At 70.6% G+C, this 56,886-nt stretch carries 46 protein-coding genes and 2 tRNA genes (1 of these 48 only partly in view); 29 read left to right on the top strand and 19 right to left on the bottom strand.

Annotation, left to right across the window (positions count from 1 at the left end):
• From thpR to NJ376_RS00610, 5 genes are all read left to right on the top strand, one after another.
• Positions 1–362 carry the 3' portion of an RNA 2',3'-cyclic phosphodiesterase gene (thpR, locus tag NJ376_RS00630; protein WP_252951273.1) on the top strand. The gene continues 175 nt to the left of window position 1, outside the view, so the window shows 362 of its 537 coding nt (coding positions 176–537); its start codon lies beyond the left edge, outside the window; it ends in the stop codon at positions 360–362.
• A 148-nt stretch (positions 363–510) separates the two neighbouring features.
• Positions 511–822: a hypothetical protein gene (locus NJ376_RS00625; protein WP_252951272.1), complete on the top strand. Its 312-nt coding sequence runs from the start codon at positions 511–513 to the stop codon at positions 820–822.
• A 170-nt stretch (positions 823–992) separates the two neighbouring features.
• Positions 993–1,505, top strand: a complete 513-nt coding sequence (locus tag NJ376_RS00620; protein WP_252951271.1) for a YcnI family protein — start codon at positions 993–995, stop codon at positions 1,503–1,505.
• 10 nt (positions 1,506–1,515) lie between these two features.
• Positions 1,516–1,983: a copper chaperone PCu(A)C gene (locus NJ376_RS00615; protein WP_252951270.1), complete on the top strand. Its 468-nt coding sequence runs from the start codon at positions 1,516–1,518 to the stop codon at positions 1,981–1,983.
• Positions 1,984–2,104: 121 nt separating this feature from the next.
• Positions 2,105–2,881 (top strand): trypsin-like serine peptidase, encoded by a 777-nt coding sequence (locus NJ376_RS00610; protein WP_252951269.1) that lies wholly within the window; start codon positions 2,105–2,107, stop codon positions 2,879–2,881.
• 264 nt (positions 2,882–3,145) lie between these two features.
• Here NJ376_RS00610 and NJ376_RS00605 read toward each other — a convergent pair whose 3' ends face one another.
• Positions 3,146–3,562, bottom strand: a complete 417-nt coding sequence (locus NJ376_RS00605) for a metallopeptidase family protein (protein ID WP_252951268.1) — start codon at positions 3,560–3,562, stop codon at positions 3,146–3,148.
• A gap of 49 nt (positions 3,563–3,611) precedes the next feature.
• Here NJ376_RS00605 and NJ376_RS00600 point away from each other — a divergent pair, with 49 nt between their 5' ends.
• Entirely contained in the window at positions 3,612–3,905 is a 294-nt protein-coding gene (locus tag NJ376_RS00600) for a 4a-hydroxytetrahydrobiopterin dehydratase (protein ID WP_252951267.1), read from the top strand.
• A 263-nt stretch (positions 3,906–4,168) separates the two neighbouring features.
• Here NJ376_RS00600 and NJ376_RS00595 read toward each other — a convergent pair whose 3' ends face one another.
• The gene (locus NJ376_RS00595) at positions 4,169–4,600 is read right to left on the bottom strand and encodes an RrF2 family transcriptional regulator (protein WP_252951266.1); all 432 of its coding nucleotides are present in this window, start codon (positions 4,598–4,600) and stop codon (positions 4,169–4,171) included.
• A 94-nt stretch (positions 4,601–4,694) separates the two neighbouring features.
• Here NJ376_RS00595 and NJ376_RS00590 point away from each other — a divergent pair, with 94 nt between their 5' ends.
• From NJ376_RS00590 to NJ376_RS00545, 10 genes are all read left to right on the top strand, one after another.
• Complete coding sequence (locus NJ376_RS00590) at positions 4,695–5,183, top strand: MmcB family DNA repair protein (protein WP_252951265.1); 489 nt, start codon at positions 4,695–4,697, stop codon at positions 5,181–5,183.
• A gap of 189 nt (positions 5,184–5,372) precedes the next feature.
• Complete coding sequence (locus tag NJ376_RS00585) at positions 5,373–6,428, top strand: hypothetical protein (protein ID WP_252951264.1); 1,056 nt, start codon at positions 5,373–5,375, stop codon at positions 6,426–6,428.
• A gap of 36 nt (positions 6,429–6,464) precedes the next feature.
• Positions 6,465–7,706, top strand: a complete 1,242-nt coding sequence (locus NJ376_RS00580; RefSeq protein ID WP_252951263.1) for a hypothetical protein — start codon at positions 6,465–6,467, stop codon at positions 7,704–7,706.
• Between the two features lie 140 nt (positions 7,707–7,846).
• On the top strand, positions 7,847–9,130 hold the full coding sequence (locus NJ376_RS00575; RefSeq protein WP_252951262.1) for an ArgE/DapE family deacylase: 1,284 nt from the start codon (positions 7,847–7,849) through the stop codon (positions 9,128–9,130).
• 83 nt (positions 9,131–9,213) lie between these two features.
• A complete protein-coding gene (locus NJ376_RS00570; RefSeq protein WP_252951261.1) occupies positions 9,214–9,546 on the top strand; it encodes a hypothetical protein in 333 nt (110 codons plus the stop codon).
• Between the two features lie 199 nt (positions 9,547–9,745).
• Positions 9,746–9,970 (top strand): hypothetical protein, encoded by a 225-nt coding sequence (locus NJ376_RS00565; RefSeq protein ID WP_252951282.1) that lies wholly within the window; start codon positions 9,746–9,748, stop codon positions 9,968–9,970.
• A 198-nt stretch (positions 9,971–10,168) separates the two neighbouring features.
• Positions 10,169–10,240: transfer RNA gene (locus tag NJ376_RS00560), tRNA-Thr, on the top strand.
• Positions 10,241–10,645: 405 nt separating this feature from the next.
• Positions 10,646–10,852, top strand: a complete 207-nt coding sequence (locus NJ376_RS00555; protein WP_252951260.1) for a cold-shock protein — start codon at positions 10,646–10,648, stop codon at positions 10,850–10,852.
• Positions 10,853–11,209: 357 nt separating this feature from the next.
• Positions 11,210–11,464: a hypothetical protein gene (locus NJ376_RS00550; RefSeq protein ID WP_252951259.1), complete on the top strand. Its 255-nt coding sequence runs from the start codon at positions 11,210–11,212 to the stop codon at positions 11,462–11,464.
• Between the two features lie 166 nt (positions 11,465–11,630).
• Positions 11,631–11,924, top strand: coding sequence for a hypothetical protein (locus tag NJ376_RS00545; RefSeq protein ID WP_252951258.1), 294 nt, complete (start codon positions 11,631–11,633; stop codon positions 11,922–11,924).
• A gap of 84 nt (positions 11,925–12,008) precedes the next feature.
• Here NJ376_RS00545 and NJ376_RS00540 read toward each other — a convergent pair whose 3' ends face one another.
• The 5 genes from NJ376_RS00540 to NJ376_RS00520 form a co-directional block, all read right to left on the bottom strand.
• Positions 12,009–12,743: an SDR family NAD(P)-dependent oxidoreductase gene (locus NJ376_RS00540; protein ID WP_252951257.1), complete on the bottom strand. Its 735-nt coding sequence runs from the start codon at positions 12,741–12,743 to the stop codon at positions 12,009–12,011.
• 404 nt (positions 12,744–13,147) lie between these two features.
• Complete coding sequence (locus NJ376_RS00535) at positions 13,148–13,792, bottom strand: hypothetical protein (RefSeq protein ID WP_252951256.1); 645 nt, start codon at positions 13,790–13,792, stop codon at positions 13,148–13,150.
• The gene (locus NJ376_RS00530; protein ID WP_252951255.1) at positions 13,785–14,126 is read right to left on the bottom strand and encodes a hypothetical protein; all 342 of its coding nucleotides are present in this window, start codon (positions 14,124–14,126) and stop codon (positions 13,785–13,787) included. The genes NJ376_RS00535 and NJ376_RS00530 overlap by 8 nt, the downstream gene beginning before the upstream one ends.
• A complete protein-coding gene (locus tag NJ376_RS00525; protein ID WP_252951254.1) occupies positions 14,101–15,129 on the bottom strand; it encodes a radical SAM protein in 1,029 nt (342 codons plus the stop codon). Before NJ376_RS00525 ends, NJ376_RS00530 begins: the two co-directional genes overlap by 26 nt.
• Positions 15,126–17,231 carry a S8 family serine peptidase gene (locus NJ376_RS00520; protein WP_252951253.1) on the bottom strand — a complete coding sequence of 702 codons (2,106 nt, stop codon included), beginning with the start codon at positions 17,229–17,231 and terminating at the stop codon, positions 15,126–15,128. Before NJ376_RS00520 ends, NJ376_RS00525 begins: the two co-directional genes overlap by 4 nt.
• 387 nt (positions 17,232–17,618) lie before the next feature.
• Between NJ376_RS00520 and NJ376_RS00515 the strand changes: the two genes are divergently transcribed.
• Positions 17,619–20,861 carry an adenylate/guanylate cyclase domain-containing protein gene (locus NJ376_RS00515; RefSeq protein ID WP_252951252.1) on the top strand — a complete coding sequence of 1,081 codons (3,243 nt, stop codon included), beginning with the start codon at positions 17,619–17,621 and terminating at the stop codon, positions 20,859–20,861.
• A 42-nt stretch (positions 20,862–20,903) separates the two neighbouring features.
• Here the strand turns inward: NJ376_RS00515 and NJ376_RS00510 are convergent, their stop codons facing one another.
• From NJ376_RS00510 to NJ376_RS00500, 3 genes are all read right to left on the bottom strand, one after another.
• Entirely contained in the window at positions 20,904–22,022 is a 1,119-nt protein-coding gene (locus NJ376_RS00510) for a sensor histidine kinase (RefSeq protein ID WP_256476072.1), read from the bottom strand.
• A gap of 388 nt (positions 22,023–22,410) precedes the next feature.
• Positions 22,411–24,786 carry a response regulator gene (locus tag NJ376_RS00505; RefSeq protein WP_252951250.1) on the bottom strand — a complete coding sequence of 792 codons (2,376 nt, stop codon included), beginning with the start codon at positions 24,784–24,786 and terminating at the stop codon, positions 22,411–22,413.
• Positions 24,787–25,030: 244 nt separating this feature from the next.
• A complete protein-coding gene (locus NJ376_RS00500) occupies positions 25,031–26,836 on the bottom strand; it encodes an ABC transporter ATP-binding protein/permease (RefSeq protein ID WP_252951249.1) in 1,806 nt (601 codons plus the stop codon).
• 396 nt (positions 26,837–27,232) lie between these two features.
• Between NJ376_RS00500 and NJ376_RS00495 the strand changes: the two genes are divergently transcribed.
• The 6 genes from NJ376_RS00495 (at position 27,233) to NJ376_RS00470 (ending at position 32,865) form a co-directional block, all read left to right on the top strand.
• On the top strand, positions 27,233–27,685 hold the full coding sequence (locus tag NJ376_RS00495; RefSeq protein WP_252951248.1) for a GNAT family N-acetyltransferase: 453 nt from the start codon (positions 27,233–27,235) through the stop codon (positions 27,683–27,685).
• 208 nt (positions 27,686–27,893) lie between these two features.
• A complete protein-coding gene (gyrA, locus tag NJ376_RS00490) occupies positions 27,894–30,629 on the top strand; it encodes a DNA gyrase subunit A (RefSeq protein WP_252951281.1) in 2,736 nt (911 codons plus the stop codon).
• Positions 30,622–31,134, top strand: coding sequence for a pantetheine-phosphate adenylyltransferase (gene coaD / locus NJ376_RS00485; RefSeq protein ID WP_252951247.1), 513 nt, complete (start codon positions 30,622–30,624; stop codon positions 31,132–31,134). The genes gyrA and coaD overlap by 8 nt, the downstream gene beginning before the upstream one ends.
• Positions 31,135–31,266: 132 nt before the next feature.
• On the top strand, positions 31,267–31,824 hold the full coding sequence (locus tag NJ376_RS00480) for a peptidylprolyl isomerase (protein ID WP_252951246.1): 558 nt from the start codon (positions 31,267–31,269) through the stop codon (positions 31,822–31,824).
• A 327-nt stretch (positions 31,825–32,151) separates the two neighbouring features.
• Positions 32,152–32,634, top strand: coding sequence for a peptidylprolyl isomerase (locus tag NJ376_RS00475; protein WP_252951280.1), 483 nt, complete (start codon positions 32,152–32,154; stop codon positions 32,632–32,634).
• Positions 32,635–32,789: 155 nt separating this feature from the next.
• A tRNA-Lys gene (locus NJ376_RS00470) sits at positions 32,790–32,865 on the top strand.
• Here NJ376_RS00470 and NJ376_RS00465 read toward each other — a convergent pair.
• The 7 genes from NJ376_RS00465 to NJ376_RS00435 all read right to left on the bottom strand — a co-directional run bounded on the left by NJ376_RS00465 (position 32,860) and on the right by NJ376_RS00435 (position 40,942).
• Entirely contained in the window at positions 32,860–33,066 is a 207-nt protein-coding gene (locus NJ376_RS00465; protein WP_252951245.1) for a hypothetical protein, read from the bottom strand. The genes NJ376_RS00470 and NJ376_RS00465 overlap by 6 nt on opposite strands.
• Before the next feature lie 154 nt (positions 33,067–33,220).
• A complete protein-coding gene (locus NJ376_RS00460; protein WP_252951244.1) occupies positions 33,221–34,375 on the bottom strand; it encodes a calcium-binding protein in 1,155 nt (384 codons plus the stop codon).
• A gap of 1,499 nt (positions 34,376–35,874) precedes the next feature.
• Positions 35,875–36,768 (bottom strand): metallophosphoesterase family protein, encoded by an 894-nt coding sequence (locus NJ376_RS00455; RefSeq protein WP_252951243.1) that lies wholly within the window; start codon positions 36,766–36,768, stop codon positions 35,875–35,877.
• Between the two features lie 4 nt (positions 36,769–36,772).
• Positions 36,773–38,056, bottom strand: a complete 1,284-nt coding sequence (locus tag NJ376_RS00450) for an extracellular solute-binding protein (protein WP_252951242.1) — start codon at positions 38,054–38,056, stop codon at positions 36,773–36,775.
• 19 nt (positions 38,057–38,075) lie between these two features.
• Positions 38,076–38,900, bottom strand: a complete 825-nt coding sequence (locus NJ376_RS00445; RefSeq protein WP_252951241.1) for a carbohydrate ABC transporter permease — start codon at positions 38,898–38,900, stop codon at positions 38,076–38,078.
• On the bottom strand, positions 38,893–39,792 hold the full coding sequence (locus NJ376_RS00440; RefSeq protein WP_252951240.1) for a carbohydrate ABC transporter permease: 900 nt from the start codon (positions 39,790–39,792) through the stop codon (positions 38,893–38,895). Before NJ376_RS00440 ends, NJ376_RS00445 begins: the two co-directional genes overlap by 8 nt.
• On the bottom strand, positions 39,785–40,942 hold the full coding sequence (locus NJ376_RS00435) for an ABC transporter ATP-binding protein (RefSeq protein ID WP_252951239.1): 1,158 nt from the start codon (positions 40,940–40,942) through the stop codon (positions 39,785–39,787). The genes NJ376_RS00440 and NJ376_RS00435 overlap by 8 nt, the downstream gene beginning before the upstream one ends.
• A gap of 157 nt (positions 40,943–41,099) precedes the next feature.
• Here NJ376_RS00435 and NJ376_RS00430 point away from each other — a divergent pair, with 157 nt between their 5' ends.
• Positions 41,100–42,005 (top strand): MurR/RpiR family transcriptional regulator, encoded by a 906-nt coding sequence (locus NJ376_RS00430; protein WP_252951238.1) that lies wholly within the window; start codon positions 41,100–41,102, stop codon positions 42,003–42,005.
• A 552-nt stretch (positions 42,006–42,557) separates the two neighbouring features.
• Entirely contained in the window at positions 42,558–44,177 is a 1,620-nt protein-coding gene (locus NJ376_RS00425; RefSeq protein WP_256476071.1) for an alkaline phosphatase, read from the top strand.
• A gap of 65 nt (positions 44,178–44,242) precedes the next feature.
• On the opposite strand, the gene NJ376_RS00420 is transcribed toward NJ376_RS00425, so the two are convergent.
• Complete coding sequence (locus tag NJ376_RS00420) at positions 44,243–46,633, bottom strand: glycerophosphodiester phosphodiesterase family protein (RefSeq protein WP_252951236.1); 2,391 nt, start codon at positions 46,631–46,633, stop codon at positions 44,243–44,245.
• Positions 46,634–46,940: 307 nt separating this feature from the next.
• Between NJ376_RS00420 and NJ376_RS00415 the strand changes: the two genes are divergently transcribed.
• The 3 genes from NJ376_RS00415 to NJ376_RS00405 are packed head-to-tail and all read left to right on the top strand — an operon-like array spanning position 46,941 to position 54,462.
• A complete protein-coding gene (locus NJ376_RS00415) occupies positions 46,941–52,385 on the top strand; it encodes an SdiA-regulated domain-containing protein (RefSeq protein ID WP_252951235.1) in 5,445 nt (1,814 codons plus the stop codon).
• The gene (locus tag NJ376_RS00410) at positions 52,385–53,671 is read left to right on the top strand and encodes a glycosyltransferase family 9 protein (RefSeq protein ID WP_252951234.1); all 1,287 of its coding nucleotides are present in this window, start codon (positions 52,385–52,387) and stop codon (positions 53,669–53,671) included. The genes NJ376_RS00415 and NJ376_RS00410 overlap by 1 nt, the downstream gene beginning before the upstream one ends.
• Positions 53,668–54,462 carry an FkbM family methyltransferase gene (locus NJ376_RS00405; RefSeq protein WP_252951233.1) on the top strand — a complete coding sequence of 265 codons (795 nt, stop codon included), beginning with the start codon at positions 53,668–53,670 and terminating at the stop codon, positions 54,460–54,462. Before NJ376_RS00410 ends, NJ376_RS00405 begins: the two co-directional genes overlap by 4 nt.
• A gap of 418 nt (positions 54,463–54,880) precedes the next feature.
• On the opposite strand, the gene NJ376_RS00400 is transcribed toward NJ376_RS00405, so the two are convergent.
• Positions 54,881–55,855, bottom strand: coding sequence for a Bug family tripartite tricarboxylate transporter substrate binding protein (locus tag NJ376_RS00400; RefSeq protein ID WP_252951232.1), 975 nt, complete (start codon positions 55,853–55,855; stop codon positions 54,881–54,883).
• A 351-nt stretch (positions 55,856–56,206) separates the two neighbouring features.
• Here NJ376_RS00400 and NJ376_RS00395 point away from each other — a divergent pair.
• The coding region (locus NJ376_RS00395) for a PAS domain-containing protein (protein WP_252951231.1) at positions 56,207–56,886 on the top strand (680 nt) is incomplete at its 3' end.

Below are 56,886 nucleotides of genomic sequence, written 5' to 3'. Positions count from 1 at the left end.
CGCAGATCCGGGCGAAGCCCTTCGAGCTGACGCTCCGCGGCCTCGGCACCTTCGAGAAGGGCGGGCGGATCAGCGCCCTCTGGGTCGGCGTCGAGAAGACGGAGGCGCTGCAGCACCTCCAGGGCAAGGTGGAGACGGCGCTGCAGCGCATCGGCCTGACGCCGGAACGCAAGCGCTTCGCCCCGCATGTCACCCTGGCGCGGGTGGAGCGGGCGCCGCCGGAGAAGGTCATCGCCTATGTCCAGGCGCACAACCTGTTCCGGGCGCCGCCGGTGGCGGTGGAGCATTTCACCCTGTATTCCTCGCGCCTCGGCAAGGAAGCGGCGGTCTATGTGCCGGAGGTGGAGTACGAGCTGGCCTGAGCCTCCCCACGGCGACGCTGCGCGGCGTCGCGGCGGCCCTGGAGTCGTCCCGGGCCTGAAGCCTCGCACAGCCTGCCGCGGCGAAGCCGCGGCAGGGCGACGGGCGGGCCGGGCTGCGAAGGCCGTCTTCGGGATCGCTCCAGGCGCCTTGCCCTGGCTGCTGCTGACGCTGGCCCTGCTGCTGGCGCCCTTTGGCGCGCTGCGGCCGGTGGCAGCCGCCCTGCTGCCCATCTGCACGGCGGAGGGCGGGGTGCGGCTGGTGCCGGACCCGGATGCGCCGGCGCCGCCCCATGCGGTGCATTGCGACGCCTGCCTGGTGGCCGCACCCGCCCTGCCGGTGCCGCCGATCCTCCTGGCCGGGCCGCGGGAGGCCAGGCGCGCCGCCCCCGCGTCGCCGGAATGGCCCATGGCGCCGGGGGAGGCGCCGGCCGGGAAGGCGAGGGCACCCCCGGGCATCTGAGCGGGGCCTGGCGCCGCGGCGCGCGCCCCGGCCGCTTCCCGCGCGGGCCTGCCGGACCATGCGCAGCATGGCCGGCGGTCCGCCCCAGGCCGGGAGATCCCTGGCGTCCATAGCTGTGGCGTGGCGTCCGGACCCTCCCGCCCCCCTCCTTCCCTCGTCGGAGTGTTCCCATGCGCCTTGCCACTGCCGCCCTCGCGGCCGGGCTGCTCGGCCCCCTTGCGGCCGCCGCCCATGTCACCGTCGATCCCACCACCGCCCCGGCCGGCAGCTATCAGCGCGTCGCGCTGCGCGTGCCGCATGGCTGCAACGGCGCCGCCACCACCCGCATCGCGGTGGAGCTGCCGGAGGGCGTCTACACCGCGAAGCCCATGCCGAAGCCCGGCTGGCGCCTGAGCATCGAGCGCCGCGCCCTGCCCCAGGCGGTGCGCAACCCGCACGGCCATGAGGTGGAGCAGGAGGTCGCCCGCATCGCCTGGGAGGGCGGCCCGCTGCCGGAGGAGCAGTACGAGGAATTCGTCCTGCTGCTGCAACTGCCGAACGAGCCGGGCGGGAGCCTGACCCTGCCGGTGACCCAGGGCTGCGAGGGCGGCAAGGCGGAGGCCTGGGTGGAGCGCCCGGCCGCCGGCCAGCATGCGCACGACCTGGCGCGGCCCGCCCCCGTCATCCGCCTCACCCCGCGTTGAGGGCCCGGCCATGCAGCGCCGCCTGATCCTCGCCGCCGCCCTGCTGGCGGTCGCCCGCCTCCCCGGCGCCCGGGCCCAGCAGGCCGGGGGCATCACCATCTCCGCCCCCTGGAGCCGGGCCGCCGGCCGCGGCGGCACCGGCGCCGGCTTCCTCACCATCGCCAATGCCGGCAGCGCGCCGGACCGGCTGGTCTCCGCCTCCTCCCCGCTGGCGCGGGCGACGGAGATCCACACCCATGTGCGGGAGGGGGATGTGATGCGGATGCGCGCCGTCCCGGCCATCGAGATCCCGGCTGGCGGCAGCGTCACCCTGCAGCCGGGCGGCTTCCACCTGATGCTGATCGGGCTGAGCCGCGCCGTGGAGGCGGGGGAGAGCCTGCCCGTCACCCTGGTGTTCGAGCGCGCCGGGCCGGTGCAGGTGGCGCTGGCGGTGCAATCCGCCGGCGCCCGCGGCCCCGGCATGGGGCATGGGCATTAGGCGGATGACCCGGGACCCCGCCAGGTCTCCGCCCCCGGCGGCCGGCCGGGGGCGAGGACCTGGCTGCCCCGGGCCGGGCGGAGCGGCGTCCGCGCCCGGGCGGGAGGGCGCCCCGGCTGCCATGGCGGGCCTGCCCGGCGCCACCGCCCGCCGCCCCGTCAGGCGCCTGCTGCTGCCGCTGCTCCTGCTGCTGCTCGCCCTGCCGGCGGCGGCGCAGGAGGGCTTGCCCCACCCGCTGCTGCCCGGCGTCGGGCCGCAGGATCCCCGCCAGCCGGTGGATGTGGCGGCGCGCCCCTGGCGCGGCCTCGGCCGGGTGCAGCGCGAGACCGGCGGCTTCTGCACCGGCGCGCTGGTCGGCGCGCGCGAGGTGCTGACCGCGGCGCATTGCCTGGTCAGCCCTCGCAGCCGGCAGTTGTTGCGGCCGAGCTCCATGCATTTCCTGCTGGGCTATGAGCGGGGCGCCTATGTCGCCCATGCCCGCGTCGCCGCCTTCCGGGTGGCGCCGGGCTTCTCTCCGCAGAATAGCGGGCCGGCCTCGCTGGACTGGGCGGTGCTGGTGCTGGAGGCACCGCTCGGCCCCGCCGACCGCATCCTGCCGCTGATGCGGGAGCTGCCGCCGCCCCGCACCCCGCTGATGCTCGGCGGCTACCAGCAGGACCGGCCGGAGGTGCTGCTGGCCGATGCCGCCTGCCGGGCGATCGGCCGCGTGTCCCAGCCGGGCGGCGGCGCGCTGCTGCTGCATGATTGCGCCGGCACCAGGGGGGTGAGCGGCGCGCCGGTGCTGGCCCAGGGACCGGATGGCGCCTGGCAGGTGGCCGGCATCGCCTCCCGCGTCGGGATGCAGGTCGCGCTCGGCGCGGCGGTGCCGGCGGCAAGCGTGGCGGCGGAGGAGCGGTGAGCGTGAGCGCTTGAGGCGGACTCGCGGAAAGCGCGGGTTAGAGCGTTTTCGGTTTACATGCGTTCACCGAAAACGCTCTAAGCTTTTGTTTGTACAGCAGATTCCCGCCTTCGGGCGATGCCGCCCTATGGCGATCTCCTCTAGCTGTTCGGACAAGGGCTGAAGCGGGGTGGGTGGGCGAAGCTCGACCGGACCCGCTCCCGGCGTGATCGCCCGGGGTGACGCAGCGGTCCATGGCCGATAGGGGTGGGGGCTTGCCCTGGCCTACTCCCCCTCCAGCCGCGCGATATCCTCGTCCGAGAGGCCGAAATGATGGCCGATCTCATGGACCAGCACGTTGCGCACCAGGCGGAAGAGGTCCTCCCCGGTCTCGATCCACTCCAGCAGGATCGGCTCGCGGTAGAGCAGCACCGTGTCCGGCTCCCGCGGCACGTCCAGCACGCTCTTCTGGGTCAGCGGCACGCCGCGGTAGAGGCCGGTCAGGTCCCAGGGGCTGTCCAGGCCGAGCTCGGCAAGGGTCTCGTCGTCCGGCACGTCCTCGACGATGATGGCGGTGCCGCGCACCATCTCCCGCAGCGCCTCCGGCAGGGCGTCGAGCGCGACCTCCGCCAGGGCGACGATGTCCTCGAGGCTCGGCGGGGTGGTGTGGCGGTGGGTGAGGTCGCGCGGGTCCGGCGGCATGGTGCCAGAACGCGCCCGGTTGCGCCCGGCGTCAAGCAGGAGTGCGGAGATGATCGCAAAACTGGATGCGGCGGCGCGTGCAGCGCTGCCGGCGGAGCTGCCGGAATGGCATCTGGTGGAGGGGCGGGACGCCATCGCCCGCAGCTTCCGTTTCGCCGATTTCTCGGCCGCCTGGGGCTTCATGTCCCGGGTCGCGCTGCTGGCGGAGCGGCAGGACCATCATCCGGAGTGGTCGAATGTGTGGAACCGGGTGGAGATCACCCTTTCCACCCACGACGCCGGCGGGCTCTCGGCCCGTGACCTCCGGCTGGCCAAGTCGATCGACGCGCTGCTCCCGGGCTGAACCCGAGCAGCCGCGGGGTTCCGGCCGGTCCCAGGTGGCTTCCTCGGCGCCGGGCCGCTCGCCGCGGTCCCGGCCATGCGCCGGGGGCGGGATTTGCGCCCGGGCAGCGTGCCGTGCCGATTCTGCCGATGCGACAGGCCCCAGGGCGCCTGGTCTGCTCTGTTGTGCGGGTCGCCGGGCGAGGCTGCCTGGCTTGCGTTTTCCAGAGCAGCTTATCCCCGACCCGATGGATCACGCCGTAATCCATCAGGTCGGAGGCTGCTCTACGCCGCCTCGGTCTTCTGCCGGCGGAGCTGGGCGCTGAGCTCGGCCAGGGTGGTGGCGCCGAAATGCTCCAGCATCACCTGCTCCGCCTGGTCGAAGCGGTGGCGCAGCAGGGCCGGCACCTGGGCGCCGATGGGGCAGGCCGCGTTGGTCCGGCCATGCACGCGGATCATCGTCTCGCGCTCCGGATGGATGGCGCGCCACACATCCCGCAGCGTGATCTGCTCCGCCGGCCGGGACAGCGAGGCGCCGCCCGGGCCGCGTTGCACCGAGATCAGACCGGCGCGCGACAATTGGCCGGCGATGCGGCGGACCACCACCGGGTTGGTGCCAATGCTCCAGGCCATGCGCGCGCTGGTGGATTCGCCGGTCGCCTCATCCGCGATGAGCAGCAGGATGTGGAGGGCGACGGAATATCGTGTGGCAATCATGCTATGGCATATATGGCGCGAAGAATTGTCATTGGCCAGCCTCTTGGACGGGAAATTACGAAGCTCGTGTCATCCTGTGGTAAACGCGGCAGCAATGTCGCGGTTTGAGTCCCAGGCTTCCATAAGCCCGCCGGAACGGACGGTGGCGATCTGCCGCGCGGCGACGCGCTTCGCCCTCCTGCAGGCCTGGGCGGCGATCCCGGAATTCCCCCTGCCCAATGGCCGGCGGGCGGACCTGCTCTGCCTGCTGCCGGATGGCAGCTTCGCGGTGGTGGAGGTGAAGTCGGGCCTCCGGGATTTCCTCGCCGACGCCAAATGGCCGGAATACCGGGAGTTCTGCGACCGCCTGTATTTCGCCGTGGATACCGAGTTTCCGGCGGAGGTGCTGCCGGAGGATGCTGGGTTGCTGGTGGCGGCGGAGGGCGAGGCGGCCCAGCTGCGCCCGCCGCCGGAGCATCGCCTGGCCCCGGCCCGGCGGCGGGCCCTGCTGCACCGCTTCGCCATGCTGGCGGCGCGGCGCCTGTCCGGGCTGGCGGACCCTTCCCTGGCCGCCTCGATCGGCGCCGCGCTGCGCTGCGAATAGGCGCCGACCGCAAGGGGCCTGCCCAGGCCGGCCGGGACCCGCGAAAGTCGCGCGGGCAACCCTTCCTTCACCGGTCCCGGGCCAAGTTGCGGCATGACGCATTCGGACGCGCCATCGCGTGAAGCGCTCTCCCGTCTGGCTCCGTTCGCAACCGGCCACGCCAAGCCGGTCACTTTCCTTGAGCGCGGCGTGACGCTGCCCTTCACCTCGCCCAACCTCCTCGGCGGCCGGATCCGGCTGGGGGAGCGGGGGCAGTCGGACCTCATCCTCGCCAACCCGGCGGGGGTGGAGGGGGCCTATGTCCTGCCCTGGTCCGCCCTGCCCGATTTCTGCACCCCGACGCTGCACGACCGCGCCATCTGGGAAAGGGTGGCGAAGCTGCCCAAGGTTACCCCCCGCACGGTGCGGGAGGTGACGCGGACCGTGGCGCGGGAGGGCTATGCCGGGCGCAACGCCGCCCGCGCGGCGCAGGAGGCGGAGCGGGCCGGCCAGCGCAGCCGCGTGATGCGCTTCTACGCCCTGCTCGCCGCGCTGGTGGCCCAGGCGGGGCTGGCCCCGGCCCCCGCGCAGGAAAGCGCGCAATCGCTGGAGCAGCGGGCGCGGGAGGTGCTGCGGCTGCGCGGGCGGGAGGCCGGGCTCGGCCTGGACGCCGCGCTGCTGGCGCTGCAGCAGCTTGCCGAGGCCTTCGAATTCTACGGCCCCGGCGGGGGCGCCCTGCTGCCTGGCCTGGTCGCCCGGATCGAAGAGCTGACGCGGGAGGTCGCGGCCTGGGCGGCCGGGCTGGGGGAGGCGGAGCGGGCCTTCGCCGCCCTGCTCCGCGCCAGCGCCGAGCTCAGCCTGACCGCATGGCAGGAAATCGCCGCGCCGCTCGAGGCGCTGCTCGCCGATGTCTGGGGGCTGATCCGCCGCTGGCAGGCGGATCCGGCGCCCATCCTCAACCAGCTCGCCCGGCCCGAATGGCTGCTGGACGGGTGGGAGCTGCTGCTCGCCCTCTGGGCCAATGCGCCGCCGGCCCGGCGCGGGGAGGCGGCGCGGGAGATGGCGGCGATCATCCCGGTCACGCCGGCCGAGGTGGAGACCGCGCTGGCGGAGAAGGCCCGGGTGCGGACCGAGGCGCAGGCCGACCTGCTGCGCTTCTGGCGCCGCAAGGTCCATGCGCATGAGGACTGGGTGACCGGCCAGCAGGTGGCGCTGGTGGCGCGGAACGAGGCGCTGCGGGCCACCGCCATCGGCTATCTGCGGTGAGCCCCGCCATGCGCCTCTTGCCGTGAGCCCGCTACCATGAGCTCCTCGCCGCCGCTGGCCTGTACGCTGCCGCAGCTCCGCCGCCTCGCCCAGGCGGCGAGCGAGGCGGAGGACGCCGCCCTGGCGCAGATCGTCGCCGTGCTCGACCAGCTCGACCGCCGGGGTGAGGCCGATATGGTGCTGGAGAAGGTGCGGCCGCGGCTGCGCGCCCTGGGCGTGCCGCGGCGGCTGAACCTGGCCCGGCTGCTCTTCCTGCCGATGGACGGCGCCATCCGCAGCCCGAAGGAATGGCGGCGGGGGGAGGCGGCGCTGCCGCGCTCCGCCCTGCCGGTGCTGGCGGAGATCCTGCTGCTCCGGCTGGAGCCGGGGGCGGCACAGGCGGTGCAGGCGCTGGAAGGGCGCAGCACGGCGGAGCTCGAGGCCATAGCCCGGCTGGGCGCGGTGCTGTGGCCCGCCGCCGCCGCCGCGCTGCCGCCCCAGCCGCCGCCGGAATGGGCGGAAAGCGGGCTGGGGCCGGCCGATTACCACGCCATCGCCGCCCTCTGCACGCCGATCTGGCAGGCGGGCAGCGCCATCTGGGCGGCCGTGGCGGCCGGGCCGCTCGGCCCGCCGGACGCGCTGGCCCGCGCCGCGCTGCTGGCCGTGGCGCCGGCCGGGCCGCCGGCCCTCTCCATCGTGCTGGTCACCCTGATGGGCGCCGCCGCCTTCCCCGGTGCGGTCGCGCATCTCGCCGCCCTGCTCAACCCGCAGGCCAGGGCAGTGGCGGTGCAGGCGCTGGATGCCATGCTGGCCGCGGCGCCCCCGCCCTTCGCGCAGCTCGGGGTGGAGCGGGCGACGGATGCCGCCCTTGCCCTCGCTCGGCGGCTGGACAACCTGCAATCCTGCTCCCTCCTCGGCAGCGACCGGCTGCGCCGGCTGGAAGGCGCGCGGCGGGAGGCGGAGGAGGCCTGCCGCGAGCGCTATCTGGTGGGGGCGGAGCAGGAGGTGGTGGCGCCGACCCAACGCCTGCTGGCGGCCGAAGCGGTCTGCGACGAGGATGTGGCAGCGGTGGAGGCGGCCGCCCGGGCGCTGCGCGGGCTGGAAGGCGCGGGGCGGAAGCTCGGCGGCGGCCCGCTGCTGGACCGCTGCGTGAAGGAGCTGGTGGGGCGGCTGACCCTGCTGGGCCGCGGCACCTCCCGGCCGGGCGGGCTGAGCGTGGTGGATATCGTCCGCAACATCGAGATCCTGTCCGGCCCGCAGGCGGCGGCTGCCGCCCTGGCCGCGATGCGGAAGGGCTGATGCGACCCGTGCGCGGATCGCTGCGGGCACAAGCCATAGCGCCATCGGGCTGGTGGGCCACCAAGTGCTGCGCTTCTGAGCCCGCTTGACCCGCGCCCGTGCCCGTCGGAGCCTGCGCCAGCTTTCCGAAGGGATGCCGCATGCCCGACGCCGCCCTGCTTGCCCGCCTCGCCGCCGCTGTGGACGCGAATTTCGAGGCCGAGATCGGCTTCCTTGCCGAACTCGTCCGCTTCCCCTCCACCCGCGGCAACGAGGCCCCACTGCAGGATTGGATGGCGCGGCAGATGGCGGCGCGCGGCTATGGCGTGGACCGCTACACCCTCTCCGACGTGCCGCTGCCCGCCCACCCCAAGGCCAGCCCGATGGTCGATGTGGGGCCGCAGAACTCCGTGCAGGTGGTCGCCACCCTGCGCGCGCCCAACCCCATCGGCCGCAGCCTGATCCTGCAGGGGCATATCGATGTGGTGCCGGAGGGCCCGGTGGAGATGTGGACCTACCCGCCCTACAGCGCGACCATCAAGGATGGCTGGATGTATGGCCGCGGCGCGCACGACATGAAGTCCGGCGTCGCCGCCATGGTCTATGCGATGGATGCGCTGAAGACCGCCGGCCTCGCCCCCGCCGCCGATGTGCATGTGCAGACGGTGACGGAGGAGGAGAGCACCGGCAATGGCGCGCTCTCCACCCTGGTGCGCGGCTACCGCGCCGAGGCGGCGCTGATCACCGAGCCGACCGGCGGCACCATCACCCGCGCCCATACCGGCACGCTGTGGTTCCGCATCAAGGTGCGCGGCGTCCCGGTGCATGTGATGGAGGCGCAGATCGGCACCAACGCCATCCTCTCCGCCTACCACCTGATCCAGGCCCTGCAGGCGCATACGGTCACGCTGAACGAGGCGGCGAGGACCGACGCGCTGTACAAGGACATCGACAGCCCGATCAAATTCAACCCGGGCATCATTCGCGGCGGCGACTGGGCCAGCTCCACCCCCGCCTGGTGCGAGGTGGATTGCCGCATCGGCCTGCTGCCGAGCATGGAGGTGGCGGAGGCCCAGGCGGGCGTGGAGCGTTGCATCGCCGAGGCGGCGAAGGGCGACAACTTCCTCGCCAACAACCCGCCGACGGTCGAGTGGCACGGCTTCCTTGCCGATGGCTATGTGCTGGAGCCGGGAACGGAAGCGGAGAAGGTGCTGGCGGCGGCGCATGCCCAGGTCTTCGGCGCGGAGATGCCGGCGCGTATCAGCACCGCGGTGAACGACACCCGCTTCTACGGCCGCTATTTCGGCATCCCCGGCCTCTGCTACGGGCCGAAGGGGGAGGGGGCGCATGCCTTCGACGAGCGCACGAACCTGGAGCAGCTGAAGAAGACGACGCTCTCCATCGCCGCCTTCATCGCCGATTGGTGCGGCACTCGGCCGCTGTAGGGCGGGGCGGCGCCGTACCGCCTGCGAGATGCCGCTTGCCCCGGCCCCGGCCGGTTTGCCAAAGAGGCGCCCGGAGGTTCCGGATGCGCGCTGCACTGTTTTCAACGCTGCTGGCCGCCGCCCTGGGGCTGGGCGGGCCTTCCCTGGCGCAGGAGGGGCGGGACCGGACGGCCTCCCGCCCGGCGCCGGCGGTTGCGGTGCGCCCGCCGCTGCAGCCGGAGCCGGGCGATATCTGGGCTGAGGTGCGTGGCTGGCATGAGGCGACGCGCCCGCGCCCTGGGGCGCGGCCGCCGGCCCCGCGCGGCGCCGCCATGGCCGAATCGCCGGAGGCCGGCGAGCCGGCCGCGGCGCACCGTCAGCCCCGACCGGCAGCCCAACCCCGCCGCCGTTCCGCCCCCGTCGCGCCGGCACCCTGAGACCACCGGGCAGGGCCTGCGCGGCGGTTGCAGGTGTCGGTCCGCTTTCGTGTCACTATCATAACGGAAGCTGCTGAACCTGCGACAATTTGAACCCGTCGCCGCAAGGGGGTGTTAATCCTGGCCCGCCATTGTCCCCTCGGTCGCCCATCCGGGAGACGCGAAAGACATCGCCAGGACGGCGCAAGGTGTGGACCTCATGCCGGCCGACTGGAACAGCCTGTCCGACGAGATGCAACTCGCCCTGTCGCGCGAGGCCATGCGCCGCGCGGCGGAAACCCTGGCGGAGCATGCCGAATTGCTGGCCGCCGAAATGGAACAGGGGACGCTCAGCGACCAAGGGGGGCCGGATGCGCTGCGGCTCTTCGCCATCGTGGTGCGCACCACGAACCGCGACACCTTCGGGCCGATCGGCCATGCCTGACTGCCGCGGCCCGCAGCCCCGCAGGCGGGGCCGCCGGCCCTGCGAGGGGGAGGCGGGACGGGAGGCTGGGGATCGACCCACCGTGGGAAAGCGAGGGGCGGACGGCAAGGGGGGCCGCCGCGGCCAGCCCGTGCCCGGGCGGCCGAATCGCGCCAGCCCGATTGAGCCCCCCGCGCCGCCGCGCTATCGCTGCGGTGGGCCGGGTTAGCACAGCGGTAGTGCAGCGGTTTTGTAAACCGAAGGTCGGGGGTTCGATCCCCTCACCCGGCATTGCTTCCTCAGCCTCTGTCTCCCGGTCCTTTTTGGACTTCCGGGACGCCGGTTGAGTGGTCTCTGGCTGGAAGGGGGGCGAAGGAGGCGGCCTGGTCCGGTCCGAGGGCGAGCAGCGCCATTCCTGCCTTCCCGTACTCGCTGCGGAGGATGGCGAGAGGAGCGGACGCAGCTACCCGGCGCCGGCATCGGGTACCCGGCCGATCACGCCTTTCGTTGGGAGGGCGGATTTGGGTTGCAGCCGGCGCCCCGGCGCCCCATCTTGGCTGGGTCAGCCTCGTTTGGTTCGGCCTGCTCTCCCTGCTCGTGACCGAGCGCCGAGCCCGGTGTCCGTCTTCGCGAAGTTCGATCCGATCCGCAATGTCGCGGGCCGGCACCCCTTTTCATCGCAAGCGGAGCACCGCCATGGCAATCGGCACCGTCAAATGGTTCAACGCCACCAAGGGCTACGGCTTCATCCAGCCGGATGACGGCTCGAAGGACGTCTTCCTCCACATCTCCGATGTCCAGCGCGCTGGCATCCAGGAGCCGCGCGAGGGCGACAAGCTCGAATACGAGCTGCAGCGCGGCCAGCAGGGCAAGACCTCGGCCGGAAACCTGAAGCAGGCCTGATGGTTTCGGCGGGGCGGCTCACCGGCCTCCCCGCCATCCCGGTCCGACCGGACCGGTGGATATGCGGGCATGTCCCGATGGGGATGCCCGGCCAGGCCGCACCGCGTGCGACGTGGCCACGAAAGGATAGAATGCTCAAGACACTACCCCGGGCCTCCATGAGGCCCGAGCCTAGGCCTGGAACGGCCGGAACGGCCCCCACGACTGAAGCGCATCTGCCCGAACCCTCGGGCCTGACGCAGGACGAAATCCGCCAGCTCATCCTCGAGCTGATCGGCTGAAGAGGCAGCGGGGCGCGCGGGCCGCCCTGCCGCTTGGCCCCCGCCGGGACCCCTACTTGTCCCGCGAGGACCAGCCATGCAGCATCCCCATAATTTCACGGTCGGCCAGACCGTCGAACTCTGCCACGACCGGTATGACCGCAACCTCCCGTCCGGCGCCTACACCATCACGCGTCTGCTGCCGAACGATGCGGAAGACCGCGAATACCGCGTGAAGAGCAGCCATGACGGGCATGAGCGCGTGGTGCGGGAAAGCCAGCTCCGTGCCGGAACGGCCCCGGTCTTCGGCTTCGGCCGCCCTCCGGCGAAATCCCAGGGCGGGATCGGTTGAGTTTCGCTCATCCATCCCGCTTCGGCTCCTTGTGCAGTCGCGTGGCGCACGGCCTGCGCTGACCGGATCCCGACCGATCGCGCCCTGGAAGGCGAACATCTGAAACAGCCTTCGGCTTGACGGATCACGCCCTGATCCAACAGGCCGGAGGCCGCTCTGGTCGGCCATGACCGCCGCGGCCGAACCGGCGGCCGGGACTGTGATCCGGTCCGGTCGCGGCGCGGCAACCGCCTCAGCCCGGGGCGAGGTCCAGCAACAGGAAAACACCGTGGTACAGAGCAAGATGAAGGCCGAAGCTGCTGATCCGGCCGCTGCGGCGCAGCTCGAGGAGGATGTCGCCTACCTCGCGAAGCGGCACCGCGTATCGCCCGCCATCGTGCGGGAAATCATCCGCCGCATCGGCACGAGCGAGCGTGCGGCGGTGGAGCGCGAGATCCGCAAGGGCATGGCCCGCCGCTGAGATCGGCACCGGGTCGGGCGGCGGGTCCACTGCCCGGGACGGCACCGGCGCGCCGCAGGGCCATGACCTGGCCGCCCGCAGCCTTCAGTTGAAGGCCATGCCGCCGCAGAGCGCCACCGTCTGGCCCGTCATGTAGGCATTGCCCACCAGCATCATCACCACCTGCGCCACCTCCTCGGCCGTGCCGAACCGGCCGAGCGGGATGCGTGCCGGCGTCTGGGCGATGCCGGCCTTCACCATGTCGGTCTCGATCAGGGACGGCGCCACCGCATTCACCGTGATCCCCTCCTTGACCAGCCGGGCGGCATAGCCGCGCGTCAGCCCCTCCAGCCCGGCCTTCGAGGCGTTGTAGTGCACGCCCACGGCCCCCGCCCCGCGCGCCGCGCCCGAGGAGATGTTGACGATGCGCCCCCAGCGCCGGGCGCGCATCTGCGGCAGCACCGCCTGGGTGCAGAGGAAGGCGGATTTCAGGTTCACCGCCAGCGTCGCGTCGAACTCCGCCTCGGTCAGCTCGTCGATGCCGCGGACCGGGGCGATGCCGGCATTGTTCACCAGGATATCGACCGGCCCGAGCTGGCGGGCGACGCTCTCCACCATATGGGCGACGGCACCGCCCTCCGAGACATCGGCCTGGATGGCGAGGGCCCGCCCGCCGCCCCGGGTGATGGTCGCGGCGACCGCCTCGGCCTCCGCCGCGCGGGCGCGGTAATTGACCCCGACGGCCGCACCGGCCTTGGCCAGGGCAAGCGCGATCGCGGCGCCGATGCCGCGGGATCCGCCGGTGACCAGGGCCACGCGGCCGGTGAGTGGCGACGTCATGGAATGCCTCCCTCGCTGCGGCAGTGGCCGCAGGTGCTGCGGATCCGCATGGCCAGGACGCGCCGCCGGGGCGCCCGGCCTGCCGCGGCGCGGTGCCCCGGGCCACGCGAACCATGCCTTCGCCTCGTATCGGGGCAAAGGCGGCGCCGACACCCGGCCTTGTCAGCAGCCTGCCGGATTTGCGTCGCGCGCGCAGCTTGATTGCAAGGCCGCAGTCAGGCGCACGGCAGTAGCGTTCGATGTGAAGGCCGGCCGCAACGCTCGATCGGCATGGAACGACTGAGCAGACACGCTAGCCCGCTGTAGCGGTCTCACGGTGGCCGTGCCGGCGTGAAACCCCCTCCAGCTTCTCCTGCCGCCGGTTGACCGGGGCGCGAAGCGATTCCGCCCGGCCTGGAACCGCCCTAGCCGTGCGGCGCCCGCGCCCCGCCCGGCTGCTCGTCGCGCGTCACCCCAGGGGTCAGCAGCCCGCTCGACTGCGCTGGCAGGTAGAGCTGCTCCGCATAGTCGCTGGCCACCCGGATCTGCGGATATTGCTGCAGCACCCGCAGGAAGCCGCCGAAATCGCTCAGCGGGTCGGACACCGCCTGGGCCATGCGCTGGATCGCGGCGAAGGAATCATAGCGCCAGAAGGTCGCGTAGGTGCCGCCCTTGCCGAAGACGCCATAGGTGCCGAGATAGGTCACCCCCTTCGGCGCCAGCTGGTGCAGGTAGCGCTCGTTGCGGAACAGCCAGTCCTGGAACCGTGCGGCTTCCGCCGTCGGCACGAAATAGGTGACCTGGCGCAGCATCATGCCGGGCGCGAAGCCAGGCTGCGGGGCCGGCTCCTGCGGCTGTTCCGCTCCGGGCGTGGTCGGCGCCGGGGTCTGCGGCGTGCCCGTGGGCGGCTGAGATGGCTGCGCTGGCCGGTCGGGTTCGTAATCCGGGTCGATCAGGTGCCAGGCGCCGGCGGAGCGGATCTCCGGCCGGATCTCCACCACCTCCGGCGCGCCGCGCAGCCCGCCCCGCCGCAGCAGCGCCTTGATATCCTCCAGCTCGTTCTCAGCCATCGCCCCCTCCCGCTTCCGCCAGTGCCTCCTGCGAGGCCACCCCATCCTGCCGCAGCAGCCGCCTGGCCAGCAGCAGCTCCACTGCCTGCTGCAGGCATTCGGCCGGCCGTCCCTCCAGCGCCGCATCCTCCGGCGCCACCGCCTCCCGCCAGGCCGCCTGCAGCGCCGGCCCGCTCAGCCCCTCGCGGCACAGCGCCAGCACCAGCCAAGCCTGGGCGTTGAGGCGGTAGAGCCGCGCCTCCTCCGCCGCAAAGACCACGCAGACCCCAAGCTCCCGCACCGGCCGCAGCCGCAGGCCGGGCGCCTGGCTATACCGGATGCTTGGGGAGAACACGCAGGTCCACTCCGTTGTTGGTGGCGCGGTCGAAGGGGTCGGGCGCGTCCCAGCGGCCATGGAAGGCGAACGCCGTGGAACGGCAGCCGCCATGGGAGCCCTGGCTGGAGGCGCAGTCGCCGCAGGCCTCCGTCACCGCGCCGGAGCGCAGCTCCCGGTGCAGCGGATGGTTCCAGGTGTCGAGGAAGGCCACCTCCCGCAGATTGCCGAGATGCACGTATTCGCGGAGATAGGCGCAGCCGATGGAATTGCCGCGGGCGTCGATCGCCGCGGTCTGCCAGCAGCAATTGCCGTTGTTCGGGTGCCAGGACTGCATCAGCCGCATCCCCGGCGGCAGGCGCAGCGCCTCCAGCGCGGCGTGCATCTCGTCGAGGCTGAGCGACGCCTCCGCCCAGCGCCGCTTCAGCCGCCCGAGCGGGTAGGGCCGCAGGATTCCGACGGTGGCGACGCCGAGCCGCGCCGCGAGATCGACCCAGCCCTGCAGCCCCGCCACGTTCCACCGCGTCATGATGGTGAGCATCTGGGTGTCGATGCCCGCCGCCAGGGCGGCGGTGATGCCGGCGGTGGCGCGTTCGAAGCTGCCCGGGACGCCGGTCGTCGCATCATGCGTCGCGGCATCCGGGCCCATGATGTCCACCAGCAGGGTGGCGATGCGGCATTCCTGGCGCAGCACCGCCGCCATTTCCGGCGTCACCAGCGTGCCATGGGTGCGGAGCTGGATGTGGAAGCGCCCCGCCGCATGCCGCAGCACGTCCAGGAAATCCGGCCGGTGCAGCGGCTCGCCGCCCTCGATGTAGAGGCCGATGACGCCATCCGCCTCCAGCCGGTCAAGGATGCCGCACCATTCGGCGGCGGAGAGCTCGTCCGGCTTCGGCGTCGCGCTGCAATCGGCGTAGCAGTGGCGGCAGTTGAGGTTGCAGCTATCGGTGAAGGAGAGCGTGACCTTCAGCGGCCGCTCCAGCACCGGGTTGCGGTGCGGCGGCTTGGGCGGCCCGGCGCTCATTCGGCGGCTGCCTCGCCGGCCGCGCCCGCCGGCCCGGGCGCGACGGCCAGCGCTGCCTCTTTCGCCACCGTGGGGGCGGCCATCGCTTCCCGGGGCGGGTCGAGGCGCCCGGGCAGGGCGTCCAGCGCCGCCCGCACCGCCAGCCGGCCGCAGCCGGCATGCGGGTCCCAGCCCGCTGCCTGCGGGGTCAGCGTGTCGCGGCGCGCCGTCTCCCGCAGCAGGTCGCGTAGGAACGTGCCGGACATGGTCAGCGCCCAATTGCCTGCCGCCGCAAAGAGTAGCGCCACTGCGCCCGTGACATGCGGCGCTGCCTGGCTGGTGCCGGTGCCGACGGTGCCCTCCGGCCGTCCCCGTCGGCGCCCTCCGGCCTGCCGCGGATCGCCCCGCAGCGAGCGTGCCGCCAGGATGCCGACGCCGGGCGCGATGAGATCCGGCTTCGCCCGCCCGTCCCGCGTCGGCCCCTCGGAGCTGAAGGTGGCGGGCGGCCGGTGCAGCGGCGCCAGCGCGTCATAGGCGCCAACCACGATGACCTCGTCGCAGGAGGCGAGGGAGCCCAGGGTGCAGCCCGGGGCAGCCGAGGTGGCGAACCAGGACTGGTCCGGGTCGTCGCGCTCGATCCAGGCGTGGAAGGCCACCGGCTGTGCCCCGGCCGTCAGCGTCAGGCGCCATTCATCCGCCTCGCCATCCATATCCGCCAGCAGGGTGACGGCGACCTGCCGGAGCGGCGGCGCCGCCCCCGCCACGCCTGGCGGCCGGGCGCCGCGCGTCACCACCGTGCCGATGGTCCTGTCCTGCCAGCGGAGGCTGTATTCGCCATCCGCTTCGGGCAGCGCCACGCTGCAGGCGGCGCCCTCCTTGGCCGGCGCGGCCAGCGTCAGGGCCAGCGCCTCCTCCCCCTCATGGCAGAGCAGGAGCTGGTTGGGGATGCTGTCATGCGCCGGCTGCCGCCAGGCCAGGGATTGCGGCGCCCCGGGCTGCGCCAGCCCGGCGGCATGGATCCGCTTGCTGCGTTCGTTCCCGGCGCAGACGACAACGGCGCGGCCCGGGGCGCGCAGCAGCGCGGCCAGCGCCAGCTCCACCGGGTTGGTGCCGTCATGCGTGCCGGTATTGGTGGTCAGGCTGAGATTGACCACCGCCGGCTTCCGCGCCCGCGCCGCGCGCTCGAAGATGAAGGCCGCGGCTTCGTACACCCAGGCGCCCTGGGCCAGGTCGCCGGGGTTCTTCCAGTCGAAGGCGGGCAGTTGCACGAAGACCAGCTCCGCCCCCGGCGCGACGCCCGGCAGGCCGGTGGCGGCGCCATTGCCGGCGGCGATGTCGAGCACATGGGTGCCGTGCGCGCCTTCCTGGTCGGCGGCCTTGCGGTCCGTGTAGTAATTGTCGTGCGGGTGGTAGCCGAGCGCCGCGTAGGGGCAGCCCGGCGCCTGCAGCGCGGCGTCGATCTCGGCCCGCTCTATCGCCCGCCCGCGCGGCAGGCCGCCCGGCGCGGCCGGTGCGCCATTCTGGTCCCAGATTGCCAGCAGCCGGGTGCGCCCTTCCGCGTCGCGGAAATTGGCATGGGCGAAATCGACGCCGTAATCGGCGACGCCGATGATCGCGCCCTCGCCCGCGCAGGCCCCGCCGACGTCGCGGGTCCTCCCCGCGGCGCGGGGATCGCAGGCGCCGATCTCGGCCGTGGACCAGTCGAGCTGGGTGCGCAGCCGCTGCGCTTCCCGCACCCAGTCCACATGCTGCTCCGCCAGCAGCCGGCCGAGCGGGATGCAGCCCGGCCCGCCATGGCGCGGCGCGGCGCCGGCCAGCAGGACGCGGGTGGTGTAAAGATAGGCCGCGGCGGCCCTGGCCGGGGCTGGCGTGCCGGGGGCGAAGACCTCGCCCGTCTCGAGATCCGTGACGAAGCCGGGGTCGAGGCCGGGCAGGATCGGCTTCCCGGCCGCGTCGAAGGGAAAGCGCCGGCTGCGCACGAAGACCCGGGCGATGCCGTCCGGCCGGGCCCGGGCCTGGGCGCGGGCCACCATCATCGCCAGGCGCGGCCCGGCCTTGGCGCGGTCGAGCCACGGCAGCGGGCCGCTATCGTCCGCCACGCGTTGCAGCGACAGGTTCCCCATACCGAGCCATCCTTCCGGCATCGTGATTGAGCGATCCGCCCGGCTGGATCGCAACCCGGGCCGTCACATGCGATCAATATCGAGGTTGCGGAGGAGCGCAAGCGGGTTTGGCCCGCCGGATGACGCCAGTCCCCGCAAGCTATCAATGTCCGTCAAATGTCCACAATCTTAGTGTATGCAGAGTAACGATATGCGGATACTGTGCCGCGCCACACGATATCGAGAGGCGTCCGGCGCGACCGTTACCCGGGGTGGCGCCGTGGCGGATGGTTTCGGGGGCTGGACGGAACCGGCCAGGACAGCGGAGAAGAGACGGCAGTTGCGACTCTTGCCACAGACCGCAAGGCCATTCCGTGCTGGGGGTCTCACCATGCCAGGACCTTCCGTATGACCGAGCCGATCGGCGCGACCATCGCCTGCGCGGGCTGCGGCCAGGAAAACCCGGCCAGCGGCCGGTTCTGCGGGCATTGCGGCGCCGCGCTGGCCCGGCGCTGCGAGGGCTGCGGCGCGTCCCAGCCGGCGCAATTCCGCTTCTGCGGCGCCTGCGGCCGGGCCTTCGGCACCCCGTCCGCCCCGCCCGCCGGCCGGCGGGCGGAAGCCGGCACCTTCGCCGCGCCCCAGGCGGAGCGCCGCCCGGTCAGCGTGCTGTTCTGCGACCTGGTCGATTCGGTCGGCCTGTCCACCCGGCTGGACCCCGAGGAACTCGGCGCCGTCATCCTGCTCTACCGCCAGGCGGCGGTGGCGGCGATCGAGGCCCAGGGCGGCCATGTCACCCGGCATGTCGGCGACGGCATCCTCGCCTGCTTCGGCTACCCGAGGGCGCATGAGGACGACCCGGTGCGGGCGGTGCGCGCCGGCCTCGCCGTGCTCGCCGCCATGCGCCAGGTGAACCAGCGGCTGGCGGTGGAGGGGCAGCCGGCGCTGGCGCTGCGCATCGGCATCCACACCGCGCTGGTGATGGTGGGCGATCTCGGCTCCGGCGCCGCACGGGAGAGGATGGCGCTGGTCGGCGAGGGGCCGAACCTCGCCGCAAGGCTGCACCAGGCCGCGGCGCCGAATGCGCTGGTGGTCAGCGCCGATACCTGGGGCGCGGTGCGCGGCTACTTCCAGGGCCGGGCGCTCGGCCCGCAGCTTCTGCGCGGCCTGCCGCGGCCGGTGGAGGCCTTCGAGGTGCTGGGCACCACCGGGGCGACCACGCGGCTGGAAGCCAGCCAGGCGCTGACGCCGATGGTGAACCGGGAGGAGGAGCTGGCCCTGCTGCGGCGCGCCTGGGAGGGCGCGGCGGGCGGGGCAGGGCGGGCAGTCCTGCTGCGCGGTGAGGCCGGGGTCGGCAAGTCCCGCCTGCTGCAGGAACTACGCAGCCGCATCCCGGACGACAATTGCGTCGGGCTGCAATGCCTCCCGGAACACCAGACCGCCGCCCTGCAACCGGCGGTGGAGGCGATGCTGCGCCTGCTGGACCTGCCCCGCGCCACCCCGGTGGAGGCGGTGCGGGAGCGGCTGGAGGCCCGCTTCGCGGCCCTGGCGCCCGAGGCGCGGGCGGCGATGACCGAGGGGCTGGTCGAGCTGCTCTTTCCCGGTCAGGGCAGCGGCATGGAGGGCACGCCGCAGCTCCGCCGCCAGCGCAGCTTCGGCGCGGTGCTGGACTACCTGGCGATGCGCGCCGCCGAGCGGCCGCTGATGCTGGTCATCGAGGATGTCCACTGGGCGGATGATTCGACCCGCAGCCTGCTGGAGCTGCTGCTCGACCGCCTGCCCGGCATGGCCATGCTGGCGCTGCTCACCACCCGGCCGGAGCTGGAGGAGGGCTGGATGGCCCATCCTGCCGTGACGCAGCTCGAGCTGCGGCGGCTGGCGCCGGAGCATACCGGGCGGATGATCGACTCCCTCACCCGCACCCGGCCGCTGCCGGAGGCGATCCGCCGGCAGATCCAGGAGCGCACGGAGGGCGTGCCACTCTTCGTCGAGGAGCTGCTGCGGGCGGTGCTCGATTCCGGCGCGCTCGGGGAGGGTGGGGCGCGGCCGCAGCCGCTGGCCATCCCGACGACGCTGCAGGGCTCCATCCTGGCGCGGCTCGACCGCCTCGGCCCGGCGCGGCCGGTTGCCCAGCTCTGCTCCGCCCTCGGCCGCAGCTTCAGCCGCCGGCTCGCGGCGGCGACCGGGGAGGTGGAGCTGGCGCAGCTCGACGCCGCGCTCGACCGGCTGGTGGCGGAGCGCTTCCTCTCCCGCCTCGGCAGCGGCGAGACGGCGACCTACGCCTTCCACCATGCGCTGATCCAGGATGCGATCTACCAGTCCATGCTGCTGGCGCGGCGGCGGCGGATCCATCGCCGCATCGCGGAGGTGCTGCGGGACGGCAGCGGCGGCGATGTCGCGGCGCAGCCCGAGGTGCTGGCCAACCACCTGACCCTCGCCGGCATGACGATGGAAGCGGTGGCCGCCTGGGAAGCCGCCGGCATCGCCGCCGCCGCCCGCTCCGCCAGCGTGGAGGCGGCGGCGCATTTCGGCCAGGCGCTGGAGCTGGCGGAGACGGTGCCGGCCGGCCGCTTCGCGGATGCGGCGCAGCGCGCCGAGACCATGCTGCGGCTGCGCATGGCGCTCGGCACCCAGTACCTCGTCACCCGCGGCAATGGCGCGCCGGAGGTGGAGGCCGCCTTCGACGCGGCGCTGGCCGAGAGCCAGGGCATCACCGAGACGCCGATGGCCTTCCGCGCGCTCTACGGGCTGCAGACCTTCTACATCGTGCGCGGGAGGCTGGAGGTGGCGCGCCGGGTGGGCGGCAGGCTGCTCCGCCTGGCGGAGCGGCTCGGCGATCCGGGGATGCAGGTGCAGGCGCGGCGCCTTGGCGGGCTGCTCGCCCTCTATTGCGGCGAATTCGCCCGGGCGGAGGCGATGCTCCGCCAGGCCTGGGCGCTCTACGAGCGGGAGCGCGACGCACCGCAGCGCTTCGAATACGGCTCCGACCCTGGGGTGCTGACGCTCTGCGCGCTCGGCTGGGCGCTGTGGTTCCGCGGCAAGGCGGAGGCGGCGCTGGAGGCCGATGCCGCGGCGCTTGCGCTTGCCGCCGAGCTGGCGCATCCGCACAGCCAGGCCTTCGCCCTGTGCTTCTCGGCCTCGCTGCAGCAATGGCGGGGGGAGCCCACGGCGACGCTGGACCGGGCGGAGGAGGCGGTCCGCCTGGCGCGCGAGAGCGGCTTTCCCTACTGGGATGCCTGGGGCGAGATGCTGGCGGGCACGGCGGAGGCGATGCTGGGCGATGCCGCCGCCATCCGCCGCCTGGAGGCAGGGCTGGCCGCCTATGCCGGGACCGGCGGCGGGCTGATGCAGCCCTATGCCGAGATGCTGCTGGCCGATGCGCATCTGCGCACCGGCGACGCTGCGGCGGCGGAGCGCCATGCCGCGGCCGGGCTCGCGGGCGCGGAGGGCAACGGGCTGCGCTTCCTCGATGCCGTGCTGCTGCGCTTGCGCGGCGCGGCGCTGGCCGGGCGGGATGCCGCCGCGGCCGCCGCGGCGCTGCGCCAGGCAGTGGCCGTCGCCGAGGCGCAGGGCGCCGCGGGGGAAGCGGCCAAAGCGTGCCAGGCGCTGGCGGAGCTGGCGGAGGGCGACCGGCAGACGAGCGTCCTGCCCTGACGGCGCGTCCGCTGCGGGAGATGCGTGCCCGGCCTGCTGCGGTCACCGCGCCATGCGGGAGACCGGCGCCGGCGGTGCCGCGGGAAACCGCAGCTCTGCCGCGGTGCCGTGGCCACCTTCGCCGGGATGACGCGAGAACATGCCGCGGAGCTGCGCGGCCAGGGCGCGCATGAGGCGGGTGCCGAGTCCCGATCCGGGCGGCGTCGCGGTGGGCGGCGCCCGCAGCAACTCCCCCTCAGGCGGCAGGCCGATGCCGTCATCCGTCACCGTCACGACGAAATCGCCCTGCGCCTGGACCAGGCGCACCCGCACGATCCCGGCCCGTTCCTCGGGAAAGGCGTATTTCAGCGCGTTCGTCACCGCCTCGTTCAGCATCAGGCCGAGATAGACCGCCCGCTCCGTGTCGAGCCGGTGGCTCTCCGCCTCGACGACCAGGGCCACCGGCCGCAGCCCATCCCCCACCTGGGCGGCGAGGATGTCCCGGCACAGGCCCTCGATGAAGGTGCGGGTGTCCACCTCGGCGCCCTCGGCGTCGGCGATGTCGCCGCTGCCGGCGAGCTGGGTATGGACGCGGGCGAGCGCCATCGCGTGCTCGGCGGCCTCGAGCAATCCCTCGCGCGCGGCGGCGGACCGCGCAGCCCGGGCGCGCAGCCGCAGGAGCCCGACCAGGGAGTTCAGGTCGTTCCGGGCCCGGTGGCGGAACTCGCGCAGCAGCAGCCCGCGCCGCTCCTCGGACCGCCTGAGGTCGGCGTTGGAGGCCGCGACATCGGCGAGGGCCTTCTGCAGGTCGGCCAGCGCGCGGTGCAGGAGCTCGAAGGCGACCGAGATGGCGGCGCCGACGAGGACGAACAGGCAGAGTCCGATGACGTCCCCGGTGCGCTCCACGCGGAGGCTGCCGGTGGGGGGCAGGTAGAACCAGTCCCCGAGCAGGCCTGCCAGAACGGTGGCGATCAGGCCGCAGCGATGGTCGAACAGCGCGGCGGCGATCAGGATCGCAATGAAGGACAGGAGGTAGGGATAGCCAGCCGGCAGGATATGGCTGGCCGCCAGGCGGGACAGGAATACTGCGAGCACGATGGCGATCGTCGCGCAGATGCGCACCACTTCCGGCCAGCGTCGCGTCCGGGAAATAATGGCCCTGGGAAGGTCATACGGCAGCATGTCCGGCAGCGAACGCTCCGGACCCCGTTGGGTGGCCGGACACACCCAGTTTTCTTCCGCCTGCCATCCGGCGGCAGGACCACCTTGCCGCGCCGAGAGCAGGACGGTGCCGCGGCCGCGTCGGCAGGCGGGCCGCACTCGTCATCGGCGCATGCGCCGCTGGCCGCCAGGGCGTCGCGTTGCCGCCGGCCGTGCTGGCCGGCGTGGCGGTGCTGCCGCGGCCGCATCGCGACGGCGGCAGGGGGGGTATGGGGCAGCGGCCGCGCCGCAGCGCCGGCGCCCCGCCTCCCGGGCATGATGCGGCCGCGTGGCCGGTTGCGGTCGGCTGCCGAAGCCGGGAGTCCTGCCATCGAACGCCCGGCGCCGGAGCGGGCGCGATGGGCGCGGCTCAACCCGTCCCGCTCCGGCCGGCCGGCTTCACCGCCTGTAGCTGCGCAGCCGCCCGCTCTGCGAGTTGCTGCGCGTCGATGGGCTTGCGCAGCAGGGTGAAGCGGCCGCTCAGCGCGCCGCCGACGGCCAGCTCCGCCATGTCCGTGGCGAAGCCCGTCAGCAGGATGGCCGGCAGCCCCGGGCGGCGGCGCTGCGCCTGCTGGATGAGCGCGATGCCGTCCAGCCCGGGCATGGACAGGTCCGCGATCATCAGGTCCAGCTCCGTGCCGGCGTCGAGCAGCTCGAGCGCCTCCTTGCCGCTGCCTGCCGCGAGGATGGTGAAGCCGCTGGCCTCCAGCCCCTCCGCCGTCAGGGCGCGCACCAGCGCCTCGTCATCCACCAGCAGGATGCGGCGGCGGGATCCGGCCCCCGGCACCGGGCCGACCGCCGGCGGGGCCTCCCGGCTCGGCGGGGCAGCGGCGGCCGGCAGCCAGAGGCGGATCGTTGTCCCGCTGCCCGGGGCGCTGTCGATCTGCAATGCGCCGCCGCTCTGCTCGGCGAAGCCGCGCGCCATGGCGAGGCCGAGCCCGGTGCCCTGGCCATGCGGCTTGGTGGTGAAGAAGGGCTCGGTGGCGCGCGCCAGGGTCGCCATGTCCATGCCTGCCCCGGTATCGGCGATGGCAAGCCGCACATAGGAGCCGGGCTGGACCCTGATGGGCCCGGGGCTGCCCGCCGGGGTCTCCACCGCCTCGTGGATGGCCGAAAGCGTCAGCACGCCGGCGCCCGCCATGGCGTCCCGGGCATTGGTGGCCAGGTTGACGAGGACGGTCTCGAGCTGCCCCTTGTCCACGAAGAGCGGCGGCACGCCGGGGGCGATCTGCACCCGCACATCGATGCCGGCGCCGAGCGTGTGCTGCAGGATCTCCCGCATGGCGAGCAGCAGCTCCGGGACGTCGATCGCCTCGGCGCGCAGATCCGCCCGCCGGGCGAAGGCGAGGAGGCGGCGGGTGATGGCCGCGCCGCGCGCGGCGGCATCGACGATCATCGCCGCCAGCCGGCGGACCCGGCCGGCATCCGCCGCATGGCCCTCGATCAGCCTGGCGCCGCCCTGGACCGCCTGCAGGACGTTGTTGAAGTCGTGCGCGATGCCGCCGGCGAGCTGGCCGAGCGCTTCCATGCGCTGCGCCTGGGCGAGCCGCGACTGCGCCTCCTCCCGCGCCTGCACCGCCTCCTCCACCCGCGCCTGCAGCTCCTCGTTCAGCCGCTGCAGGCTGGCCTTCGCCTGGTCGCGCGCCAGGATGGAGGCCTGCAGCCGGGTTCCCGCCTCGGCCAGGGAGGCGGAGACCTCGTCGAGCTCGCGGATCGAGGTCGCAAGGCGCGGCATGGCCGGCGCCGCCCCCACCACCCGCGCGATGCGGCTGAGCCCTTGGATGGAGTGGGCGAGCCAGCGGCCGTAGAGCAGCGCGGCGGTGACCGAGGCGCCGACCGCCAGCAGCCCCAGCGCGCCGAGGAGGGCGGCGGAGCGGCGGAGCGGCGCGCCCAGCGCGCTTTCCGGCACGCCGATGGCGACGCGCCAGCCCCAATTCGGCAGGCGGACATAGGCGCCCCAGACCGGCACCCCGGCGATGTTCACGCTGCGCAGGCTGCCCTCGAGCCGGTCGGCGTTCGCGCGCAGCGCTGCATTGGCGAGGTGGCCGACGAAGCGCTCATGGTCCGGCACGCGGGCCACCACCCGGTCCTGCCGGTCGAGCACTGATACGGCCCAGCCCGAGGGCGTCTGGTGGCGCGACAGCAGCGCGGCCAGATGCTCCGCCCGGATGGCGATGGACAGGGCGTATTCCACCTCCCCCTCCCGCAGCACCGGCGCGTCGAGCAGCACATAGGGCTGCGGGTCGGAGGCGCTGACGAACAGGTCCGAGACGCAGAGGGCCCCGGTCTGGAAGACGCACCGGTCCGCCGCCAGCACGCCCGGGTTGCTGGTGAGCGGCAGCGGCGCACCGGCGGGGAAACGGGTGCTGGCAAGCTGCTGCCCGGCGCGGTTCCGCAGCACGATGGCGCTGCCCGCGGGCACGACCTGCACCGCCTGCCGGTGGAACTGCGCGAAATCGCTGGCCTGGAGGGCCGGGGAGGTGGCCAGGGCGCGCAGGATCCCGCCGAATCCGGCCAGCTCGCGGTCCAGCTCCAGCGCCAGGTTGCGCGCCACCAGCCTGGTCTGCCGCTGGTATTCGCTGCGCGCCTGCTGCACCGAATTCCAGGCCACGAAGCCCAGCAGGCACCAGAGCGGCAGGACGACGGAGAGGGCAAAGACGGCGAGGTGGGTCCAGATGGGAAGGGTGAAGCGCGCGGCGCGCCCGGGCTTCGAGGGTGCCGCAGCTCCCATGTCGGATCTGTCCATCTGCGACGCCTCCGCCCGACGCCCGCCGGCGCCGGGACACCCCCATTGGAAACGAAATCGGCCGGACCCGCCACTTCGAGGCACGCCACGGGCCGGCCTGCCCCCGTTTCGTGCCGAATGATGACCGGAAGGCAAATCCTAGCATGGCCGGCGCGCCCGGCGGCCAGCGGCGGGCCGCGGGACCGGACAGGGGAAGCCGGGGCGGGGCCGGAAGGAAGGCAGCCGGCGCCGCCCGCGTCCGGCCTCACCCCGCGGGCTGGAAGCGCTTCTGCAGCCAGGCGGCGATGCGGCCCTGGCGGGGCACGACCACCGGCCGGGACGGGCCGGCATCCGCCGGGTCCAGGTGCAGCTCCCGCGCGAAGCCGGGCAGGGGCTTGGGCAGCGGGCCGGAGACCAGCAGCACCGCCTCCGGCAGCGCCTGCCGCAGCTTGCCGAACAGCTCCTCCTGCACCTCGGGCGCCAGGGCGCGCAGCGGGTGCTCCAGCACCACCACCTCCGGCCGCCGCACCAGCAGGGCGGCCAGCATCAGGCGCTGCCGGTCGCCCTCCGGCAGGGTGCTGTCCCAGGCCTCGGCCTCCGTCAGCTTGTCCTTCAGCGCCTCCAGCCCCATCGCCTCCAGCGCCGCCGCCATCAGCTCCGGGTCGCCGGCGCCGGGGCCGCAGAGCAATTCCTGCAGCGGCACCTCCGGCAGCCAGGGATTGGCGATGCGGATCACCGGCACCACGCCCGGCCCGAGCCGGATATTGCCTTCCCCCCAGCGCCAATGGCCGGCGATCGCCTTGCACAGCAGCGCCGTCGCATGCGGGTCGCCCAGCAGGTGCACGCCCTCGCCGGCGGCGAAGCGCTCGTTGAGGACGGGGGTCGCCGCCCGGCCATCGGGGGTCCGCACCACCAGCGACTCGAGCACGATGCCGCCCTCCTCCACCGGCTCGCCGTAGAGGTTGGGCCTGGCGCTCTCGCCCAGCGTTGCGATGGCGGCCCGCAGCGCCAGCACGCGCTCGGCCGAGGCGCGCCATTCCGCCATGCGCTGGGCATTGTCCACCGGCCAGGAGAGCGAGGCCGTCACCTGCTGGAAGGCCTGGGACATCTGCACCAGCCCGCCGAGCGTCACCGCGCCTGCCAGGTAGCGCGGCGTGGCGACCAGCAGCGGCAGCACGGGGGCGATCTGGCCGTAGCCGACGGAGAACAGGATCAGGCTCCGCAGCGTCCGGGTCTGCTCCTGCCAGACCTCGCCGATCAGGGCGATGAGCCCGTTCAGCCGGCCGCGCTCCCGCGGCTCGGCATGCGCCATGGCCAGGGCCTCCGAGCACTCCCGCGCCCGGCTCAGGGCGAAGCGGAAGCTCGCCTCATGGCCCTGGCGGAGATCTGTGGCGCGCACCAGCGGCCGGCCGAGCAGCAGGGCGACGGTGTTCCCGCCGGCGGAATAGAGCAGCGCGAGCACCACCATATGGCCCGGCACCGGGATCACCGTCTCCGTGCCGGGGAGCGGGATCTCCACTATGCCGGACAGCACCCAGAGGACGGAGAGGAAGCTGAACAGCGCCAGCAGGGCGGTGAGGAAGGTGCTGGCCAGCTCGATGGCGCTCTCGGTGGTGATGCGGATGTCCTCGGCGATCCGGCCATCCGGGTTGGAGGCGTGTTCCGTGTCGAGCTGGGAGAGCGCGTAGTGCCGGCCCTGGGAGAGCCAATTGGCGGTGAGATGCCGGGTCAGCCAGCAGCGCCACTGCCATTGCAGATCGCGCTTGAGCTGGAGCTGCACGGCGTTCGCCACCATCATGCCGGCCACCAGCAGGAGGAAGAGGCCGGCCTGCCACAGCAGATGCTCGGTCGCCCGGCGGTCCAGCGCGTCGAAGAGGTCGGCGTTCCAGACGTTCAGCCGGACCAGCAGCGCCACCTGGGCAATGATTGCGAGGATCAGCCCGAAGCTGAGAAGCCGCGGCCGCATGCCGCTGCGCCCGAAGAAGTAGCGCAGGGCGAAGCGGTGGAAGGCGCGGCGGAAGCTGTCCTCCTGGAGCGGTGGCGGAAGGTCTTCCTCGTGCGGATCGGACATGTGGGCGGCGGAAGGTCCCGGGCGGTGGCGGATGCGGCGCGGAGCACGGCTCCCCGGCCCGAGCCAAGCTGCAACGTATTGCCCGCGGCGCGGATCGTTGCGTCCATCAGCCAGTGCATCACATCACGCTGTTGGGCGACGCAAGGTCGTGTCAGGGCAATGGGTTAGGAACAAGGATCGCCCGCCGGCGGTCATCGCGTTGCCCGCCGGAGAGCGGGCCCCGGCGGAGCCCGGCCCGCCTGCCGGCGCTCGTTCCGGCTTGAGCCGGGCCTTCGCCGCTACCTGGGCAGGGATCCGGACATCGCGGGCGATGCGCGTCGCCAGCCAGGCCGCACCCTGCTGCGCCGCCTCTCCCGGCAGGGGCGAAGGGCATGGTAGCCTTGCCGCGGAGGCTCCATGCCGCACCCCCGCCGCGCCCGCGAGGCCGATCTCGAAGCCCTTCTGGCCCTGTTCGCCGTGGCGGAGGTCAGCGCCTTCGCCATCCCGCCGGAACGTGCCGCCGCCCTCTGGGCGGAGATCCTGGCCGCGCCCCACATGGCCGTCTTCGTCACCGAGGCCGGCGGCGGGATCGGCGCCACCTGCACCCTCATCACCGCCCCCAACCTGCTGCGGGCCGGGCAGGGCCATGGCTTCCTGGAGAATGTGGTGACCCACCCCGCCCATCGCGGCCGGGGCCATGGCCGGGCGGTGGTCCGGGCGGCCCTGGCGGAGGCCTGGGCACGGGGCTGCTTCCAGGTGCTGCTGCAATCCGGCCGGAAGGATCCGGCGGTGCATCGCTTCTATGAGGGGTGCGGCTTCGTGCCCGGCCTTCGCACCGCCTATGCGGCGCGCCGGCCCGCCCCGGCCTGACCGTGCCGGGGTTTGGAGAATCCGCCGCGAGCACCTATATTGCAGGCAGAAATTCCAGCGGTCGGGGCGCGCTTCCAGCAGGTGCGCCGGGCGCCAGAACCCGCCCGACCCGTAGCCGAATGAGAGCATCCACCGCGTGAGCGAGACAGAGAACGGCGGCAGTGACGCCCGCCCGGAGGGCAGCCTTCCGGTCGCGCTAGAGGAGGAGATGCGCCGCTCCTACCTCGACTACGCGATGAGCGTCATCGTCGCCCGCGCCCTCCCCGATGCAAGGGACGGGCTGAAGCCGGTGCATCGCCGCATCCTCTACGCCATGCAGGAGAGCGGCTACACGGCGGACAAGCCGCACCGCAAATCCTCCCGCGTCGTCGGCGACGTCATGGGTAAGTATCACCCGCATGGCGACAGCGCGATCTACGACGCCATGGTGCGCATGGCGCAGCCCTTCTCCATGCGGGTGCCGCTGATCGACGGCCAGGGCAATTTCGGCTCCATGGACGGCGACCCGCCGGCGGCCATGCGCTACACCGAGGTCCGCCTCGCCCGCGCCGCCTCCGCCCTGCTGGAGGGGATCGACGAGGACACGGTCGATTTCCAGCCGAATTACGACGAGTCGGAGAGCGAGCCGCGGGTGCTGCCGGCGGCCTTCCCGAACCTGCTCGTCAATGGCGCGCAGGGCATCGCCGTCGGCATGGCGACGAACATCCCGACGCACAATCCGGGCGAGGTGATCGACGCCACCCTGGCGCTGATCGAGGATCCGGCGACGCCGCTCTCCCGGATCATGGAGATCATGCCCGCGCCGGACTTCCCGACCGGCGGGCTGATCCTCGGGCGCGCCGGCATCCGCGCCGCCTTCGAGACCGGGCGCGGCTCCATCCCGCTGCGCGCCCGCTGCGAGATCGAGGAGATGCGCGGTGGCCGCCAGGCCATCGTCGCCACCGAGATCCCCTACCAGGTCAACAAGGCGACCCTCATCGAGAAGATCGCCGAGCTGGTCCGCGCCAAGGCGATCGAGGGCATCTCCGACCTGCGCGACGAGAGCGACCGGGACGGGTTGCGCATCGTCATCGAGCTGAAGCGCGACGCGACGGCGGAGGTGGTGCTGAACCAGCTCTACCGCATGACCCAGCTGCAGACCTCCTTCCCCGTCAATTTCCTGGCGCTGGACAACGGCAAGCCGCGCCAGATGGGGCTGATCGAGGCGCTGCAGGCCTTCATCGCCTTCCGCGAGGAGGTCATCCTCCGCCGCTCCCGCTACCGCCTGGCGAAGGCGCGGGAGCGCGGGCACCTGCTGATCGGCCTGGCCATCGCCGTCGCCAATATCGACGAGGTGATCCGGCTGATCCGTGCCAGCCGCGACACCGCCGAGGCCCGCGCCGCGCTGATGGCGCGCGACTGGCCGGCCGGCGATGTCGGCGTGCTGCTGGCGCTGATCGACGATAGCGGCAATGTCGTCACGCCCGAGGGCACCGTGCGCCTCACCGAGGCGCAGGCCCGTGGCATCCTGGCCCTGACCCTGAGCCGGCTGACCGGCCTCGAGCGAGAGAAGATCGCCGCCGAGCTGGAGGAGGTGGGCGCCCGCATCCGGGAGTTGCTGCACATCCTCGGCAGCCATCCCCGCCGCATGGAGGTGATGCGCGAGGAGCTGCTCGCCGTCCGCGCCCAGATCGCCACGCCGCGTCTGACCCAGGTGCTGGACGGCGTCGCCGACCTGGACGATGAGAGCCTGATCGAGCCGGGCAACATGATCGTCACCCTGACCCGGGACGGCTATGTGAAGCGCACCGCGCTCGAGACCTTCCGGGCGCAGAATCGCGGCGGCCGCGGGCGCAGCGCGGCGGCGACCCGGCAGGACGATGTGGTGATGCGCAGCTTCATCGCGCACACCCACCAATGGGTCCTGTTCTTCACCAGTCGCGGCATCGCCTTCCGCGAGAAGGTCTGGCAGTTGCCGGAAGGCGGCGCGCAGGGGAAGGGGCGCTCGCTCCGCCAGGTGCTGGCGCTGCAGGAGGGAGAGCAGATCACCGCCGTGCTGCCGCTGCCGCAGGACGAAAGCCTGTGGGACGGGCTGCACCTGGTCTTCGCCACCGCCACGGGCCATGTCCGGCGCAACCGGCTTTCCGATTTCCGCAATGTCCGCGCCGCGGGCCTGATCGCGATGAAGCTGGAGGAGGGGGATTCCCTCATCGGCGTCGCCACCTGCCGGGAAGGCGACGACGTGCTGCTGGCCACGCGCAATGGCCGCGCCATCCGCTTCCAGGCGGCCGAGGATGTGCTGCGCGTCTTCGCGGGGCGCGACAGCTCCGGCGTGCGCGGCATCCGCCTTGGGAAGGATGATGCCGTCATCGCCCTCTCCGTGCTGCGGCATGTGGAGGCGACGCCGGCCGAGCGCGAGGCGGCGATTCGCGCCGCCGCCCAGCGCCGCCGCGCCAACGGCAATGGGGTGGAGGAGGCCGAGGCCGGCCCCGCCCCCGCCGAGGAGGGGGAGGAGGGAGCGGTCCCCGAGATCACCCTCTCGCCCGAGCGGGCGCGGGAGCTGGAGGAGGCGGAGGAGATCATCCTCACCATCACCGATGGCGGCTTCGGCAAGCGCAGCCTGGCCTTCGATTACCGGATCACCGGCCGCGGCGGGCAGGGGCTGGAGAACATGCTGTTCAGCCGCCGGACGGGGAAGGAGGTGGTGGCCACCTTCCCGGTGCGGCCGGGCGACGATGTCATGCTGGTGACCGATACCGGGCGGCTGATCCGGCTGCCTGCCGATCAGGTGCGCTTGACGCGCCGCCGCAGCCTGGGCGTCATGCTCCTCCGATTGAACGAGGGGGAACGCGTGATCAGTTGCTTCCCGGTCGTGGACGACCAGGGCGAGGCCGGGCCCGATGCCGGCGCGGCGCAAACCGGGGCGCTTTCGGTGACGGAGCCGGAGACCCCGTCCGATGGCTGAGCGGGTCGGCCTCTACCCCGGTACCTTCGACCCGGTGACCAACGGGCACCTGGACGTCATCGGCCGGGCGGCTCGGATCGTGGACAAGCTGGTGGTCGGCGTCGCGATCAATATCGGCAAGGGCCCGCTCTTTCCGCTGGAGGAACGCTGCGAGCTGGTGCGGGCCGAGACCGACGCAATCGCCGCCCGCACCGGCACCAAGATCGAGGTGGTGCCCTTCGAAGGGCTGCTGATCGGCTTCGCCCAGCAATGCGGCGCCAGCATGATCGTGCGCGGGCTGCGCGCCGTTTCGGATTTCGACTACGAATTCCAGATGGCCGGGATGAACCGCAGGCTCGATCCGGCGATCGAGACGGTGTTCCTGATGGCCAGCGAGACCAACCAGTTCATCTCCTCCCGCTTCGTGAAGGAGATTGCCCGGCTGGGCGGGGACATCGCCAGCTTCGTCCCGAAGCTGACGCTGAAGCGGACGCTGGAGCGCGTGCGCGCCCCGGTCTCCGAATAGGCCCGCCGGGCATGGTCGCCTGCGGTGTGGTCACTGAAGGCGCGCCTCATGCCATCGGATGAAGGGCCGGGGTGGGCCGGGCGGGCGCGGCCCCGGCCGGACCCGCTCCGGGCACGAGCAAAGGAGCTGCATATGCGACGTCGCGAACTCGCCGCCCTGGCCGCTGCTGCCGCCCTGCCGGCTTTGCCCGGCCGGGCGCAGCAGACCCAGGCTCCGGCGGGCGAGGAGAGGCTGGTCTTCGAGCTGAAGGACGGCCCGGTGACCATCCAATTCCTGCCCGATGTGGCGCCGCGCCATGTGGAGCGGATCAAGCTGCTGGTCGGCCGCGGCTTCTATGACGGTACGCCCTTCCACCGGGTGATCGAGGGCTTCATGGCCCAGGGCGGCGACCCGACCGGCACCGGCACGGGCGGCGCCCGGGACCTGCCCGACCTGCCGGCCGAGTTCACCAACAAGTACCGCTTCACCCGCGGCATCTGCGGCATGGCCCGTTCCAGCGAACCGAACAGCGCGAACAGCCAGTTCTTCATCATGTTCGGGCCGTCGCCCAGCCTCGATGGGAAATACACCATCTGGGGCCGGGGGGTGGCCGGGATGGAGGCGGTGGACAAGATCAAGCGCGGCGACCCGCCCAATGGCATTGTCCGTGGCCCGGACCGGCTGCTGCGGGCGCGGCTGGTGGCCGCCTGATAGCTGGCCTTGAAAGCCTCGGCCTTCCAGGCCGGGCATTGCGCAGGCTGGTGTGGCGGCTGCGCGTTGGACGCGAAGGCATGCCAGCCGCGCACCCTGAACCCACAGGTTGGCGTTCCACCCAGCCGGCATGAGACAAGTCACGAAAGGATGCGAAGCATGAGCGACGAAGCCGGCACCCCCGAGAAGGTTCCAGGCGAGCCCCCGATCGGCACCGAGCCCGCCGCCGAGACGACGAACGAGGCCGCGGCCGAAGCCGCGCCGGCCGAGGCAGCGGCGCCGGAGCCGGCGGCCCCCGCCGAGCCCGACCCCAAGCTTGAGAACACGCTGATCCTCGAGCTGAAGGACGGCGCGGTGACCATCGAGTTGCTGCCGGAGCTGGCGCCGCGGCATGTGGAGCGGATCAAGACGCTGGCCCGCGCCGGCTTTTACGACAACACCCCCTTCCACCGGGTGATCGAGGGCTTCATGGCCCAGGGCGGCGACCCGACCGGCACCGGCACGGGCGGCGCGCGGGATGCGGGCTACGAGAACCTGCCGGCGGAATTCTCGCCGCCGGCCAAGGCACGCTTCGTCCGCGGCACCTGCGGCATGGCCCGCACCGCGGACCCGAACAGCGCCAGCAGCCAGTTCTTCATCATGTTCGCCCCGGCGCCGAGCCTGGACGGCCAGTACACCATCTGGGGCCGGGTGGTGGACGGCATGGAGGCGGTGGACAAGATCAAGCGCGGCACCGGCGGCAACGGCATCGTCCAGGGGCCGGACCGCCTGGTGAAGGCGCGCATCGCGGCGGACGCCCCCGCCGCCTGAGGGCCGCCCGACTTGACAGGGCGGGCGCCCCTGCGTAGGGGCGCCCCGCGGAGCGGATGCAGGCACTGCCTTTGCGCATCCCGCTCCGGCGCCTTGTCCACCGCGTGGTCCGCGCTTCGGCCGATCCGGCCGCAGTCGGTCGCGCCCCAGCGCGTGAGCCGGTAGCTCAGCTGGTAGAGCACGGGACTTTTAATCTCGTGGCCGTGGGTTCGAATCCCACCCGGCTCACCACCCATCCTGCGAAAGCGGCTTCTGACCGCGCTTTTTGCGCTGGGTAGACAGTTTGACGGGACCAGGGTTGACAGACCCCGCCCCGATTTTGTTCATGCCTGCCACCGCCATTTTCGCCTGCTCGGCAGCGCGGGTGTAGAGTTCGACCTCCGATAGCTTCTTGTGGCCGGTCACCGCGGCGATTTCGTGGGCTGTATTCATAAGCCGCCTACCGCCCTTGGCCCGCGCAGCAGGAACGCCGGCGGAGTGTGGGCTGACATTCTGCGGGCCGGCGGTGGTATTCCTTACCCAGCATACCGCCGCGATGACCCACAGAACAGTGCACCTCGTTGGCTGGTGAGGACTGGTGATTGCGTTACAGAACCCATCCGCCGGCTAGCGCGGTGACGTCGCCGTCGAACAGGATGGCCATGTTCGCCACCGTGTCGCCAGTGGCGTCGAACAATGCGGTCGTGGTGTTTGTACTCGCGTCGTAGGTGAGCGTGAACTCGCCTGCGGAGTGGGTGAAAGCGGCCACCTGCTGGAAGGCCTGGTCACCATCGCTATTGCTGTTGGCATCAATGGCCGAGATGTCGATCTTGTCGCCCGCCGCCAAGTCCAGGACCCGGTCGGGTACCGTCACCATGCTGTCCGCAAGCGCGGTGAAGTGGAAGATATCGTCGCTGTCGCCGCCCACTAGCGTGTCAGTGCCACCGCCGCCTGTTAGCGTATCCTCGCCATCGCCGCCCAATAGGCTATCAGATCTACCACCGCCGATCAGCAAGTCGGTGCCGTCGCTGCCGATCAGCGTGTCAGCACCATCGCCGCCATTCAGCGTGTCGTTGCCGTCGCCGCCCAGCAGAACATCGTCGCCCCCGAGCCCACTGAGCTGGTCGTTGCCATCGTGACCATCGATGGTATCGTTGAAAAGCCTGGTCGACGCGCGGTATCCCACCCTGCCGAAGCCAAAGAGGACGTCACCAAGTTCGGTTCCGTCTATCTCGAACGGCATCTGCAGGGGATTTATGGTTGTCCCGTCCGCAAAATATGCCGATTTAAGAAAGAACGCCTGCCCGACAATGGTGCTGGAGAGGTCACCCTCGATATTAGAGACGATCTGCTGATAGGTCTCTGCTTCTCCGCCGTCCAAGTCAAATACAACCGTTTCCGAGAAGCCGTTGTCGGTAAACTCGACTATATTTCCCTGCCCTTCAATGAGCTGGGTCAAGCCCGATGTCACCTCACCATGCCAACCAGCCCCCCGCCCGGTCGAGAAATCGTCCACTTCGAACGTCTCTGAGCCGATGTGAATAAGAAGATTGGCGCCGAATTCGTTTCCATCGCCGGATAGGATGACATCTTGCCGGGGTAGATTGAAGTGGAGTTCCTCAGGGTATGACACCGCAGTAATTGACGTCCTGCGGGTGTCTCCGTCGATCATGTATGAAGAAAATTGGGTGATCAACCATGGTGAGGCGACTTCATAGCCGTACTCCGCTGGGAGAAACCAATTTTTGGTAAGATCAAACATATCCTCCGGATCCTCTTTTTTGTTGCTTCAGGAAGTTACGGGCTCATTCCCGCCGCTGCCAACGTCAGAAGTATTAAATATCACATCCTTAATTATTACAGTTTGTTCCCCAAACCGTCGAGTGGTGAAGAACCTCTCTGAGCTGCTACTAACAGTCAGCTCACAAGGCCGGGATGCAACCTTAAATTGCGATAATGTGGCCGAATCGAAACGCGATCTTTGGTGACAGGAAGCTTCCAGCCTCCACCGCCTACCTCGGTTGCTCGCATGTGTTGAGGCTGTCGGCCTTACGTCGGGCGTAAGTTCGGCTGTAAAGTCATGGGCGGTGGACAGTTGAGATCACCACCGGGCGTAAGCGGCGTCGGCGTTGGAGTGTAGCGGACGAGCCCGCATCCCGGCCGGCTCACCATACCCAATCCCCTGAAACAGAAAGGCATTTTCAAGGTGCGGCGCATCCCGCTTGTGCGGCGATGCCTCAACGAACTGGACATTATCCGGATGCGCGAGTCGAGGCGGCAGTGGCTCGGCAACCTCCCTCCCCGCGCCTCCGGCCTGGCAGCACCGGCACTTCCGGTCGCGATCCCCCAACCCATCCGCTAGCCGGCCATCGTGGGCCGCCGGGGTAAAATCGTGCGCTTCGTCCCCGCGCCACCTCGCTGCCTGATTCTCCTCTCCGTCGGGGCTGCCGCCTGCGATTCGTCGGCTTGGCTTGATCCGGCTGCGGGCTTTCACACTGCCCTGACTCGCTCCGGCAAGCGTCGCGGGTGGAGCGGGTGGAGCGGGTACGATCGCCTTCCGGCCTGGGCTGGCCCGCCTGCGCCTCACGGGCGGACTTCCGCGGATGGGGGTCGGCAGCGCTGCCTTACCTTGCTCCCGTCGGCACCGAAGCCGCCAAGCGGCGCAGGATGAGGCCGGTCATCTCATCCGGCTCTTGGAAGGCTGGCCCATTCCAGGCCGGTCTGCGCGCCGCCCTGGCTTGCGTCGCAGAGCGTCAGCCAGAGGATGTGCCTGGCGCCATGGGTGCCACTTGGACGCTGATCCATCCGGCACCCGGCATACCTCATGGGGCCAGAGGGCTTAGAGAGTACCGGCTCGCGCGGTGGTCCTGCCTGCTCGACCAAGGCGCAAGCTGTTGGTGGCCGCCATCGGGTTTCCGTCCCGAATACAGAAGCCGCTCACCCAGCACGGGAAGCATGCTGCAAGAACAGCGCAGACACCGGAGTCGCTTCGCGGTTACGCCTCTCGAAAACGCTCGAACGGATCAGGCACGATCGGATCCCTTAGGGGCAAGGTCTTAGAGACTGTAAACTGGCTTGGACGGACTTCGCCGCCTGTAGCCTGCGGTTCGCCTTGTTCTCCACCCCCCCCTGCGCCCTATGCCGGCGGTCAGGTGGCAAGCGGCACCCAGCTTGGTCTGCTGGGCAACCGCAGCATCGTGCACGCGCCCTTCAGCGTTACCAGCTATGTCCGCCGTCAAGGCTTGCGGCACGCCGGACGTGTCAAGGGATTGCTGACCACCCTTCGGGCATCATGCCAAGATAAGGGGCGCCACCCGCCAGCGTGCCGTAATGGCCGATGCCCTTGCGAAGCCAGTTGCCGATATCGATGTTGAGCATGCGGCTTGGCTCGCGCAGGGTCATGAGCGGCTCTTCCGCCAGTTCGATCATCATATAGCCCACGCGCCGCCGGCCATGCCGATCCGGCAGCCATTCGCCCGCGATGTCCTGTACGAAGGCGACGCCCGGCGCCCAGACATGCCGGATACCGGCGATCAGCCGGTCGCGCGATTCATGCAGATGGCCGGAGAGGCAGAGGCGCACGGCGCCGTCGCGCATCAGCCGCAGCACCATCTCCCGCACCGAAGGATACCAGTAGGACTGGCTCATCTCGGTCTCCAACACGTCGAAGGCGCAGAACGGCTTGTGGTAGAGCAGCGCAATCTGGCGTCCCGCCGCCTCCGTCACCGCCTGCTCCAGGAAGGCTGCCTGCTCCGCCTCCGCCGCGAAGCCGGAGCCGCAGATCAGGCAATCGAGCCCAATGATGCGCCAGTCGCCGATGTCGTGCGCCCAGTAATCCTGGCCGAAATGCCGCAGCCAGGCGGCGCGGTGCGGTTCCGTCACCGTGGCCTCCCCGCGCTGGTCGGGGATGGAGTTGCCGACATCGTGGTTGCCGGGCACGGCGCGCCAGGGCGCCGGTAACCGGTCAAGCTGCGCGCGCGCAAAGACGAGATCGTCCTCGCGATGCGGCGCATCGAGCGCGATATCCCCCGCGAGCAGCACCAGATCCGGCGCCTCCTGCGCCAGCTCCTGCAGCAGGATCTCCCAATTCGCGTGGAAATAGGGCTTGGCGCGGCTGAGATGGATGTCGGAGACGAGGGCGATGCGCGGTGCCATGGCCTCAGCTCCTCCGCCGCGGCAGCAGCGCCTGCACCTCGGAGGCCATGCGGTCCAGCGCGGCCTCGGGCGCGGCGCGCTGCGCCACCACGGATTGGAGCTGGTCCTGGATCACGTCCGTGATCTTCAGGGCGTTCTGGCCAGGGAAGGCGTACCAGCCGGTGATCACATCCTGCTGCCGGATCGCGACCAGGTGGTTCGGGTTCTCCCGGTAGAAGCGGCCCAGCAGCTCCTCCCGTTCGGCCGGCACGGTCGAGGCCGGCATATAGCCGGTGTGGTTCACCATCATGGTGCCGCCGATCGGCCCGGTGGCGAATTTGATGAACTTCCACGCCGCCTGCTGCTTCGCCGCGTCCCGGGCGAACATCATCGCCACCATGCCGCCGGCCGGCAGGCGGGGGTTGGGGCCGGGGATCGGGAAGCGACCTGTCTTCAGCGGGAAGCGGCCGCCGATCTGGCGATTGAAGGCGCCGAGCTGCGCGGTGGAGCACATGATGATGCCGAGGCGGCCGGCGGAGAATTCCGCGAACATGGTCGCCTCCCGCGCATCGGGCATGCGGCCCTGGGTCACCATGGCGGCGAGGTCGGCCGCCGCGGCACGCCCGGCCGCCCCGTTGAAGGCAACCTGCGTCTCCTCCGCATTCAGCATGCCGCCGCCGCGGCTGAAGATCTGCGCCTGCCAGGCCCAGTTGCCGGTGATCTGCCAGTCGAAGAACAGGCCGGCGATGCCTTCGCTGCTGCCATGGATGGCGCGGCCGAGGGCGATGACCTCCTCCCAGGTGGTGGGAAGCTTCTCGGGGTCGCCGCCGGCGCGGCGCAGCAGGTCCAGATTGTAGTAGAGGATCGGCGTGGAGAGGGCGAAGCCGATGCCGGTCTGCTTCCCGCTGACCTGGCCGAGGCTCAGCAGGCTTTCCGAATAGCCGAGCCCCGCCACCTCCGCATCGGCCTGCATGAAGGGCTGCAGATCGACCGGAATGTCACGCTCCACCAGGGTACGCTGGCGGTTCAGCCCGTGATAGGCGACATCCGGGAGGTTGCGGGTGATGCCGTCGCGCAGGCTGCGCTGCAGCATGGCCTCGTAATCCACCTCCGGCGCGCGGTAGGTGATGCGGATGCCGGGATTCTCCCGCATGAAGGCGGCGGCGACATCCTCCATCAGCTCGCGCACCGTGCCGGCATTGCCGTATTGCACGCTGAGCTCCACCTCGCGCGACTGCGCACGGGCGTAGAGCGGCAAGGCGAGGGAGGCGGTGGCGGCGCCGAGCAGGCCGCGACGGGTCAGGATCATGAAGGGCTCCTGTGGCGGGTCATTTGATGCCGGTCATCGTCACGCCGCGGACGAAGGCCCGCTGGGCAAGGAGGAAGGCGAGGACAAGAGGGGCGGTGGCCACGGTGGCGGCCGCCATCAGCGGGCCCCAACTCGTGCCGGCCTCGGTGTCGCTGAAGAAGGCGATGCCGAGCGGCGGGGTCATGAGCTGCTCGCTCTGCACAGCGATGTAGGGCCAGAAGAACTCGTTCCAATTCCAGATGAAGGAGAGGCAGCCGAAGGCGGCCAGCGCCGGTGCCGCGGTCGGCAGCATGATCCGCCAGACGATGGCGAATTCGCCGAGCCCGTCCATGCGCGCCGCCGCGATGAGGTCGTCCGGGACGGTGCGGAAGAACTGCCGCATCAGGAAGATGCCGAAGACGCTGATGGTCGAGGGCAGGATGATCGCGGCATAGGTGTTCAGCAGGTCGAGCTGCCAGAGCGCTATGTAGAGCGGGATGGCCGGGACCTGCGGCGGCACCAGCAGGGCCGCCAGCACCAGCAGGAAGGCGGTATCGCGCCCCTGCCAGCGGAGCTTCGCCAGCGCATAGGCCATGGGCAGCGCCGTCAGCGCCTGGGCGGTGAAGATGCAGAAGGTGACGATGAAGCCGTTCAGCAGGAAGCGTGCCAGCGGCACCTTGGTGAAGGCGGCGGTGTAGTCTTCCACCGCCGCCCATTGCACCGGCAGCAGCCGGAACTCCGGCGCGAAGATCTCCGCGGGCGGCTTCAGCGAGAGCGAGAGCATCAGCACGAAGGGCGCCAGCATCACCGCCGCGCCGAGCAGCAGCAGCACGTGGCGCAGCAGCAGGCCGGAGCGGTCAGCCATAATGCGCCCTCCGGTCCAGAAGCACGGTCTGCGCCACCGTGACCGCCAGGGTGAAGACCAGGAAGATGACCGTGATGGCGGCGCCATAGGCGGTGCGCAGGAAGCGGAAGCCCTCCTGCACCATGGTGTGCAGCAGCACCTCGGTCGCCTTGTTCGGCCCGCCTTCGGTCAGCACGGCGACGGTGTCGAAGACCTGGAAGCTGCGGATGGCGATGATGGCGACCACGAAGACCAGCGCCGGCCCGAGCATCGGCCAGGTGACCCGGCGGAAGCGTTCCCAGGCGCCATCGGCGCCATCCATCGCCAGGGCTTCGTAGAGGTCGCGCGGGATGCCCTGCAGCCCGGCGACGAAGAGCACCATCGCCAGGCCGAGATTCTGCCAGATGCCGATGACGGCGAGCGCCAGCAGCGCGGTGTCCGGGTTCTGCAGCCAATCGGTGGTCGGCAGGCCGAGCGCCCGGAACCCCTGGGTGACGAAGCCGACCGTCGGGTGGAACATGAACTCCCAGACCAGCGCCATGGCGAGCAGGGTGGAGGCGACCGGCAGGAAATAGGCGGCGCGATAGAAGGCACGGCCGCGGCCCACGCTCTCGACCAGCAGCGCCGCGCCGAGGCCGAGCCCGACCGTCGCGGGCACCGAGACCCCGACATAGATCAGCGTGTTGCGCAGCGACTGCCAGAACACCGGATCGTCGGCGAGCTGCAGGTAGTTCCCGAGGCCCGCCCAGCCGATCTCCGGTTCGCCAAGGCTCCAATCCGTGAAGGAGAGAAGCAGCACGGCGAGGGCCGGGCCGAGCAGCATGGCCCACATCAGCAGCAGCGCCGGCAGGGCAAGCAGCCAGGCGGCGATGGCTTCCGCGCGGGCGCCGGGATGGCGAGCGTGCTCAGCCATAGGCAGGCTCGGAGGAGGGAATAGTGGCGTCGTGCAGGCGCGTCATCGGCAGCCGGTCGCCCCCGGCATCGAACAGCACTGCCCGGCTCGGCATGAGCAGCAGCGAGGTGCCAGGCGGATGCGCCACGATCTGCGCGGCTTCCAGACGTGCGACCAGCATCTCGCCCGATCCGGACAGGGCGCCATGCATCAGCGCCTCGGCGCCGAGCCGCTCCACTCGTTCGACCCGGACCGGAAGGCCCTGCGCCGCCGGGACCAGCGCCTCCGCCCTGACGCCCAGGGTGACTTGCGTACCCGGAACCAGGCCGCTTCGCCATGGCAGGGCGAAACCGGCGGCTTCGACGCGACCCTCCGCGCCGATTCGCGCCGGGATGGCATTCATGGGCGGGCTGCCGACGAAGCGCGCCACCTCGAGGCTGGCCGGCTCGTCATACAGCTCCTGGGGCGGCGCAAGCTGCAGCACCCGGCCGCCCTGCATCACCGCCACGCGATCCGCCATGGCCATCGCCTCGGCCTGGTCATGGGTGACGTAGAGGATGGTCGCGCCGAGGCGCTGGCGCAGCGCCATGATCTCGGCCCGCGCCTCGGTGCGCAGCCTTGTGTCGAGATTCGACAGCGGCTCGTCCATCAGGAAGGCGGCGGGATGCCGCACCATGGCGCGGGCCAGCGCCACGCGCTGGCGTTGCCCGCCGGAAAGCTGCGCCGGCCGCCGCTCCAGCAGATGGGTGAGTTGCAGCGGCTCCGCCGCGGCCGCGACATCCTCGGCGATCGCCCGGCGGCGGAGCGCCGTGCCGGGCAGCAGCCGGCCGAGCAGCGGCAGCCGCTGCAGGGCGGACAGCCGCCGCATCTCCAGCGGCAGGGCAATGTTCTGCCGCACCGTCATGTAGGGGTAGAGCGCGTAGCTCTGGAACACCATGGCGAGGTTGCGCGCCTTGGGCGGCAGCTGATCCACCCGCGCATCGCCCAGCCGGACCTCGCCGCGATCGGCGCCTTCCAGCCCCGCCAGGATCCGCAGCAGGGTGGATTTCCCGCAGCCCGAGGGGCCAAGGATCGCCAGGAATTCGCCATCGGCGATGCGCAGCGACACGTCGCGCAGCACCTCCGTCGTTCCAAAGCGCTTGCCGATCCCGATCAGGTCGACGCTCGCCATCCCGGCCCCCTGCTTGCCGCCCGTTCCAGCCGCGGGGGATTTGCCGCAACGCAGCAACCTGTGGGGTGACGGTCTTATGAAATCGTCTCAGTGAGGCGGGAGATAGACCTGAAGAAAATTCATCCGCCCCGCTGCGGTGGCTATAGACTGCTCTGGCATGTCCCGATCTGCCCCTACACGCCTGCCGCGTGATCCGATCCCATCCGGGGGCAACACCCCGCCACTGGCCGCCATCGAACGGTTGCGCGCGCTGCGCTCCGGATTGCCGCCCACCGCGGCCCGCATCGCGGATCTCATCCTGAGCCGGCAAGCCGAGGTCGTGCATATGTCGGTCACCGAGGTGGCCGAGCATGCCGGCGCCAGCGAGGGCAGCGTCATCGCGCTCTGCCGCCAGGTTGGCGCGCGGGGCTTCCAGCACCTGAAGATCGAACTCGCCCGCGCGCTGACCCAGCCGGTGCAGGCGATCCATGAGGACCTGGAGCCCGGCGATGCGCCGGCAACCGTCATGCGCAAGGTCTTCGCCGCAGGCATCCAGGCCTTGCAGGACACTCTTGCGGTGCTCGATCCGGCGGCGCTGGCGCGGGCCGCGTCGCTGCTCTGCGCGGCCAAGCGCATCGAAGTCTATGGCATCGGCAGTGCGGCGCCGGTCGCCGAGGACGCGCATATGCGGATGCTGCGCATTGGGCTGGATGTGCGGCTCGCCGTGGACAGCCATGTGCAGGCCGTCAGCGCGGCCCTGGCAGGCCCCAAGGTGGCGACGCTGACCATCTCGCATTCCGGCAGTTCGGTCGAAACCATAACCGCGACCCGGCTGGCGCGGGAGGCCGGGGCGCGCACCGTGATCATCACCAACCTTGGCCGCAACCCCTTGCAGGCGCATGCCGATGTGGTGCTGAGCACCGCGGCGCGCGAGACGCGCTTCCGGACGGAGGCGATGACCAGCCGCATTGCTCAGCTTGCCGTGGTGGACGCGCTGATCAGCAGCATGGCGCTGGCCCGAGGCGGTGATGCCATCCTCGCGTTGCGGCGCAGCTCGGAGGTGCTGTCGTTGAAGCGCTACTGAGGAATCCCTGGTTTTTTGGAACGATGGACGGAGCGCTGGCCCCCTCAGACCAGAATAGGGTTCGGTGGAGGTCCGTTCCCGCCCATCTCTGACATTCCGACGTCAATCGGAGTTGGCGGTGCTCGCTGGCTATCCCTTGTGCGCATCCTCAGCAGCATCGTGCTTTCCGCCAGCCGATTGGCCGAGGCGACCAAGGCGGCGCGGCAACCAATCGGCGGCTGGCTCGACTTGCCATTCAGGTCATGGCCTATGGGCGACCGGGACTGGCCGATCATGGCGACGTCACGCCAACCGCGCAGGCAGGACCGCGAACAACAGGGTGCCTGACCGACCGGGCGCTCGACATCCAATGCTGCCGGAAAGCCGGTCGAAGTCGTCTGCGTGGCCGGTCGAGCAAGGTGGCGCCGGCAGCCTCGAGATTGCCTTTGTCGGCCTGGAATGTGTCGGCCTGGAATGCTCCAACTCCGCATCTTAACCTGAATCGCATTGAGTATAAAGTATACAAATGGCACGTCCTTGCTGCGGATTGTTCCGCCACGAGGAGAAATCGCTATGGCAGATCAGCCTGATATTCAGCCAGTGGCCAAGAATATTATTTTCATGCTGCCGGACGGTGCTTCGGCAGCCTATGCAAGTAATTATCGCTTCTTCAAGGAGGGCGGGGAAGCCCCGGTCTGGGAGGCGCTTCAGAAAGGGCTGGTGCAGACCGACTCCTTCAACAATCCGATCACCGATTCCGCCGCCGGCGCGACCGCCTACGCGACCGGCGTGAAGACCCGCAACGGCACGGTGGGCGAGGATTTCTTCGGCCATGAGCTGACCTCCATCGCCGACCTCGCCAGCGCGGCCGGGAAGGCGACGGGCCTCGTCTCCACCTCGGCCATCACCGACGCCTCCCCGGCCTCCTTCGGCGCCAGCATCGCCGACCGCGACGACTGGGGCGCCGTCGCCCGCCAGTATATCCTGGACAACGCGCTCGACGTGATCCTCGGCGCCGGCCGGCCGGCCTTCCTCGGCGAGGGCGAGGGCGGCAGCCAGCCGGAGGGCGGGATCGACCTCCTCGCCACCGCCCAGGCGCAGGGGATGAACTATGTGGCGAGCGCCGAGGCGCTGGAGGGCTTCTCCGGCGACCGCGTGCTCGGCCTGTTCAGCGACGAGGAATATCTGGATCCGATCGGCCCGCGCCCGGCCGGCGAGCCGAGCCTGCTGCAGATGACCGATGTCGCGCTCGACACCCTGGCGAAGGACCAGGACGGCTTCTTCCTCTTCGTCGAGGAGGAGAACACCGACACCTACGGCCATGCCAACGACGCGGCGACGGCGATGCACGCCATGGCTGCCTTCGAGGCAAGCGTCGCCCGGGTGCTGGAATTCCAGAAGGCCAATCCGGACACGCTGGTCGTCATCCTTGCCGACCACGACACCGGCGGCATGACCAGCCAGCCCGGCACTGCCCCCGGTTCTACCCCCGCCATCTTCCGCGACTTCGACGCCACGGCCGAGGAGATCGCGGCGGATTACGACGCCGCGGACCCTGCCTCGATCCGCAGCGCGGTCGAGGCGCATACCGGCCTGACCCTGACCGATGCGGAGATCGCCGCGGTGCAGGCGGAGGAGGACAGCCTCGGCCTGGCCCAGGTGCTGAGCGCCCGTGGCGGCGTCCACTTCACCACCACCGGCCACACCGCCGCCGATGTGCCCATCTACGCCATCGGCCCGGGCGCCGAGCAGTTCCTCGGCATCCAGGAGAATGCCGAGGTCGGCGCCAAGGTGGCGAACGCCTTCGGCCTGGAGCTGCCGGTGTCGCAGCAGGATGGCGGCGCCCTCCGCTTTCAGGTGATCGAGCTGTACGACGCCGCCTTCGACGCGATCCCGCATCAGGAAGCCCTCGACTACTGGGTCCAGGTCGCGGCCGAAGGCGGCAACGTCGCTGCCGCATTCGCCAGCCGCCTGGAGGAACGGGACGGCCTCGGCGACCAGGACTATGTCGTCGGGCTGCTGCGCAATGCGCTGGACGCCGAGCCGGAGGCGGAGGAGGTGGCCTATTGGACCGGCTTCCTCGCCGGCAGCGGCAGCCGGACCGAGGTGCTGGAGGCGATCGCCCATTCCCCCGAGCACCAGGCGGCTCTGCTGCAGCTTCCGGTGCCGGAGGATGGCGGCCTGTTCGGCTGAACCCCTGGGCCGAAGCGGGAGGAGGGTGGCGACACCCTCCTCCTTTCCGTGCCGGCGGTGCGCTCTCAGAGCAGCTCCAGCTCCGCCCGCGCCACCGCGGCGCGCCCGGACTCCGGCGAGTCGGTGAAGAAGCCGTCCACGCCGAGATCGATGAAGGCGCGGTACTCATCCTCCGGCGACCGCACCGAGCCGTCAGGGTTCAGCGCCTGGAAGGCTTCCTCGTCGCGGAGCGTGTAGATCACCACCTCCAGCCCCGCCGCATGCGCATCCTTCAGCAGACCGGTGACCTGGCCGGTGACCTGGGTGGTGATGGCGGCCACGCCGTCGCCATCGCCATCCACCGGCGGGGAGACGGGCCGGGTCGGCAGGATGTCGTCCTTGTAGGGGCCGATGGCTTCAGCATAGAGCGCCTTCATCGCCCGCAAGGCCTCGGGCGTGTAGAGGTCGCCATTGGTCGCGCTTTCCGCCGTCAGCTCGAAGCCGAAGTCGGCATAGGCGCCCTGGTTGTTGCCGCGGGCCGGATCGAAGTTGAAGGCGATGTCGTAGCCGCCTTCATTCATGAGTTGCAGCAGCGGGATGTCGATGCCGGCCGCCGGCATGACCTGCTTCTGCAGCTCTATCAGGTTGGCCAGCTCGAAGGACTGGATGGTGACGCGGGACGGGTCGGTGAAGTCGTTCGCCACCAGCGTCTCCACCAGGAGCCTGCTGGTGTCCTGGGCGATCGGCGTGCCGTCGAGGTGGTGCCCTTCATACTCGAAATAGGTCGGATGCTTGGTTTCCGGCGCGATGCCGATCTTCTTCCCCGTCTCGAACTCCACCTCCTTCACCAGGTCGATCACCTCCGCCAGGGTCGGGATGCGGTAGAGGTCATTGTAGGCGGTGTTGTCGGGGCGGATCTCCGGGATGCGCTCCCGCGCATGCAGGGTCTTGATCTCGGCAAGGGTGAAATCCTCGGCCCACCAGCCGGTCACCGGCACGCCGTCCAGCAGCTTGGTGACCTGGCGGTCGGCGAATTCCGGGTGCTCCGCCACATCGGTGGTGCCACCGATCTCCGGCTCATGCCGGGCGATCAGCACGCCATCCTTGGTGACCACCACATCCGGCTCGATGACATCGGCGTCCTGCTGGATGGCGAGGCGGTAGGAGGCCAGGGTGTGCTCAGGGCGGTAGGCGCTGGCGCCGCGATGGCCGAAGACGGTGGGCGCCTCGCCATCCAGCGTGTTGAAGCCCGGCGGCGCATCCGGCGTCAGCACCAGATCCGCCCAGGCGAGCCGGTGGTCGGAGCTGGGGAAGCCGCCGGGCAGCTGCGGGTCGTACTCGCCGACCAGGGGGAAGAGCGGGTCGTCGCTGGCCGGCCAGAACACGCCGGCGCCGCGCGGCGCAAGGCCGTCCTTCGAGGGGAGGACGTAGTCGGCGCGGAGGTTGCCCGGGGCGGTATCGGCGAAATCCGCGGTGTCGAATCCCGGGTCGCCGGCATGCGACGCATTGGCGCCGCCCTGCTCTCCGGCCTGTTCCGGCCCGCCGGGGCTGGCCGGGCGGAGGCTGGCATCCACCGCCTCGCTGCTGAGCAATTGCTGAATGGCCGCGTCCACGCTGTCGCCGTCCTGCGGATCGGCATTCATGTCGCCCAGCACGACGAAGCGCTCCCCCTCCTTCAGCCCGCCATACACGCCGGCATCGTCGTAGATGTAGCCGCCATGGCCAGGGGTGACGTAATCCGCCAGGAAGCGGATCTCGTCATGGTTGCGCAGCCCGTTGCGGTCCTCTGCGCCGTCGAAGGTGGGCGGCGTCGGGTGGCCGGCGATCATGTGCACCACCTCGCCATCCACCAGCACCGGGACGTCCCAGAAACTCTTTGAAGCGAGGCGGAAGCCGGCCAGCTCCTCGGCCGAGTACCAATCGCCCGGCGCTGCCGTGGCGGCATCGTCCGGCAGTAGGGCGCCCGGCATGTCCTTCCAGAGGAAGGTCTGAAAGGTCCGAACCTGATCGAAGAGGATGGGATACTTGGAAAACAGCGCCATGCCGTACTGGCCGGGGAAGGCCCCGAAGCCGAGCGCGTCATCGCCATAGCCGGGGGCCCCGGGGGTGGTCACCACCTGGCCGTCATTGTTCAGGTCGAAGCCGGAGGGGATGCCGGTATTGGACGGCGCGACGAAGACCTGCGGGTAGTCCTGCGCCTCCGCAACGTCGGAGGCGAGGCCCAGCGTGTTTTGCGGACGCTCGAGGTAGTTCAGCCGGAACAGATCGGCGGCGGCGCCATAGGGCGCGTAGTCGAATTCATTGACCAGCAGGATGTCGGGGGCGTTGCGCTGGATGATCTCGGCGATGGTGGCCGCCTGCGGATCGGCCGGCGTGGCAAGGTCCGCGATCAGCTCCCCGGCCGTGCCGCGGTTCAGGGAAGCATTGAAGGTCGCGACGCGGAAGGTCGAGGCAGCGTTGCTGGATTCCGTGCTCATGCAGTCTCCTCCATGGCGACGCGCGGATGGCACGCCGTTGCGGGAAGAGGCTTATCGCCCAAGGATTTCGTATACTTTCATACGAAAAGACGTGTCCGTGACATTGCGGCAACCCATCCGAATGCCGGACGCGCTTCGGACTGCCGGCGTTCCAGGTTCCGGCGAAGCGACGATTTAATAAAACCATTACCTTCCGGTCACTCAACGGCGCAGGCCGGCAACATTGCCTCCAGGTAGAGCAGCAGCGCCTGCCGCCCAGCGCCGGCGCGCGGGACGACCACACGGCTAGCTGCGGAGTCCTCCAACGATGTCCGGGACGAATATCGATCTCACCACCTATGTCCGTGTTGGTCGCTACGACCTGCCCGAACCCACCCGGACCGAAGCGCCGGAGAACAGCGTTCTGGCCCAGGAGGTTTCCGCCGTCACCTACAACCGGGATACCGACACGCTCTTCGTCGTCGGTGATGGCGGCACCTCCATCGTCCAGATCTCGAAGACCGGCGAGCTCATCGACTCGATGACCCTGGCGACCGGCAGCAGCCCGCAGGGCACCGAATTCTACGACCCGGAAGGCCTGGCCTATATCGGCAACGGGCAGTTCGTGATGACCGAGGAGCGGGACCGCCGCGCCGTCCACTTCACCTACGAGGCCGGCGGCACCCTGACGCGGGACGAGGCGCAGACCGTCACGCTTGGCACCAATGTCGGCAATGTCGGCCTCGAGGGCCTGACCTACGACCCGCTGACCAGCGGCTACATCTTCGTCAAGGAGATCGACCCCGAGAGCATCTTCCAGACCACGATCGACTTCGAGGCCGGCACGGCGAGCAACGGCGACGCCAGCACGGTGAACTCCACCAACCTCTTCGATCCGGCGCTGCTCGGCCTCTCCGACATCGCCGATGTCTTCGCCCTTTCCAACATCACCTCCCTGACCGGCACCGACGAAGCCACGCATCTGCTGGTGCTGAGCCAGGAGGATGGCCGGATCGTCGAGGTCGGCCGCGACGGCAGCATCCTCAGCACGCTCACCATCTTCACCGATGCCGGCAACCCGCTCGCCCTGCCCGATCAGCAGCATGAGGGGCTGGCGATGGACGATGACGGCATCCTCTATGTCGTCAGCGAGAATGGCGGCGGCGATTTCGACCACCCGCAACTCTGGGTCTATGCCCCGTCCGCGGCGGCGGACACGGCGCCGACCGGCATCGCCCTGGGCGGCGCCGTGACGTCCCTGCCCGAAGGCACCGGCACCACCGACCGGGTGCGGGTGGCCAATGTCGTCATCGCCGATGACGGCCTCGGCTCCCACACCCTCTCGGTCAGCGGCGCCGATGCGGCGTTCTTCGAAGTGGACAACACCGGCCTCTACATCAAGGCCGGCACCGTGCTCGACTTCGAGACGAAGCCGAACTACTCCGTCACCGTCGCCGTGGACGACACAGGCGTGGGCGGCACGCCGGATGCGACGACGACCTATACCCTGGCGCTGACCGACGTGGCGGACAGTGCCGGGCCGGGCGGCCTCATCATCTCCGAGGTCGCGCCCTGGTCGAGCGGCAACAGCCCGGTCGGCGCCGACTGGTTCGAGGTGACCAATAACGGTTCCGGCGCGGTGGACATCACCGGCTGGAAGATGGACGACAGCTCCAACGTCTTCGCCCAGGCCGTCAGCCTTACCGGCATCACCAGCATCGCGGCCGGCGAATCGGTGATTTTCATCGAGACCGACAACCTTGAAGCGGCGAAGGCCGCCTTCATCGCCACCTGGTTCGGCGGGAATGCGCCGGCCGGGTTGCAGATCGGCGCCTATAGCGGCGGCGGCGTCGGGCTGAGCACCGGCGGCGACGCAGTAAACCTCTACAACGCCGCCGGCGAGAAGCAGGCGGGCGTCAGCTTCGGCGCCTCCCCGGCCGAGGCCCCCTTCGCCAGCTTCAACAACGCCGCCGGGCTGAACAATGCCGAGATCACCGAACTCAGCGAGGCGCGCACCAACGGCGCCTTCGCCGCGGCGGCGGACGCGAGCGAAATCGGCTCGCCCGGCACCGTCGGCCGGGTCTTCATCTCGGAGGTAGCGCCCTGGGCCAGCGGCGACAGCCCGGTCGGCGCCGACTGGTTCGAGGTGACGAACGGGACGGCCTTCGACCTCGACGTCACCGGCTGGAAGATGGATGACAGCTCCGGCTCGCCGGCTGCCGCGGTGGCGCTCAACGGCGTCACCAGCATCGCGCCCGGCGAATCGGTGATCTTCATCGAGAGCGACGACCCCACGGCAGCGAAGGCCGCCTTCATCGAGACCTGGTTCGGCGGCAACTTGCCGGCCGGGCTGCAGATCGGCACCTATAGCGGCTCCGGCGTCGGCCTAAGCACCAGCGGCGATGCGGTGCATCTCTACGACGCCAGCAACACGCTGCGGGCGAGCCTGACCTTCGGCGCCTCGCCGACCGGCCCCTTCGCCACCTTCGACAACGCCGCGGGGCTGAACGCCGCCACCATCACCCAGCTTGCCGCAGCGGGCACCGACGGCGCCTTCGTCGCGGCCGGCGATGCGGCGGAAACCGGCTCGCCCGGCGCGGTCGCGGCGGGAGACGGGCCGGCAGCGCCGGCCTTCACCCTGCAGATCCTGCACGCCTCGGATTTCGAGGCCGGGGTGCAGGCGGTGGACCGGGCGCCGCAATTCGCTGCCATCGTGGACAAGCTGGAAGACCAGTACGCCAACAGCATCACCCTGGCCTCCGGCGACAACTACATCCCCTCGCCCTTCCTCAATGCCGAGGGCGACCCGGCGATGAACGCGGTGCTGCAGGAGTTCTACGCGCAGCTCCTCGGCGTGCCGGTCTCGACGCTGTCCAGCCTTACCTCCGATCTCGGCCGCGTGGACATCGCCATCATGAACGCCCTCGGCGTGCAGGCGAGCGTCTTCGGCAACCACGAGTTCGATCTCGGCACCCGGACCATCCTGACCGCGATCGACATGGCGCAATCGGGCGGCCTGGCGACTTCGATCGGCGCGATGTTCCCCTACCTCTCGGCCAATCTGGACTTCTCCGGCGACGCCGACCTGGCGCCGCTGTTCACCGACCTGCTGCGCGACGCGGCGAGCTATGCGACGACCGCCGCCGACCTGAACCCGGCAAACATCGCCGCCGAGGCAGCGGACCAGCAGATCGCACCCTGGACGACCATCGAGGAGAATGGCGAAACCATCGGCGTGCTCGGCCTGACCACCCAGGTGCTGGCCAGCATCTCCTCCGTCACCGGCGTGCGGGTGAAGGACCCGGCGGGCGATGGCGGGGTGAACAACACCGACGAGCTGGCACAGATCCTGCAGCCCTATGTGGACCAGATGACGGCGCAGGGGATCAACAAGATCGTCCTACTGAGCCATCTGCAGCAATATGGGCTGGAGCTGGAGCTGGCGGGCAAGCTCTCGGGCGTCGATATCATCATTGCCGGGGGCAGCCATTCGGTCTTCGCAGATGGCACCGACGGGTTGACCGAGGGCGTGACCGCCGACGAGACCTATCCGGTGATCCGCACCGGCGCGGACGGCAACGCCGTCGCCGTCGTCAACACCGGCGGCGAGTACTACAATGTCGGCCGCCTGGTGATCGGCTTCGACGCGAATGGCGTGATCCTGCCGGACAGCGTGGACCCCGCCGTGTCCGGCGCCTATGTGGCCGATGACCAGACGGTGGACGAACTCTATGGCGAGGGCGAGGACCCCTACGCCGATGGCACCCGCGGCGGCGCGGTGAAGCAGCTCACCGATGCGGTGGATGCGATCATCGACGCCAAGACCGCCGTCGTCGCCGGCTACAGCGACGTCTATCTCCAGGGTCAGCGGGCCTTTACCCGCACCCAGGAGACGAATTTCGGCAACCTCTCGGCCGACGCCAACCTTGCCTATGCCAAGTCGGTCGACGGCAGCGTGGTCATCAGCCTGAAGAATGGCGGCGGCATCCGCGAGGGCGTCGGCACCGTGGGCACGGGTGAGACCCCGAGCTACGAGCCGCCGGCCGATGGCCGCGTCACCCAGCTCGACATCGAGAACGCGCTGCGCTTCAACAATGGTCTCTCGCTGATCACCGTGACCGCGCAGGGCCTGCTCGACATGCTCGAGAACGCGCTGCGCGGCGTGGCGCCAGGGGCGACGCCGGGCAGCTTCCCACAGGTCTCCGGCCTGAAGTTCAGCTTCGACCCCAGCCGCCCCGCGGGCGACCGGGTGCTGAGCCTGGCCGTGGTGGATGAGGCCGGCAACGTCATCGACGTGGTGGCGCAGGATGGGGCGGTGGTCGGCGATCTCGGCCGCAGCTTCCGGATGGTGACGCTGAACTTCATCGCCGATGGCGGCGACGGCTATCTCGGCAACGCCGGCGGTGCCACGGTCAGCCCGACCGACCGCGTGGATCTGTTCAACGCCGCCGATCCCAGCGGCTATACGACGGAAGGACGCGAGCAGAAGGCCTTCGCCGACTACATGGCGGAGCATTACGGCACGCCAGAGACCGCCTATGGCGCGGCCGACACCTCTCCAGCCCTCGATACCCGCGTGCAGAACCTCTCCGCCCGGGCCGAGGATGTGCTGCCGGAGAGCTTCGCCTTCAACGGCACGGCAGGCGACGACAGCATGGCCGGCAGCGCTGGCGACGACGTGCTGAACGGGCTGGCCGGCAACGACACCATCGCCTCCGGCGCAGGCAATGACAGCATCGACGGCGGCGCGGGCCTCGATGTGGTCGTCGTCGATGCGGCGCGGGCGGCGGCGACAGTGGTGAAGACCGGTTTCGAGACCTGGACGGTGACGACCGCAGGCGGCACCGACACGGTCACGGGGGTGGAGCGCCTGCACTTCACCGATGGCGGCCGTTCGCTGCTGCCACTGGCGGACGACTTCCTCGGCACCCACACCTCCAGCCCGCTCTTCCAGCACGGCGGCGGCACGGTGGCCTTCTGGACGGTGGAGGGCGGCCTCGTCACCGCTGCCACCGGCCTCGGCGTCAGCGCCGCCGGCTGGTCCGCAGTCGCGGCCGGCGACCTGACCGGCGACGGCATCGCCGATGTGGTGTTCAGGAGCGCGGCCGGGGACATCGCCCTGTGGCAGACCAGCCAGGGCGCGGTCACTGCCTCCCGCGGCCTCGGCATGCTGGGCGCCGGGGAGAGCTTCGCCGGCCTCGGCGACGTCAATGGCGACGGCACGCAGGATATCCTCGTGCGTGACGCGGACCATGCGATCTCCGCCTGGACGGTGTCGAACGGTGCCGTTACCGGCGTCACGGCGGTGGGTATCACGGACGCCGCCTGGACCCTGGCCGGCACCGCGGATGTGAACGGCGACGGCACGGACGATCTGGTCTTCACCAGCACGGCCGGCGACGTGGCCGCCTGGCTGGTGCAGAACGGCGTTGCCACCGCCGGCCCCGGCATCGGCAAGCTCGCGGCGGGCTGGAGCTTCGGCACCGTCGCCGATGTCAACGGTGACGGCCACCAGGACCTGGTGTTCACCCACACAGACGGCTCGGTCGCCGCCTGGCGCATGGATGGCAACGGGGCGGTGGCCTCCGCCGGCTCGGTAGGCAACCTGGCGGCGGGATGGAGCCTCGCCGGCAGCGGCGACTACACCGGCGACGGCGTCGCCGACCTGCTCTTCGTCCACGGGGACGACTACGCATTCTGGGAAGTGCAGGACGGCGTCGCGGTGGCGGCCGCCAGCCTCGGCAGCACGGCGGCCGACTGGGCCATCGTCTGATGTCGGCATCGGGAGGTGCGCTGGACGGCGAGGGCCTGACGCCCCCGCCGGCCGGGGCCATCCTGCCGCGGATCCGCCACGCCGCGGCGCTGCTCCAGGCGACCTGGCGGCAGCATGGGCTGGCAGCGGCGGTGGGCTACGGGTTCAGCACGGTGCTCCGCAAGGGCGCCCTGCTGCTGCACCAGGTCGGCGCCCGCACGCAGGAGAGGACGCTGCGGCAGGCATTGCGGGCGGAGCGGCGGGCGGCGCCGGGTGGCGTGCCGCGCATTGCCGTCGCCATCACCGGCGGGATCGGCGATATGCTTGTCGTCGGCCGCCTCCTGCGCGATCTGGAAGCCCATCTCGGCGGCGCCATCTTCGATGTCTTCTGCCCGCGCCCGGCGCTCGCCGCCTGGGCGCTGGGTGGCCTGCCGAGCCTTAGGCAGGTGCATTACGATATCCTGTTCGACGGGCTGCGCCAGGAGTACGACGTGGCGCTGCGTGCCAACCAGATGCTCGTCCTCTACCGGGAAGACCTTTGCTGGCAGACGGTGCGGGACCATCCGGCCCTGGCGGAGGTGGTGGCGGCGCTGATCCGCAACCGGCCGCTGATCGATCCCTTCGTTGCGCAGCACCCCTGGCACGACAACTTCCTGGCCCAGAAAGCGGTGTTCGGAGGCCGCAGCCGGCGGGACTTCCTGCACCACCTGGCCGGGCTGGAATATCGCGGGGACCGGATGGCAGTGCCGCAGGAGCCAACGGCGCTTCCTCGCTTCGGCCTGTGCCCGGGAAGCTACGTCACCGTGCACAATGGCTTCGACACGGAGTTCATCATAGCCGGCCGCCGCGCCACGAAATGCTATCCGCATTTCGGCGAGGTCGTGGCAGAGCTGAAGGCTGCCCGGCCCGACCTCGCTGTCATCCAGCTCGGCACCGCTACCAGCACGCCTATCCCATCCTGCGACCAGGTGCTGATCGGCCGGACCTCCATGCAGGAGGTGGCGGCAATCCTCGCCGGCAGCCTGCTGCACCTCGACAATGAGAGCGGGCTGGTGCATCTGGCGGCTTCGCTCGGCACGCGCTCCGTCGTGGTGTTCGGGCCGACGCCGGTGGACTATTTCGGCTATCCGCAGAACCTCAATATCGCACCGCCGATTTGCGGCGGCTGCTGGTGGATGACGCGAACCTGGATGGATGGCTGCGCCAAGGGCTATGGTACTGCCCTGTGCCTGCAGCAGCAGGCGCCCCGAGCGGTGGCAGGCCAGGCCCTGGCGGCGCTGGCGCCGATTGCGGAGGCGGTGTCATGACTCGGCCCGATGCTGGCCTGCTGGAGACCCTGGAGGCAGTCATCGAGCAGCGGCTGGGCGAGCCGCTGCGGCGCATCCTGGCGAAGCTGGAGGGCGGCGGTGAGGCCACGGGCCTCGGCCCCTGGAATTATCGCGGTCACCCGGACCAGCTTTTCGGCGCGGTGAGCTACGCCCAATTTGCCGAAGACCTGATCCTGCTGAACCTGTTCCAGAGGCTCGGGGTGGATCGGCCGAGCTATCTCGATATCGGGGCGCACCATCCGGTCCATTGCAGCAATACCGCGCTGTTTTATGCGCGAGGTAGCCGCGGCGTCTGCGTGGAGGCGAACCCAAACTTGATCCCCGCCTTCGCCGAATTGCGGCCGGAGGATGTTACGGTAAATATCGGCGTCGGCCCAACGGAGGGCGAACTGCCCTTCTACATGATCGATGAGTGGTCCGGCCGGAACAGCTTCGACCGCGCTGCGACGGAAGCCTTCGTCACCGCCCATCCGGAGTTCTCCATCCGCGAGGTGCGGCATATCCCGGTCATCACGCTCGATCAGGTTGTGGCGCGGCATTGCGGCGGTGCCTGGCCGGACCTGCTGAGCATAGACATCGAGGGGCAGGACCTGGCAGCGCTCGCGACCTCCGGCCTGCGGCGTGGCGCCGGGCCACGGATCATCTGCGCCGAGGTCGTCAGCGGCGGGGATCAGGATGCCGGCACGGACATGGCCGCGTTGCTCTGGGAGCGCGGCTATGCCGAGGCGTTCCGCACCGTGGGAAATTCGCTGTTCATGGTGCGGGAGTGAGGGCGAGGTGCAGTGGTCCCTTCCACGAAGGGGTGGACCGCAAGGCCTATGCGGAGATCGCGTGGGACCAGGAGATCTCGGTCAGCACGGTCGAGAGGACATGATCCGGCCCAGAACGCCGGCAGGGCAGTCCTACGGACCCGGGCAGACCTAGAGCGTTTTCGGTTTACATGCGTTCACCGAAAACGCTCTAAGCCTTTGTTTGCAGAGCAGATTCACGCCTTCGGGCGATGCCGCCCTACGGCGATCTGCTCTAGCGGATCAAGCCGCCTTCCACGCCTTCGAGCTTGGCAAGACAACACGGCGGACCTTCGGGCCTGTCCTCCGGCGTATTATCCTTGGTAATCCCGCCACAATGCCGGTCCGAACCCCCGCGGGCAGACCGCCGCATCGGACGCACCGTCGCTAGGCCGCAATGCTACTCGGGCTGGACACCGGCGGCGCGCAGGATCGCGGTATAGCGCTCGACGCCGTCGCGCACCAAAGCCATCACCTGCTCGGGGGCATCGAAACCCGCCCGCGGCGCAACCCCGGCCAAGTCGAGGAGCTTCTCGGTGCTCTGCTGGATCGCCCCCCGGAAGGCGGCGCCAAGTGCTGCCACCACGGGTGCCGGCGTTCCGGCGGGGGCAAGAATGGGGAAGAACTCCTCGTGGATCAGCCCAGGCAGGCCGGCTTCAGGCGCGCTCGGCACGTCGGGCAGCGCCGGGCTGCGCTGCTCCGAGAGCACCGCAAGCGCGCGTACCCCGCCGCCACGGATCTGCCCGATCGAGGAGGCCATGGTCGGGGTGCCGACCTGCGCTTCCCCGGCAACCAGCGCTGCGACGCTCGGGCCGCCACCGCGGTAATGCACCGCCTCAACCTCAGCCTGGGCGATCGAGCGGAACAACTCGGCGGCAACGTGCACCCCGCTGCCGATACCAGCGGTGGCCAGGTTGTAGCGGCCTGGATTGGCTTTCAACAGCGCCACCAACTCCTTTGCCGTCTGCGCTGGCAGGCGTGGGCTGACCACGAGCACGTGCGGGGAAAACCCGGCCACTCCCACGCCGACGAAGTCCTTGAGCGTGTCATAGGGCACCCGGGCGACAATCGCTGGCACCGTTGATTGAGAGCTGTTGATCAGCACCGTGTACCCATCCGGCGCCGCGCGCGCGACATACTCGGTGCCGATCACGCTGCCGGCGCCAGCACGGTTCTCGACGATGATCGGCTGACCAAGGGTTTGGCTGGCTGCTTCCGCGACAATTCGCCCGACGATGTCGTTCGAGCCGCCGGGGGCGAAAGGGACGATCAGGCGGATGGGCCGGTCGGGCCGCCAGCCCTGTGTGGCTTGGGCCCGGGCCACCGACGGCGCGAGGGCAGCAGCAAGAGCGAGAGTCCGACGACGGATCGTCATGTGGAGCAACCTCCCCGGGTTCGGCTGCGCTTCGCCTCTGAAGGGGCGGTGCGCGCCATTTTTCTGGCCAAACCATACTGCGATCGCGGATCGAGGCCAGACACGACATCGCTTTCCATTCACCGGCCCGGTCTCGCTGCGGAAGGCGAAATCCGGCAGCCCCTGCCCTCGGTCCTCCAATAGCCTCCAGTCACCTGTTTCGAGATCGCACGCACTGCATGCATAACCGAAGTAGTTCGCGATTATTTTATTGATCAGCCACGTATACGTGATTAGTCATGGATCGCCCCATGAACGGGAGCGCGGCCCGGAGGCATGCTTCATCCCGGCCGACGAAAAGGGTCACCCGGTATGGACGGTTTCATCGCGCAGGCTCTCCTGGGCGTCACGGATGGCGAGCATCCACCCCTTGCCGCCATTGCGCCGGATTCCGGCACAGCGAAGTCCTTGGAAAGGCTGCTGAACGGCGTGCCGTATCCGGTCCTGATCAAGGACCGGGCGCATCGCTGGGTGCTGATGAGCGACGCTTGGTGCGCGCTGATGAACCGCCCGCGTGAGGAGATGCTAGGTCGTACCGATTACGATCTGGTCTCCAAGGAGCAGGCGGATGGATACTGCGCCCTGGACGACGAGGTTTTCGAGACCGGGGAGGACCGGGAAACCGAGGAGGGGCTCACCCTGTCCGATGGTACGGTTCATGTCCTCCTTACCCGCAAGCGGCTCGTCAACCTGGCCGATACCCATGGCGACCAACCCTTCATCTGCGTCTCGGTCTTCGACATCACGGATATCAGGCGGACCGAGGCCGCCCTGCGGGAGCGCGAGGCACGCTATCGCGCGACCGTGGAGCTGAGCCCCCTCATCGCCTGGTCGGCGGACCCGCAGGGCGGGATCGTCGATGTCGTGTCGCGTTGGTATGAACAGACGGGCCTGACGCCTGAGCAGACCCTCGGAACGGCCTGGGCCGCTGCCCTTCACCCCGAGGATGTAGCTGAAACCTCTAGGCAATGGCGTCACGCTACCGAGACTGG

The organism is Siccirubricoccus soli (genome assembly GCF_024178315.1).
Taxonomy (GTDB): Bacteria; Pseudomonadota; Alphaproteobacteria; order Acetobacterales; family Acetobacteraceae; genus Siccirubricoccus; species Siccirubricoccus soli.
The sequence above is the reverse complement of the archived record's forward strand: the minus strand, read 5'-3'. Positions and strand labels throughout refer to the sequence as shown.

Bases quoted from the DNA above. Each gene is read 5' to 3' on its own strand.
- NJ376_RS00620 (WP_252951271.1), top strand. From the start codon at position 993: ATGCGCCTTGCCACTGCCGCCCTCGCGGCCGGGCTGCTCGGCCCCCTT.
- NJ376_RS00615 (WP_252951270.1), top strand. From the start codon at position 1,516: ATGCAGCGCCGCCTGATCCTCGCCGCCGCCCTGCTGGCGGTCGCCCGC.
- NJ376_RS00610 (WP_252951269.1), top strand. From the start codon at position 2,105: ATGGCGGGCCTGCCCGGCGCCACCGCCCGCCGCCCCGTCAGGCGCCTG.
- NJ376_RS00605 (WP_252951268.1), bottom strand. From the start codon at position 3,562: ATGCCGCCGGACCCGCGCGACCTCACCCACCGCCACACCACCCCGCCG.
- NJ376_RS00600 (WP_252951267.1), top strand. From the start codon at position 3,612: ATGATCGCAAAACTGGATGCGGCGGCGCGTGCAGCGCTGCCGGCGGAG.
- NJ376_RS00595 (WP_252951266.1), bottom strand. From the start codon at position 4,600: ATGATTGCCACACGATATTCCGTCGCCCTCCACATCCTGCTGCTCATC.
- NJ376_RS00590 (WP_252951265.1), top strand. From the start codon at position 4,695: ATGTCGCGGTTTGAGTCCCAGGCTTCCATAAGCCCGCCGGAACGGACG.
- NJ376_RS00580 (WP_252951263.1), top strand. From the start codon at position 6,465: ATGAGCTCCTCGCCGCCGCTGGCCTGTACGCTGCCGCAGCTCCGCCGC.
- NJ376_RS00575 (WP_252951262.1), top strand. From the start codon at position 7,847: ATGCCCGACGCCGCCCTGCTTGCCCGCCTCGCCGCCGCTGTGGACGCG.
- NJ376_RS00570 (WP_252951261.1), top strand. From the start codon at position 9,214: ATGCGCGCTGCACTGTTTTCAACGCTGCTGGCCGCCGCCCTGGGGCTG.
- NJ376_RS00565 (WP_252951282.1), top strand. From the start codon at position 9,746: ATGCCGGCCGACTGGAACAGCCTGTCCGACGAGATGCAACTCGCCCTG.
- NJ376_RS00555 (WP_252951260.1), top strand. From the start codon at position 10,646: ATGGCAATCGGCACCGTCAAATGGTTCAACGCCACCAAGGGCTACGGC.
- NJ376_RS00550 (WP_252951259.1), top strand. From the start codon at position 11,210: ATGCAGCATCCCCATAATTTCACGGTCGGCCAGACCGTCGAACTCTGC.
- NJ376_RS00545 (WP_252951258.1), top strand. From the start codon at position 11,631: ATGACCGCCGCGGCCGAACCGGCGGCCGGGACTGTGATCCGGTCCGGT.
- NJ376_RS00540 (WP_252951257.1), bottom strand. From the start codon at position 12,743: ATGACGTCGCCACTCACCGGCCGCGTGGCCCTGGTCACCGGCGGATCC.
- NJ376_RS00535 (WP_252951256.1), bottom strand. From the start codon at position 13,792: ATGGCTGAGAACGAGCTGGAGGATATCAAGGCGCTGCTGCGGCGGGGC.
- NJ376_RS00525 (WP_252951254.1), bottom strand. From the start codon at position 15,129: ATGAGCGCCGGGCCGCCCAAGCCGCCGCACCGCAACCCGGTGCTGGAG.
- NJ376_RS00520 (WP_252951253.1), bottom strand. From the start codon at position 17,231: ATGGGGAACCTGTCGCTGCAACGCGTGGCGGACGATAGCGGCCCGCTG.
- NJ376_RS00515 (WP_252951252.1), top strand. From the start codon at position 17,619: ATGACCGAGCCGATCGGCGCGACCATCGCCTGCGCGGGCTGCGGCCAG.
- NJ376_RS00510 (WP_256476072.1), bottom strand. From the start codon at position 22,022: ATGCTGCCGTATGACCTTCCCAGGGCCATTATTTCCCGGACGCGACGC.
- NJ376_RS00505 (WP_252951250.1), bottom strand. From the start codon at position 24,786: ATGGACAGATCCGACATGGGAGCTGCGGCACCCTCGAAGCCCGGGCGC.
- NJ376_RS00500 (WP_252951249.1), bottom strand. From the start codon at position 26,836: ATGTCCGATCCGCACGAGGAAGACCTTCCGCCACCGCTCCAGGAGGAC.
- NJ376_RS00495 (WP_252951248.1), top strand. From the start codon at position 27,233: ATGCCGCACCCCCGCCGCGCCCGCGAGGCCGATCTCGAAGCCCTTCTG.
- gyrA (WP_252951281.1), top strand. From the start codon at position 27,894: ATGCGCCGCTCCTACCTCGACTACGCGATGAGCGTCATCGTCGCCCGC.
- coaD (WP_252951247.1), top strand. From the start codon at position 30,622: ATGGCTGAGCGGGTCGGCCTCTACCCCGGTACCTTCGACCCGGTGACC.
- NJ376_RS00480 (WP_252951246.1), top strand. From the start codon at position 31,267: ATGCGACGTCGCGAACTCGCCGCCCTGGCCGCTGCTGCCGCCCTGCCG.
- NJ376_RS00465 (WP_252951245.1), bottom strand. From the start codon at position 33,066: ATGAATACAGCCCACGAAATCGCCGCGGTGACCGGCCACAAGAAGCTA.
- NJ376_RS00460 (WP_252951244.1), bottom strand. From the start codon at position 34,375: ATGTTTGATCTTACCAAAAATTGGTTTCTCCCAGCGGAGTACGGCTAT.
- NJ376_RS00455 (WP_252951243.1), bottom strand. From the start codon at position 36,768: ATGGCACCGCGCATCGCCCTCGTCTCCGACATCCATCTCAGCCGCGCC.
- NJ376_RS00450 (WP_252951242.1), bottom strand. From the start codon at position 38,056: ATGATCCTGACCCGTCGCGGCCTGCTCGGCGCCGCCACCGCCTCCCTC.
- NJ376_RS00445 (WP_252951241.1), bottom strand. From the start codon at position 38,900: ATGGCTGACCGCTCCGGCCTGCTGCTGCGCCACGTGCTGCTGCTGCTC.
- NJ376_RS00440 (WP_252951240.1), bottom strand. From the start codon at position 39,792: ATGGCTGAGCACGCTCGCCATCCCGGCGCCCGCGCGGAAGCCATCGCC.
- NJ376_RS00435 (WP_252951239.1), bottom strand. From the start codon at position 40,942: ATGGCGAGCGTCGACCTGATCGGGATCGGCAAGCGCTTTGGAACGACG.
- NJ376_RS00430 (WP_252951238.1), top strand. From the start codon at position 41,100: ATGTCCCGATCTGCCCCTACACGCCTGCCGCGTGATCCGATCCCATCC.
- NJ376_RS00425 (WP_256476071.1), top strand. From the start codon at position 42,558: ATGGCAGATCAGCCTGATATTCAGCCAGTGGCCAAGAATATTATTTTC.
- NJ376_RS00420 (WP_252951236.1), bottom strand. From the start codon at position 46,633: ATGAGCACGGAATCCAGCAACGCTGCCTCGACCTTCCGCGTCGCGACC.
- NJ376_RS00415 (WP_252951235.1), top strand. From the start codon at position 46,941: ATGTCCGGGACGAATATCGATCTCACCACCTATGTCCGTGTTGGTCGC.
- NJ376_RS00410 (WP_252951234.1), top strand. From the start codon at position 52,385: ATGTCGGCATCGGGAGGTGCGCTGGACGGCGAGGGCCTGACGCCCCCG.
- NJ376_RS00405 (WP_252951233.1), top strand. From the start codon at position 53,668: ATGACTCGGCCCGATGCTGGCCTGCTGGAGACCCTGGAGGCAGTCATC.
- NJ376_RS00400 (WP_252951232.1), bottom strand. From the start codon at position 55,855: ATGACGATCCGTCGTCGGACTCTCGCTCTTGCTGCTGCCCTCGCGCCG.